49 protein-coding genes and 3 tRNA genes (1 of these 52 running past the window's edge) are annotated in these 57,671 nt (G+C 40.7%); 35 read left to right on the top strand and 17 right to left on the bottom strand.

The features are described 5' to 3' along the window. From EHR06_RS13895 to EHR06_RS13870, 6 genes are all read left to right on the top strand, one after another. Positions 1-2,384, top strand: partial view of a SpoIIE family protein phosphatase gene (locus EHR06_RS13895; RefSeq protein ID WP_135757555.1) — the 3' portion only. The gene continues 754 nt to the left of window position 1, outside the view; the window shows 2,384 of its 3,138 coding nt (coding positions 755-3,138); its start codon lies beyond the left edge, outside the window; its stop codon occupies positions 2,382-2,384. 230 nt (positions 2,385-2,614) lie between these two features. Next, positions 2,615-4,354 carry an ATP-binding protein gene (locus tag EHR06_RS13890; RefSeq protein ID WP_244288603.1) on the top strand — a complete coding sequence of 580 codons (1,740 nt, stop codon included), beginning with the start codon at positions 2,615-2,617 and terminating at the stop codon, positions 4,352-4,354. Positions 4,355-4,360: 6 nt separating this feature from the next. Further along, positions 4,361-4,804 (top strand): response regulator, encoded by a 444-nt coding sequence (locus EHR06_RS13885; RefSeq protein WP_135627602.1) that lies wholly within the window; start codon positions 4,361-4,363, stop codon positions 4,802-4,804. Between the two features lies 1 nt (position 4,805). Continuing rightward, positions 4,806-5,939, top strand: a complete 1,134-nt coding sequence (gene lvrB / locus EHR06_RS13880) for a hybrid histidine kinase/response regulator LvrB (RefSeq protein WP_135757553.1) — start codon at positions 4,806-4,808, stop codon at positions 5,937-5,939. A 68-nt stretch (positions 5,940-6,007) separates the two neighbouring features. Further along, positions 6,008-6,355 carry a CsaA family protein gene (locus EHR06_RS13875; RefSeq protein WP_244288602.1) on the top strand — a complete coding sequence of 116 codons (348 nt, stop codon included), beginning with the start codon at positions 6,008-6,010 and terminating at the stop codon, positions 6,353-6,355. Between the two features lie 152 nt (positions 6,356-6,507). Beyond that, positions 6,508-7,740, top strand: coding sequence for an esterase/lipase family protein (locus tag EHR06_RS13870; protein WP_135757551.1), 1,233 nt, complete (start codon positions 6,508-6,510; stop codon positions 7,738-7,740). A gap of 5 nt (positions 7,741-7,745) precedes the next feature. Here the strand turns inward: EHR06_RS13870 and EHR06_RS13865 are convergent, their stop codons facing one another. Beyond that, positions 7,746-8,213 carry a DUF1801 domain-containing protein gene (locus tag EHR06_RS13865; RefSeq protein ID WP_244288601.1) on the bottom strand — a complete coding sequence of 156 codons (468 nt, stop codon included), beginning with the start codon at positions 8,211-8,213 and terminating at the stop codon, positions 7,746-7,748. Positions 8,214-8,521: 308 nt separating this feature from the next. Here EHR06_RS13865 and EHR06_RS13860 point away from each other — a divergent pair, with 308 nt between their 5' ends. From EHR06_RS13860 to EHR06_RS13815, 10 genes are all read left to right on the top strand, one after another. Further along, positions 8,522-9,799, top strand: a complete 1,278-nt coding sequence (locus EHR06_RS13860) for a phosphoinositide-specific phospholipase C-related protein (protein WP_208757797.1) — start codon at positions 8,522-8,524, stop codon at positions 9,797-9,799. A 199-nt stretch (positions 9,800-9,998) separates the two neighbouring features. Continuing rightward, entirely contained in the window at positions 9,999-10,670 is a 672-nt protein-coding gene (locus tag EHR06_RS13855; RefSeq protein WP_135757549.1) for a response regulator, read from the top strand. A gap of 56 nt (positions 10,671-10,726) precedes the next feature. Continuing rightward, the gene (locus EHR06_RS13850) at positions 10,727-11,179 is read left to right on the top strand and encodes a Spy/CpxP family protein refolding chaperone (protein WP_208757796.1); all 453 of its coding nucleotides are present in this window, start codon (positions 10,727-10,729) and stop codon (positions 11,177-11,179) included. Between the two features lie 24 nt (positions 11,180-11,203). Beyond that, complete coding sequence (locus EHR06_RS13845) at positions 11,204-11,761, top strand: RNA polymerase sigma factor (RefSeq protein WP_135757548.1); 558 nt, start codon at positions 11,204-11,206, stop codon at positions 11,759-11,761. After that, positions 11,746-12,048 carry a hypothetical protein gene (locus EHR06_RS13840; protein ID WP_135757547.1) on the top strand — a complete coding sequence of 101 codons (303 nt, stop codon included), beginning with the start codon at positions 11,746-11,748 and terminating at the stop codon, positions 12,046-12,048. Before EHR06_RS13845 ends, EHR06_RS13840 begins: the two co-directional genes overlap by 16 nt. 170 nt (positions 12,049-12,218) lie before the next feature. Next, entirely contained in the window at positions 12,219-12,572 is a 354-nt protein-coding gene (locus tag EHR06_RS13835; protein WP_135757546.1) for a single-stranded DNA-binding protein, read from the top strand. An 89-nt stretch (positions 12,573-12,661) separates the two neighbouring features. Next, positions 12,662-13,207, top strand: coding sequence for a phosphoribosyl-AMP cyclohydrolase (locus EHR06_RS13830; protein WP_135757545.1), 546 nt, complete (start codon positions 12,662-12,664; stop codon positions 13,205-13,207). 52 nt (positions 13,208-13,259) lie between these two features. Continuing rightward, on the top strand, positions 13,260-14,279 hold the full coding sequence (gene mltG / locus EHR06_RS13825) for an endolytic transglycosylase MltG (RefSeq protein WP_135757544.1): 1,020 nt from the start codon (positions 13,260-13,262) through the stop codon (positions 14,277-14,279). A 12-nt stretch (positions 14,280-14,291) separates the two neighbouring features. After that, positions 14,292-14,552 carry a hypothetical protein gene (locus tag EHR06_RS13820; RefSeq protein ID WP_135757543.1) on the top strand — a complete coding sequence of 87 codons (261 nt, stop codon included), beginning with the start codon at positions 14,292-14,294 and terminating at the stop codon, positions 14,550-14,552. Between the two features lie 217 nt (positions 14,553-14,769). After that, positions 14,770-16,440, top strand: a complete 1,671-nt coding sequence (locus tag EHR06_RS13815; protein ID WP_135758054.1) for an acyl-CoA dehydrogenase family protein — start codon at positions 14,770-14,772, stop codon at positions 16,438-16,440. Positions 16,441-16,569: 129 nt separating this feature from the next. On the opposite strand, the gene EHR06_RS13810 is transcribed toward EHR06_RS13815, so the two are convergent. Together EHR06_RS13810 and ilvD are read right to left on the bottom strand one after the other, a co-directional pair. Beyond that, the gene (locus EHR06_RS13810) at positions 16,570-17,181 is read right to left on the bottom strand and encodes a hypothetical protein (RefSeq protein ID WP_024863946.1); all 612 of its coding nucleotides are present in this window, start codon (positions 17,179-17,181) and stop codon (positions 16,570-16,572) included. A 139-nt stretch (positions 17,182-17,320) separates the two neighbouring features. Continuing rightward, the gene (gene ilvD / locus EHR06_RS13805; protein ID WP_135757542.1) at positions 17,321-19,177 is read right to left on the bottom strand and encodes a dihydroxy-acid dehydratase; all 1,857 of its coding nucleotides are present in this window, start codon (positions 19,175-19,177) and stop codon (positions 17,321-17,323) included. Positions 19,178-19,273: 96 nt separating this feature from the next. Here ilvD and eat point away from each other — a divergent pair, with 96 nt between their 5' ends. The 4 genes from eat (at position 19,274) to EHR06_RS13785 (ending at position 23,281) form a co-directional block, all read left to right on the top strand. Further along, entirely contained in the window at positions 19,274-20,584 is a 1,311-nt protein-coding gene (gene eat, locus EHR06_RS13800; protein ID WP_135757541.1) for an ethanolamine permease, read from the top strand. 84 nt (positions 20,585-20,668) lie between these two features. Then, positions 20,669-22,063, top strand: a complete 1,395-nt coding sequence (locus EHR06_RS13795; RefSeq protein ID WP_135757540.1) for an ethanolamine ammonia-lyase subunit EutB — start codon at positions 20,669-20,671, stop codon at positions 22,061-22,063. Beyond that, positions 22,060-22,839, top strand: a complete 780-nt coding sequence (eutC, locus tag EHR06_RS13790; protein ID WP_135757539.1) for an ethanolamine ammonia-lyase subunit EutC — start codon at positions 22,060-22,062, stop codon at positions 22,837-22,839. Before EHR06_RS13795 ends, eutC begins: the two co-directional genes overlap by 4 nt. Before the next feature lie 211 nt (positions 22,840-23,050). Further along, a complete protein-coding gene (locus EHR06_RS13785; RefSeq protein WP_135757538.1) occupies positions 23,051-23,281 on the top strand; it encodes a hypothetical protein in 231 nt (76 codons plus the stop codon). Positions 23,282-24,103: 822 nt separating this feature from the next. On the opposite strand, the gene EHR06_RS13780 is transcribed toward EHR06_RS13785, so the two are convergent. From EHR06_RS13780 to EHR06_RS13770, 3 genes are all read right to left on the bottom strand, one after another. After that, complete coding sequence (locus tag EHR06_RS13780; protein WP_244288600.1) at positions 24,104-31,216, bottom strand: RHS repeat-associated core domain-containing protein; 7,113 nt, start codon at positions 31,214-31,216, stop codon at positions 24,104-24,106. Between the two features lie 332 nt (positions 31,217-31,548). After that, positions 31,549-32,484, bottom strand: coding sequence for a hypothetical protein (locus EHR06_RS13775; protein WP_135757537.1), 936 nt, complete (start codon positions 32,482-32,484; stop codon positions 31,549-31,551). 21 nt (positions 32,485-32,505) lie between these two features. Beyond that, positions 32,506-33,012, bottom strand: coding sequence for a tellurite resistance TerB family protein (locus tag EHR06_RS13770; protein ID WP_135757536.1), 507 nt, complete (start codon positions 33,010-33,012; stop codon positions 32,506-32,508). A gap of 116 nt (positions 33,013-33,128) precedes the next feature. Here EHR06_RS13770 and metG point away from each other — a divergent pair, with 116 nt between their 5' ends. From metG to EHR06_RS13750, 4 genes are all read left to right on the top strand, one after another. After that, positions 33,129-35,165: a methionine--tRNA ligase gene (metG, locus tag EHR06_RS13765; RefSeq protein ID WP_135757535.1), complete on the top strand. Its 2,037-nt coding sequence runs from the start codon at positions 33,129-33,131 to the stop codon at positions 35,163-35,165. 30 nt (positions 35,166-35,195) lie between these two features. Next, positions 35,196-37,829 (top strand): [protein-PII] uridylyltransferase family protein, encoded by a 2,634-nt coding sequence (locus tag EHR06_RS13760; RefSeq protein ID WP_135757534.1) that lies wholly within the window; start codon positions 35,196-35,198, stop codon positions 37,827-37,829. 14 nt (positions 37,830-37,843) lie between these two features. Continuing rightward, positions 37,844-39,565, top strand: coding sequence for an alpha-glucosidase (locus tag EHR06_RS13755; protein WP_135757533.1), 1,722 nt, complete (start codon positions 37,844-37,846; stop codon positions 39,563-39,565). A gap of 159 nt (positions 39,566-39,724) precedes the next feature. Continuing rightward, entirely contained in the window at positions 39,725-41,452 is a 1,728-nt protein-coding gene (locus EHR06_RS13750; protein WP_135757532.1) for an acyl-CoA dehydrogenase family protein, read from the top strand. 197 nt (positions 41,453-41,649) lie between these two features. On the opposite strand, the gene trxA is transcribed toward EHR06_RS13750, so the two are convergent. Both trxA and EHR06_RS13740 read right to left on the bottom strand, forming a co-directional pair. Next, positions 41,650-41,955, bottom strand: coding sequence for a thioredoxin (gene trxA / locus EHR06_RS13745; protein ID WP_135614246.1), 306 nt, complete (start codon positions 41,953-41,955; stop codon positions 41,650-41,652). 124 nt (positions 41,956-42,079) lie between these two features. Next, complete coding sequence (locus EHR06_RS13740; RefSeq protein WP_135757531.1) at positions 42,080-42,991, bottom strand: TIGR01777 family oxidoreductase; 912 nt, start codon at positions 42,989-42,991, stop codon at positions 42,080-42,082. Between the two features lie 136 nt (positions 42,992-43,127). On the opposite strand from EHR06_RS13740, the gene EHR06_RS13735 reads away from it, so the two are divergent. Both EHR06_RS13735 and EHR06_RS13730 read left to right on the top strand, forming a co-directional pair. Next, entirely contained in the window at positions 43,128-43,724 is a 597-nt protein-coding gene (locus EHR06_RS13735; RefSeq protein ID WP_244288599.1) for a hypothetical protein, read from the top strand. A gap of 17 nt (positions 43,725-43,741) precedes the next feature. Then, a complete protein-coding gene (locus EHR06_RS13730; RefSeq protein WP_135757529.1) occupies positions 43,742-44,545 on the top strand; it encodes a CPBP family intramembrane glutamic endopeptidase in 804 nt (267 codons plus the stop codon). Between the two features lie 213 nt (positions 44,546-44,758). Here EHR06_RS13730 and EHR06_RS13725 read toward each other — a convergent pair. The 7 genes from EHR06_RS13725 to sppA all read right to left on the bottom strand — a co-directional run bounded on the left by EHR06_RS13725 (position 44,759) and on the right by sppA (position 48,092). Continuing rightward, positions 44,759-44,834 (bottom strand) — tRNA-His (locus EHR06_RS13725). A 6-nt stretch (positions 44,835-44,840) separates the two neighbouring features. After that, positions 44,841-44,917 (bottom strand) — tRNA-Arg (locus tag EHR06_RS13720). A gap of 18 nt (positions 44,918-44,935) precedes the next feature. Beyond that, positions 44,936-45,007: transfer RNA gene (locus EHR06_RS13715), tRNA-Pro, on the bottom strand. A 35-nt stretch (positions 45,008-45,042) separates the two neighbouring features. Then, entirely contained in the window at positions 45,043-45,756 is a 714-nt protein-coding gene (locus EHR06_RS13710; RefSeq protein WP_135757528.1) for a tetratricopeptide repeat protein, read from the bottom strand. Further along, complete coding sequence (surE, locus tag EHR06_RS13705; RefSeq protein ID WP_135757527.1) at positions 45,757-46,509, bottom strand: 5'/3'-nucleotidase SurE; 753 nt, start codon at positions 46,507-46,509, stop codon at positions 45,757-45,759. A 10-nt stretch (positions 46,510-46,519) separates the two neighbouring features. Then, a complete protein-coding gene (locus tag EHR06_RS13700; RefSeq protein ID WP_135757526.1) occupies positions 46,520-47,122 on the bottom strand; it encodes a hypothetical protein in 603 nt (200 codons plus the stop codon). Positions 47,123-47,126: 4 nt separating this feature from the next. Continuing rightward, the gene (sppA, locus tag EHR06_RS13695; protein ID WP_135757525.1) at positions 47,127-48,092 is read right to left on the bottom strand and encodes a signal peptide peptidase SppA; all 966 of its coding nucleotides are present in this window, start codon (positions 48,090-48,092) and stop codon (positions 47,127-47,129) included. A 287-nt stretch (positions 48,093-48,379) separates the two neighbouring features. Here sppA and EHR06_RS13690 point away from each other — a divergent pair, with 287 nt between their 5' ends. The 7 genes from EHR06_RS13690 to ompL47 all read left to right on the top strand — a co-directional run bounded on the left by EHR06_RS13690 (position 48,380) and on the right by ompL47 (position 53,521). Continuing rightward, positions 48,380-48,973 carry a hypothetical protein gene (locus EHR06_RS13690; protein WP_135757524.1) on the top strand — a complete coding sequence of 198 codons (594 nt, stop codon included), beginning with the start codon at positions 48,380-48,382 and terminating at the stop codon, positions 48,971-48,973. Between the two features lie 144 nt (positions 48,974-49,117). Further along, complete coding sequence (locus tag EHR06_RS13685; protein WP_135757523.1) at positions 49,118-49,759, top strand: hypothetical protein; 642 nt, start codon at positions 49,118-49,120, stop codon at positions 49,757-49,759. A 69-nt stretch (positions 49,760-49,828) separates the two neighbouring features. After that, on the top strand, positions 49,829-50,290 hold the full coding sequence (locus EHR06_RS13680) for an SAM-dependent methyltransferase (protein ID WP_135757522.1): 462 nt from the start codon (positions 49,829-49,831) through the stop codon (positions 50,288-50,290). Between the two features lie 51 nt (positions 50,291-50,341). Then, a complete protein-coding gene (locus EHR06_RS13675) occupies positions 50,342-51,517 on the top strand; it encodes an Acg family FMN-binding oxidoreductase (protein ID WP_135757521.1) in 1,176 nt (391 codons plus the stop codon). A gap of 5 nt (positions 51,518-51,522) precedes the next feature. Then, positions 51,523-51,867 carry a DUF488 domain-containing protein gene (locus tag EHR06_RS13670; protein ID WP_135757520.1) on the top strand — a complete coding sequence of 115 codons (345 nt, stop codon included), beginning with the start codon at positions 51,523-51,525 and terminating at the stop codon, positions 51,865-51,867. After that, on the top strand, positions 51,868-52,350 hold the full coding sequence (locus EHR06_RS13665) for a hypothetical protein (RefSeq protein ID WP_135757519.1): 483 nt from the start codon (positions 51,868-51,870) through the stop codon (positions 52,348-52,350). A gap of 130 nt (positions 52,351-52,480) precedes the next feature. Continuing rightward, positions 52,481-53,521 carry a multi-beta-barrel domain surface protein OmpL47 gene (ompL47, locus tag EHR06_RS13660; protein ID WP_135757518.1) on the top strand — a complete coding sequence of 347 codons (1,041 nt, stop codon included), beginning with the start codon at positions 52,481-52,483 and terminating at the stop codon, positions 53,519-53,521. 94 nt (positions 53,522-53,615) lie between these two features. On the opposite strand, the gene EHR06_RS13655 is transcribed toward ompL47, so the two are convergent. Beyond that, complete coding sequence (locus EHR06_RS13655; RefSeq protein ID WP_135757517.1) at positions 53,616-54,854, bottom strand: hypothetical protein; 1,239 nt, start codon at positions 54,852-54,854, stop codon at positions 53,616-53,618. Beyond that, on the bottom strand, positions 54,851-55,750 hold the full coding sequence (locus EHR06_RS13650) for a FecR family protein (RefSeq protein ID WP_135757516.1): 900 nt from the start codon (positions 55,748-55,750) through the stop codon (positions 54,851-54,853). The genes EHR06_RS13655 and EHR06_RS13650 overlap by 4 nt, the downstream gene beginning before the upstream one ends. Positions 55,751-55,923: 173 nt before the next feature. Between EHR06_RS13650 and EHR06_RS13645 the strand changes: the two genes are divergently transcribed. Together EHR06_RS13645 and EHR06_RS13640 are read left to right on the top strand one after the other, a co-directional pair. Beyond that, a complete protein-coding gene (locus EHR06_RS13645; protein WP_135757515.1) occupies positions 55,924-56,622 on the top strand; it encodes a hypothetical protein in 699 nt (232 codons plus the stop codon). A gap of 86 nt (positions 56,623-56,708) precedes the next feature. After that, complete coding sequence (locus EHR06_RS13640; RefSeq protein WP_244288598.1) at positions 56,709-57,527, top strand: hypothetical protein; 819 nt, start codon at positions 56,709-56,711, stop codon at positions 57,525-57,527. Positions 57,528-57,671 lie beyond the last annotated feature (144 nt).

Genomic DNA, 57,671 nt, shown 5'->3' with positions numbered 1-57,671 from the left:
TATGTTATCAATTGGTAGGTTATTCTATCCTGAACGGGTATGAAAGAACTTACGATGAAATGAAAAGAAGGGACAGCTCTATCGCGGTTCAGGAACAAAAAGATCCGCAAGGCCTGGCATATATAGTTTCTTACGATCCGGAAAAGAATGAGTTCCGATCGGAAAGAGGAAATAAAGACTCTAGATTTAAAAAAGAAGACGAGTTAGAAGTCCGTTTCTTCAGGGAAAAACAAAAGATCTCTAATATAGGAAGTTTGCCCGCGAAAGAAAGATTAGAAAGAACGGAAAAGATCTTAGAAACTTCTCCGAACGACTTTAAAGCCTATGCTGCCGGTATTCGTGCTTTTCTAAGGTCAAAGAATAATGAAACAGTAAAAGACTCCGATATGGAGGATTATTTTCGGGGAATATACGGAAAACTGAATATTATCCGAAATAAATACTCCAGGCTTCCTGATCGTAAGAAGCAAAAATCCATCGAAGGATTGCTTGTTTCTGCAGATGTAGGATTATCCGACACCTTAGCTTATGTAAAACAATCCGCAATCCAAGCGGTAAATTCGGATAGATCCGCCGAGCAAGTCTCTAAGATCGTGCTGAATTCTCTGGCTCCAATCCATTTTGTGGGAGAAAGGATCTATCGAGGCACAAGGATCTATTCTCCTTCCGATCCAAAGCCTGTAATGTATCTTTCTTATTATTTTGCTCCGAACCCGAGTGGAAAAATATACGAGGTAGGATTCGAATATAAGGATTATAGAATATTCCATCATGATCCTAGTTTTATCTTAGTGGCCTCTATGGTCCTGACATTCTTCGTGATCGTTATAGGATTTAGGTTCTTCTTCCAAAATGCGATCGTAGTCCCTATGGACGAAGTGGTCGTAGGGTTAACCGAAGTAAATTCAGGCAATTTGGAATATAGGCTGACTCCTAGAGTGGAGGACGAGATCGGATTTATCGCCAGATCATTCAATAAAATGGCGAGAAGTATCCAAGCCGCCAGAAAAAGACTCGAGCAATACGCAGACGAACTGGAAGAGAAAGTAAAAGATAGAACAAAAGAACTGGAAAAAACTTTGGAGGAAGTGAAGGAACTCAAACAACAGCAGGACGGGGACTATTTTCTTACCTCGCTTCTAATTAAACCTTTAGGGGCAAACAAGGCTTCATCCGAAAACGTTAAAGTAGACTTTCTGATAGAACAAAAGAAAAAATTCAGCTTCCGAAGATTTAACGACGAGATCGGCGGAGATATGAATATTTCCAACCAAATAACTCTCAGAGGTCAACGTTATATAGTATTCTTGAATGCGGATGCAATGGGGAAATCTATGCAAGGAGCGGGAGGGGCCTTAGTTTTAGGAGCAGTCTGCGAATCCATTATAGAAAGAACTCGGATCGTAGGATCTATGAAAGAACAGTCTCCGGAAAGATGGCTGAAAAACGCATTTATAGAATTGCATAAGGTATTCGAAAGTTTCGAAGGTTCGATGCTTGTATCTTCTGTGATCGGACTGATCGATGAAGATTCCGGAACATTATATTATATTAATGCGGAACATCCTTGGACCGCGCTTTATCGAGATGGAAAAGCTGACTTTATAGAACAAGATCTCATGTTTAGAAAATTGGGAACCACCGGAATGGATGGAAAAATTTCAGTGAAAACATTCCAATTATTACCCGGCGATGTGATCATTGCAGGCTCTGACGGAAGAGACGATATTCTTATCGGGAACGACGAAGAAGGTGCAAGGATCATCAACGATAACGAAAAACTTTTCTTAAAGTTGATAGAAGAAGGAAATGGAGAACTTTCTAATATATACGAATCTATAAAAAAAGTAGGTTCTCTAACAGACGACTTATCTTTAGTCCGAATTTCTTTCAAAGAAGAAGGCGGGATCGAAAGGATCCAAGAGAAGGAGAAGATCAGGCAACTACTTCGAAAAGCCAAAGAGAGATCTCAAGATAAGAATATCAAAGAAGCATTATCTTTCTTGGAAGAAGCGGACTCACTAGACAATCGTCTACCTGAGGTGAAAAAAGGATTACTTAAGTATCATATTCGATTAAAGAATTATTCCAAGGCTGCACAATTTGCGGAAGAATATTTGAATATTCGTCCAGTGGATAAAGAAATACTATTTATTGCCTCTTACGTAGCGAGAAGAGCCAGACAATTCCAAAAAGCCCAGGATTTCGGCGAAAGATTACTCTTAAGAGAACCTGATCATGTTAGAAATTTGATCAATTTGACTAGGATCTCAATTGCTTTAAGAAATTATGAAAGAGCAAAACATCTTTTAAGAGAAGCTCAAAGACTGGAGCCGGAAAATTCTCAGGTCGTAAAGATCAAACAAGCATTAGATAAAATATAGATCCTTCGATCTAATGCGACTTAATCAAGTGACTAAACGATCGGAATCGATTTAGGAAATTAATTTTGTCCAAACTGTGTAAATATCTTGCAAAATGGGGTCAAAAAATTTAAAATACGCGGATCAAACATGAAATAGAATTAAAAGATTATAAACTTTTAATCTATGCTTTTCTCATCATGCTCTCATATGATTCTAAACTAAGATTCGGAATTGTCGGAATAGGTTTTTTGGGCCTATTGATCGGCGTTTCTTCTTGGATCAGTAATAGGAATCTGACCCAATCTAAAGATTGGGAATCTCATACTTTCAGCGTACTTTCCAGATTGGAAAATTTAGCTTCTTCCGTAAAAGAAACCAAGATCCGATTTTTGCTCTTTTTAGCATCCGGGAAAAAAGAAGACCTGGAATATTATAAAACTGAAAATCAGAATTTATTCTTCAAACTGGGTGAACTCAAATATATCACCAGGGATAATTCCACTCAACAGACCGGCCTTTCGGAGTTGGAAAAAATACTCACAAAAAGAGACGAACTTGTCCACAAGATAGGTCGTTCTATATTCAAGAACAAAGAAGAAGAGACTGCAAACGCAATATTAGAGAATGAGATCGATCGTTCAATAGACAAGTTGAAAGAAAAAGAGATCTCACTTCTCGCAGAAAGGGCCTACGATTCCAAATCGAAGGAGAAGATCACGGATTGGGTCCTATTCTTATCGATCTCCTTTAATATATTCATCTTAGCCGTATTATATAGATTTTTGAAGAAGGAATCTGATCGTAGGATAGAGGCGGAGAATATACTTTTTGAGAAGAATAACCTTATGGAGCATACACTTTCCGAAAAAGAAAAGGTTTATAAAGAAATTTTAATGATCAAGTCCGCCTTGGATTGTGCTTCCAGCAATATCATGATTGCGGACAACGATCTAAAAGTGGTTTATACAAATCGTTCTGTAGTGAATATGTTCCAGGCCGCAAAGGAAAATATTCGTAACCAATATCCGGATTTTTCCCCTGAGGATTTGATCGGATCATGTATAGATTCTTTTCACGCGCATCCGGAAAAACAAAGGCATATTCTTTCCACATTCACCAATTCTTATAAAAGTTCCATTTCTATCGGCGGAAGGCAGTTTAATCTGAGCGCCGATCCGGTGATCGGCGATTCGGGAGAAAGGTTAGGAAGTGTGGTGGAATGGCTGGATGTGACCGAAAGGAATTTGAAAGAATTCCAGATAAACCAATTAAACCACGACCTCGAGGAGAATATTCGAAAATTAGAATATGCGAATCGGGAATTGGAAGCATTCAGTTATTCCGTTTCCCATGATTTGCGGGCCCCTATCCGAGGAATAGACGGATTTACTAAGATCATGCTGGAAGATTATTCCACAGTTTTAGAGCCGGAGGCTCTTAGGCTTTTGAATGTTATAGCTTCCAATTCTAAATTTATGGGGCAGTTGATAGACGATCTGCTCGCATTCTATCGTGTGTCCAAGCTGGAACCAAAATCGGATTCAATAAATATGAAACATATGGTTTCCGATTCGATAGAGATCATCAATCAGGAATACGGATCCAGAAGTCCGATAGTGGAAATTTCGGAACTTCCTCCGGTAAGAGGGGATGCTTCCATGCTGAAACAGGTTTGGTTGAATCTGATCTCGAATGCATACAAGTATTCTTCCAAATCGCAAAATCCTTTCGTTGAGATAGGTTTCGTAAGCGGAGAAGGGAACCGTACATTCTTTGTAAAAGATAATGGGGTCGGTTTCGACGATCAATATTCCCATAAACTTTTTAAAGTATTCCAAAGATTACATTCCAACGAGGAATTTGCCGGGACCGGGATCGGGCTTGCGATCGTGGATCGGATCGTACAAAGGCATGGCGGAAAAGTTTGGGCGGAAGGAAAAACGGGAAAAGGCGCTACATTTTATTTTACAATACCGAACAAGGAATAGAGAAGAATGAATCAATCGGGAAATTATGATATACTTTACGCGGAGGATAATCCGAACGACGCAGAACTTACTTTAAGAGGTTTCAGAAAAAATAATTTAGTAAATCAGGTGTTCCATGTCAAAGATGGAGAGGAAGCTCTAGAGTTTTTGTTTTGCAGGGGAAGATACGAAGGAAGAGAATCCGGCGGAAAACCTTTATTCGTGTTATTAGATCTGAAAATGCCTAAAGTGGACGGTCTTGAAGTGCTGAGAGAGATCAAGTCCGATGAAAAATTAAGAACGGTCCCAGTGGTGATGTTAACTTCTTCCGCTGAAGAGAAAGATATAGTAGAAAGTTATAAATTAGGCGTAAACAGTTATATTATTAAGCCGGTTGAATTTGAAAAGCTGATTGTAACGGTATCTGAAATAGGACAATATTGGTGTATATTAAATAAATCGGTGCATTGACATGAAGACGCTAAAGTTCCTTTTTTTAGAAGATTCTTCTACCGATCTAGAGCTTATCCAAAGGGAGCTGAAAAGGGGAGGAGTAGAATACATTCCTGTCCATGTCCAAGATAGAGAAGAATACTTAAGGGCGATCGAAGATGAGAAGCCCGATTTTATTTTTTCGGACTATTCTCTTCCTAATTTCGACGGGTTGTCCGCATTAACAATCGCGAAAGAACAATGTCCTACTACTCCTTTTATATTCGTTTCCGGAACATACGGAGAAGAAGCGGCTATCCAAACTCTGACTAGAGGAGCAACTGATTATGTTCTGAAAGACAGGTTAGTAAAACTTGTCCCAGCTTTAAGAAGAGCGATCCGAGAAATAGAAGAACATCACGCTTTAAGAAGAGCGGAACAAGAGAAGTTCGAAATAGAAGAACAACTCAGACAAAGCCAGAAAGTGGAAGCGATGGGATTTTTGGCGGGAGCCATGGCCCACGAGATCAATAACCCGATCATGGCTATCATAGATTATGCCCAATTGATCTCTAAAGGAGAAATGGATATAGATAAGGCCCAAAAGATCGCTTCTAAGATAAAACAAGAAGGGGAAAGAATTTCCGTAATGGTAAAAGATCTACTCAGATTTGCCAGACAGGAAAAAGCTTCCTTCGAACCCGTAAGCGTTTTTGCATTGATATCAAAGACACGCTCAATAGCGGAACAAAGATTGAAGATGAGCCGTATTCAATTGGATCTGGACGTGCAGCCTGATCTTCCTTCCGTAATGTGTAAAGAAGGGCAGATACTTCAGGTACTTTTGAATCTGATCAATAACGGAATAGATGCGTTGAACCAACGTTATCCGGAATATAATGAGAATAAGAGAATGATCATTTCCGCAAAACCGGAAGAGATCGGAGGCAAGTCCTGGGTCAGGATCACTGTGGAAGATTTAGGTTCGGGAATTCCTCAGGAGATCGGTAAATCCATCTTCAATACGTTCTTCACTACTAAAGGAGCGGATAAGGGAACCGGTCTAGGACTTTCTGTCAGTCTTGGGATTGTGAAAGAGCATGGAGGATTTCTTTCCTTCGAAAGTGCTGCCAACGAATACACCAGATTTTTCCTGGATTTGCCTGCAGTCTAACAACGATTTTTGGATCTTCTCTGTAATTTTTTTGTCAAATAATTATCTACGAATGGTTATATTAGATAATGGAATCGACTGAATATACAAATTTAGTTTCGGAAAAACCTTTTGCCGATCTAGACTTAAGAGTCGGTAAAGTGATCGGTTTCGAATTGCTTCTCGATCATGGGGAAAAAGCTTATAGATTGATCTTGGATTTCGGCGGGAATGCCGGTGTCCGCAAATCAAGCGAACCTATACTCTCTCTCGGAGAAGAGAAAGATTTCTTGGGCAAACAAACACTTTGTGTGATGGATTATCCTTCTGCTCATATTGCAAGAATGAGAGCACAAGCTTTGTTCTTAGGATTTGTAGAAGAAGAGGAAGAGTTCAGCAAGTCAGACGCGATCAGCTTCGTCCAACTTGCCTGCTGATCCCAATCTTAAAAATTAAGAAGCCTGTCCGGCTTCTTAATATCCGATTTCTACTATCTTTCCCCTTGACGGCCCGCGGTTTTTACGTATAGTGAGGCGGCGCTTCTAAGTTAAGAAATTAAAATATGCCATACAAACCTACAGAACCCAGCATGAAGTTGGGAAAATTCGCAGTTTCATTCGCAAGAGATACTTCTCTTGGGGTTCTATCCGGAGTTAAATCCGCACTTACAGGTTCATTCGAATGGTGTGCAAAAAGTTTATCCCAAATTTCAGAAACACCTACAGTAAACGGGACCAAATTTGGAGAATTCCTGAAGGATGCAGGAAAGTCCTTGGGAGAAGCAGGAAGTAAAACGGAAGAAGGTCTATCCAGAGCTTTCGAATCCACTGCGCAAGCAATGCATACCGCATTGGAAGCATTGAGCGAAACAGAATCTTTGATCCAAAGAAAGGTATTCGAGAACATTTCCGTTTCCAGCGTAGTGGGAGAATCTTTCGCAGGAATGATCACTACTTCTGAGATCCAAGCATCCTTTCGTTTGGATGGAAAAGATGTAAGTCCGGAAGAAGTGTTGGCGGATTGGAAAAGATCAGGATCTAAAAAACCGATCCTTTGTGTGCCAGGATTATTCTGTGACGAAGGGCTTTGGATCAAGAATGGAGAACCTTCCTTCTCCGAAATTTTGATTAAAGAAAATTATTATCCGTTTTATCTTAGGTTCAATCCGGGCGCTCATATTTCAGAGAATGGATCTAAACTTTTAGAGTTGGTGAGAAAGGTCCTGGAAGATCCTGAACTAAAAAAGAAAAAATTCGACGTGGTGACTTATAGCCAGGGCGGACTCGTTTTTAGAAGCGCTCTCTATTCTTCTAAAAAAGAAGGAAATCCAATTTCTTCTAATATTCAAAAAGTATTATTTATTAGTTCTCCGGACGGAGGTTCCTATATTGAAAAGGTAGGATTCTGGCTGGGCCTTGGAGCAGAAGCTTTACCGGTGTTTCCTGTGCAACTAGTAGGTTATATAGGAAACCAAAGAAGTGAAGCAATGAAGGATCTTTCTCACGGAATTATACGGGAAGAAGATTGGAAAGAAGGAACACATCTAGGCAGATACGGAAAAGATAAATATTTCGGAGAACTGGATGAGGTGGATGCCTATCAGATCTACAGTTTTGTTTCGGAAGAAGAAGGGGACTGGTCTTCTTGGATCGGAGACGGGATCGTAGAAAAACCGAGTCTTACTCTTTTTAGCGATTCTATATTTCGTAAGAAGTCGAATCCGGAAACTAGAGTAAAGATCTTAAAAGGATTATCTCATTATCAGATTATGCCCTCTCCCGAATTGAGAGAATACTTTCTAAAGATCTTTTTAGGTAAGTAAGGGTTTTATTTTACCCAGCCCTTCTTCTTATAATCGTCGTATCCTATTTTTAAGGAGTCTTCGATTTGAGAAAGAATGATTGGATCCTTCTTCTTTATATAAAAACAACTTTTGCCTTTTAAACATTTCAGAAGTTCCGGTTGGAAAACTTTTTTTAATTCGGGCTCTGAATACACAGGCATAAAATAAAATCCTACATATCCTTTTTGAACGAGTATACCTGCGAAATAAACTTCCGGCTTCTTTTTGCCGTTTACTTCGATTTCCATCTCGCTGATCAAACCGTATTGGCCTTTTGAATCTCCTCTTTCTTTGATACTTCCCTTTATATAGGGCTTCAGTAACTTCTTGATCTCATTAAAAATTGGAACTAGTTCCGGTTGTCCTGGGGATTTGTCCTCGTATTTGATCCCTTGTTTAGGGGAAGAGCTGGTCTTTTTTGGGGACTTCTTCTTAGCAGGCATGTTTCGCATTTTGGGGACCTTCTTCCAATGAAACAAGTTGTTTTCAGTCCTTAAATTCAAAGAAAAACAAAATCGAGCGGTTCTATAGGGGGTTATGGTCTGGAATTTCTTGTAAATATATTAAATAAATATAATATATGAGCGACTACTCACTTAACTCTGTTTGTTTGTAGTCATACTAATTCATTACTAAATTATAAATAACGATCGTTCTTCATAAAAATAAACATATATAAGCCGCTTATAAGAAGAAGCTTGTTACAAGTTAAGCCTTCGAAATATTATGCATCCACAGAAGTAAAAAGGTGAATGGAAATATGAAGAGAAAATTAATCATGCTTACCGTTTTGTTGATAAGCTTGTCTTCGACTAGTTTATTTGCAAGCAGGGGAGCGGTAACTGAAAGTCCGATCGATATATTCGAAAAGTCTGCGGAAGCAAAATCACTCGCTGTGCAAAGACAAGTGCAAGTAGCGGCAAACCTGCCGGTGCACAAGGCTTTATTTTACGGCACACATAACTCTTATAATAGCAAAGCGTATGCGGGACCTTTCTTTTCTTACGCTTTCCCGAACCAACAAGTCTCTATTACCGACCAGTTGAGATTGGGAGCTAGGTTTATAGAATTAGATATTCATTATTATCTAAGCACAAATTTCAAAAACGATTTCTTGCTTTGCCACGCTCAATCCAACGATCTTGGATGTAACGTATTCGATCGTCCTGCGAGCAAAGGACTCGAAGAGATCCGCAACTGGATTTCTTCTCCTCAAAACAGGAACGAAGTTCTGGTACTTTATTTCGAGGACTATCTGGATGGAAGACAGGATGAGTTCTTAGGAATAGTAAGAAGTTACCTGGATCCTTATCTATACAGATACAGCGGTTCCTGCGGAGACATTCCAAACGCTGCAAATATGCCTAAGCTCAAAGACATGGTTTCTTCTAACAGAAGGATCCTGATGATGAGCAATGGTTGTTACGACGGAGCCTGGAACCAATACTCAAAAAGGATCTTCTTCGGAAGCAATACGATCAGCCCGAAAGCATTCCAAGGTTATCCTAGCTGTAATTGGTCCAGAAACGTATACGATAACACTATGACCCGTGTTTTCAACGATAGCACCAACTACTTCGGCGTCTATGACGGCGTAAAAGAAAGTGGAGTATTCACAAACGATAATATAGCTCAAATGTTGGCTTGCGGTATCAGCGTATTCGGGATCGACCAATTTAGCCCTGATTTCGCAAAGCAAGGAATTTGGTCCTGGGATAATGCGGAGCCTAACGATTATGGTGGAGCGGAAGACTGCTTACAGATCGTAGGAAGCGGACGTTGGAATGATAATAAATGTTCCAACAGCTATCGTTATGCTTGTAAAGACGGAAGCGGCAACTGGGCAATCACAGATGCTTCCGGAAATTGGGCGAATGGAAAGAGCGCATGTTCCGCCAGAGGCTGGAACTTCTCCTCTCCTGTAACTCCATATGAGAATAAAAAACTCCAAGAGGCAAAAACCGCTAAGGGAGTTTCGGAAGTATGGGCAAATCTTACCGACCAATACTCGGAAGGATACTGGGAAGCCGGAAGATAATCTAGTATACTTTCCACTTTAACTTAAAAACGGGATCTTCGAGAATTCGGGGTCCCGTTTTTTTATTTTCCGGGTAATTCCGCCAAAGTTTTATCGTCGACGCAAACATTATAAAAACGGATAATTTACGAAGAATAAAGTTTTATGTCGGCCTTCTCCTAAGGTCGCGAGCGAATATTAAGGAAAAGTTTCGGATTTTATGGTGCATTCTTTCTTTAAGATCTTATTTGCGGAAGATAACGAAAGTTCTGCCGAGTTGCTCATTCATTTTTTGGAAAGGTTCAATTTCGAAGTGGACCATGTCGTGGACGGAATGGCTGCGGAGCTCAAATTAAGAAAAACCAAATATGATTTTATCCTTTTGGATAATATGATGCCTGTGCTTTCCGGCGTCCGCCTGGCAAGTAAGGTCCCGGATCTGAACAAAAATACCCCGATTGTCTTTTTAACTGCAAGTAATGAAAAAGAAGATGTGGTGGCTGCCGCCCATAGCAAGCAGCTCGTAGGTTATATTCTCAAACCTTTCGATCCTGAAAAACTTTTACAAAAAATAATCTCCGTTCTCAAGATCCCTGAAGAACTGATCGTGGATAAAAAGAAATATCCATTTTCCATTGAAAGGACCCAAAACGTATCTTATGGAAATGGAGTAAAACTGATAGGCTGTCCTTTCCAAAAAAATGCGGAGAAGATCGCCCAAGAGATCGCGTTTATACTAAAAGAACTCCCAGGAGTGCGCAAATTTTTCATCGAAGTGGGAGAAGAGTTCTATTACCATAAAAAAGCCCAGGAGATCCTAGGCTCTCTCGTGACCCGTCTGGCCTCCAAATATGAGATCAAGGAAGAAGATATTCTTATACTTTCTTCTTAATTTTTGGGAACCGACTTTTTAGGCTCCGGTCCCAGGAGCATAAAGAGGAGAAATGAATGTTTCGCAAAATTACAAAAATAACCGCGATTTTGTTGGTGCTGGGGACTACCGCCCTACTGACTCAAGGATGCCATCATAAATGGATGTCTCATGAGAAAAGAGCCAATTATATCGTCAAAAAACTTAAATCAGAATTGGATTTAACTGATGCACAAGCTGCGACCCTTGATAAAATTAAAGAGGACGTGCTTGCAAAACGTAAAGAGCTAAAGATGGGCGGACACTTCTTCCCTAAGGAAGCAGTAGATGAACTTCGTGCAGACAAATTGAATCCTGAAAAATGGAACAAATTGGGCGAAGAAAGAGAGAAAAAGATAGCAGCTCTTAGAGTATTTTTCACCAAAAAGGCAGTGGAATTCCACGCGGTATTAACTCCCGAACAAAGAGGGAAACTGGCGGATCTAATCCTTAAGTTCCAGAGTAAATTCGATAAGGAAGACGAGGATTAATCTCCTAAGTCTTTCGGAGGTAAAATGGGAGAGGCAGAATTTTCCCGCTTCGTAGAAGATACCAGGGAGATCGTCTTAGCGGCGGTCTCCCGTTACTTGTATGAACGCTTTGCATATGCGATAGACGATGTCGCACAGGAAACATATCTTCGCGCTTATAAGGCATTACAAAAAGGTCAATTCAGAGGAGACTCTAAGCTGACCACTTGGTTGTACACGATTGCCAGAAATGAATCCATTCGTATGAATGAAAATCTGGTAAGAGAAGAAACCAAGGCGGAGAAGGCCGGAAAAAGATCGGAAGAAGATTCCAGAAGTTTCGCTTTTGAAAAAGAACTACCGGAGGACAGAGAAGATCTTCCTACTTGGGAAAAAGCGAAAATTTGGATCGGAAATTTACCGGAAGCGTATAGAAGTGTGATCCAATATTATCTTTCCGGATATTCCGAAAAAGAGATCGCCGAAGTTCTGGGAGTTCCTGCCGGAACGGTAAAATCCAGGGCGGCTAGAGGAAAGGAAATGTTGCGAAGAATGCAGAACTCCGAAAAAAGAGAAGGAGGAGAAGTATGGGGAAAATATTAAAAGATTGTCTGCCAATGAAGGAAGAGATCGAAAAAAGGAAATCGGATCCGAACTGGTCCAAGAATTTAGCTTCTTGTGTGATCGACAGATACACAAAAGAAGAAAGTTCTAAAAAGCTGGTTCAATTCCCGATCAGAAATGTATTAGCGGTAGCGGCCGCTCTCCTCTTGGGCATTTCTATCGGCTGGTATTCTTTTGCCGGACAAATCAACACTGAAGATGAATATTATCTTGGTGTATCTTCCATTTTAGAAGGCGAATCTTACCTCTCCACTCTAGAAGAATAAATAGATCGGGCCCGAGTTTTTGGGCCCGTCACCTCTCTTTCTAAACACCCGAAAGGGGATCTCGCGGAATCAAAATTCCGAGAGAAGGTCCGTTAAATCCAAAAAAATCACAAGCAAAGTAAACATTCTACTACACGTAGCTCCTATATTCCCCCAGGAGGAGAATGTTTATGAAAAATCTATCACTTACGGTTCTGGACGGTTATTTAACCGCTGATCCGGATTTAAAGAAGACCCAGGCTGGAAAGTCAGTCACAAATTTTACAGTGGCAGTAAACCATAACTACAAAAGGACAGAAGGAGAAGAATCCGATGTTTCCTATGTGGACGTGGAAGTCTGGGAAAGGCTGGCTGAAAATTGTTCTGAATATCTTAAAAAAGGAAAAAAGGTAACAGTAATCGGCCATTTAAAACAGGACCGATGGAAAAATCAAGAAGGCCAATCCCGTTCTAAGGTCAAAGTAATAGCGGACGAGGTCCGATTCGACAGCTTCGGAGATAGGAGAGAAAAAGAAGCGGCATAACATCCTTACTAGGTCGAGGCCTTGGAGGATTTTCAAGGTCTCACCTTTCTTGACGGTTACGGTCGGTCCTTGGTTTATGTAGGAAAAGAATGCTTACTATTATTTGGGCCGGGGGACAACCCGGAAAAATTTCGGAATTGAGAAGGATGACCCAAGCAGAATGGGACCTTCTCCGCAATGATATTCCGACTAACGTGAAAACTTTTATAGACTGCGACGAAGACACCGTACTTATTTCTCATCCCGACTTTGCAGAGAAGGAATTGGTGGAGATCTCCGATTTCGACGGCCTCCAATTTTCCAATGATTTGATCCCTGTGATCACTAAAGATGAGAAGGGTCTCTTTTTGATGCAGGCATTCTCCAATTTAGAAAGTTTAGAGCTGAGCAAAAAAGAATCCATGGGAATTTATTTCAGCAGATCCAGGAACCAGATTTGGAGAAAAGGAGATACTTCCGGACATATCCAAAAGTTGAAAAGGATCTTAGCCCCAAAGGACGGAAGTTTTGTTGTGTACGAAGTGGAACAGGAAGGTGCAGCCTGTCACGAAGGGTATTATTCCTGTTTTTTCAGAGAGCAGGATAGAACTGGGACTAAAAACTTAGTTCCGGAGATCCCTTTTTTAGGGAAGTAGAGGTTCCGTAAAAAGGAAATTTCGCCGATAGAAATACGAGGCAGATGCGGTTATGATTTTTAAAAATACATTTGTGAGAAGATCCATTGTTTTATTAGGCATACTTGTCCTTTTGGGAATTATAGCCTTCTTTGTTGTGGATGATATCAAAGGGGGAGCGGTAGGTGCCGGCCAGGTAAAAGTGGACATCATCGTAGAGCCCGGCGATTCTCCTTCCGAAGTTACTGAAAATCTTTCCAAGAACGGATTATTAAAATCCTCTAAATATTTCCTTTTTCTAATTAAGGCAACCAGGTCCGCAGGAAAGATCAAAGCAGGTCTTTACGAGATCAACGATGGCATGGACGCACGTAAGATCCTGCAAGTGATCACAGAAGGAAAAGTAAAACTTGTTACTTTTACGGTTCCGGAAGGGTATAATAACCGCCAGATCGGAGATCTACTAGTTAAGAAAAACTTAATTAAATCCAGAGCGGACTTTCTGAATGCCGCCTCCAGAACCGAATTATTAAGAGAATTTAAAATTCCTGCAAATAATGCGGAAGGTTATCTGTTTCCGGAGACTTATAGTGTTCCAGTGAATTTTCCCGTGGATAAGATCGCGAGAATGATGATCAAAAGATTTTATGTTAGATTGGAGAAGGTCCCGGGCGCTAAGGAATTAGATCCTAAAAAACTACATGAGATCGTTGTACTTGCTTCCGTGGTAGAGAGAGAAGCTAAGAAGAATGAAGAAAGACCTTTGATGGCGGGCGTATTCTTAAATCGTCTGAAGCAGGATATTCCTTTGGAGTCTTGTGCTACCATCCAATATCTATTTGATAAACCACATCCTCGTATTTTTGAAAAAGATCTGAAGATCGTTTCTCCTTATAATACTTATATGAATAAAGGATATCCGCCTGGTCCAATTTCCAATCCGGGACAACCTTCTTTGGAAGCGGCGCTAATGCCTAGTAAGACCGAGTATCTATTCTTCTTATTAAAACCGGACGGATTCCATTACTTCTCTAAAAGTTTTAAAGAACATGCCGAAGCTAAGAAAAAGTACATCGACGTTCTTTACGAATAGAGGAGTGTAATCATGAGTTCCCCTGTAGAAGAAATCGTTTCGGTCACTGAACAACTTAAAGAGGTCCAGAAGGCTTTGGATCTCTTTAAAGAAAAGCAGCAAAAGAGAGAATCTGCGAGTGACGCGGCTGTTGAGTTTGTGGAAAAGGCAAGTTTGGTTTTGGATCGAGCGGAAAGAAAAGAGATCCATCTGACTGATGACCAAAAAAGAAGGATCCGGAATAACCTGCTAAAGATCAGATCTTCTCTGGTGAAGAACCAAGAACAGAATTAAAACCAACTAAAATAAATTTTCCTCCACTTTCAAAAAATCACATTAGCTGATTGTAGGAACTCCTACAGGCTTCCATTGGAGGGAAGAAGGCCCGTTCTTCCTTGATTCTGTCTCATTTCTTCCCGAGACTTTGGTTCAAAAACTTAAATGACAGGCCGAAACGGCCCCAGGTTATAGTATTTTGAGTAATATTCCCAATAATCGGTAGGAACAAATGATGGCAACGAAAGCTCCGACGGACTCTTCGGCGGCAAAACAGGCTTTAAGCAAGTCTTCAGCAATAATCGAACAAGTAACCAAGGCCCTGGCGGCTAAATGCAGCTCCAATGGAAAAGTTTCCGTTTCCAAAATGGACCAAAACCAATTCGTACAATACCAAATCGCTTGGTTGACCTCCGAACAAAAGATCGCGGAAAACTTCATCGATTACGCTTGGAACGATTCTCTCGGAACAGGTGAGCTTGAAAAATTGATGGCTCAGGTTTTTGCTGCAGAGGCCGTTTCTCATATCCGCAGTGAGTTCAGTTCCAGAGCTTCCGAGTATGGAATTTCGACACAAGAACTGGTTTCTAAATTATTCGACGATTCTACTAACAAATTCTTAGAAGAATCCAGTGCGATCGAAAACTATAATCATATCGCCGACTTGATCGCTTCTTCCGGAAGTTTCGGAGCTTATGGTCTGAGCGAAGACCACGAAATGTTCCGCCAAACTTTCAAACAATTCGCGGAAGAAGTGGTAGCTCCTAAAGCGGAGCATGTTCACCGCCACGATGATATCGTTCCAGAAGAGATTATCCAAGGTTTAAGAGACATGGGATGTTTCGGTCTTTGTATTCCTGAAACTTACGGTGGATTACAGCCTAACGATAAAGCGGATAATATTTCCATGCTTGTTGTTACTGAAGAACTTTCCAGAGGATCTTTGGGGATCGCAGGATCTTTGATCACTCGTCCAGAAATCCTTTCTAAAGCATTATTAAAAGGCGGGACCGACGCTCAAAAAGAGAAGTGGCTTCCTTTGATCGCTTCCGGAGAGAAGATGGGTGGTATAATGGTAACAGAACCTAATTACGGTTCGGATGTTGCCGGAGTTTCCGTAACCGCTAAAAAAGTGGACGGAGGCTGGTCCATCAACGGTGTTAAAACCTGGTGTACTTTTGCGGGATATGCAAACCTTCTTCTTATACTTGTAAGAACGGAAACCGATCCCGAGTTAAAACACAAAGGTCTTTCTATCGTTCTTGCGGAGAAGCCAAGCTTCACCGGTCATGAATTCGATTATAAACAAGACGGCGGCGGAAGAATTTCCGGTAAAGCGATCGGAACCATCGGTTACCGCGGTATGCACTCTTTCGAAGTTTCTTTCGAAGACTATTTTGTTCCGGAAGAGAACCTGATCGGAGGAGAAGCTGGAAGAGGAAAAGGATTCTATTTCCAAATGGAAGGTTTCTCAGGCGGAAGGATCCAAACTGCAGCTCGTGCAAACGGTGTGATGCAAGCGGCTTTAGAAGCAGGTCTTCGTTACGCTCAAGAGAGACAAGTTTTCCAAAAACCAATCTTCGATTATAACCTGACTAAATATAAGATCGCTCGTATGGCGATGATCGTTCAGGCTTCCCGCCAGTTCACTAATACTGTAGCAAAACTTTTAGACGACCATAAAGGACAAATGGAAGCAACTTTGATCAAGTTCTATGCTTCTAAAGTTGCCGAGTGGGTGACAAGAGAAGCTATGCAGATCCACGGTGGAATGGGATACGCGGAAGAATACGCAGTTTCTCGCTATTTCGTGGATGCTCGTGTATTCTCCATCTTTGAAGGCGCGGAAGAAGTTATGGCTCTTAGAGTAATTGCAAAATCTCTAATGGACCAATACTCTGCTTAAACTTCTTCTCAAAACCTGAAGAATAAAAAAAGGAAGTCGAAAGACTTCCTTTTTTTATTGAACGGACCTTCTTCTTATCCGCGGTCGCCGGAGCAAAATCGGATTTTTGAACAAGCTGGCTCGAGTAATTTAGCTGGCGAGCTGTTCCACGAAAGCCAGAATATCGGAATTGTCCCTTTCCAAAAACTCGAGAGTTCTTTCCACAAGATGATCCAAGTAATAGCTCGGATTATGATAATCTCTTAAGAAAGATTTTACTTGTTCTATCTTTTCCTCAGGAATACGGTCTTCCAAAACGATCTGAGCCAATGCATAGATCCCGAATGCTGATTTGAAAGGATCGTTTAAAGAGGAAATAGAGATGATCTCATCTATATCAATTTCTTTGAATGTAGGGATCAAATCTCCGATTAGTTCCAAAGCGCCGGTCGGAATAGTCCTGTCCAAAGACTTAACATAATTAATGAATAATCTATAAGATTGAGAATCACCGATCCGGGAAAGCATATGAAAGATCCCGGAAAGAAGTCTTTTGTGAAATCCCCAGGACAATCTGCCCGAATCCGCCTCTCTGATCGCTTGGTATAAAAAGCTCCAAACCAGTTTGTCTCCGGATCTTGCTCTTTCGGACAATTGGTCCAGCCAAAGATCGAAATTCGGATTATCCGATTCCTTTTTCAGGAAATCCATCAGTTCAGAGGGAGTTTGTACAGAGGGGAGAGTGAGGGCAATTTTCGACATAAGTAGAAGATACTCTTTTTTAAGATCGGTTTCCAGTCTTTTTATCGGACATCGGCTTTTATTATTTTACGATTCCCTTACTAAAGGAATAGTTCTGTCTCATTAAAACCGGGCTTCGAGTTTTAATGAGATCGAATATTTATTGATGTTCTACTTGGCTTACATCTCGAACTGCACCCGTATGAGCGGATGTTGTCAAAGCAGCATAAGCTCTGAGTGCCGCGGAAACCGTTCTTTTTCTGGACTTAGGTTTCCAAGCATCTTTTCCTTTATCGTTCATTCTATCTCTGCGATCTGAAAGTTCCGCGTCACTCACTCTTAAGTGAATGGATCTGTCAGGAATATCTATTTCGATGATATCACCCTCTTCTACCAGACCGATGACTCCGCCTGCCGCCGCTTCCGGAGAAACATGTCCTATAGAAAGCCCGGAAGTTCCTCCGGAAAATCTTCCATCGGTTAGAAGTGCACATGCTTTTCCTAAACCTTTGGATTTCAGATAAGAAGTAGGGTATAACATTTCCTGCATTCCGGGGCCACCTTTTGGACCTTCGTAGCGGATCACAACTACGTCGCCTTCTACCACTTCGTTACCAAGGATTTTTGCCACAGCTTCTTCTTGGCTTTCCATAACTCTGGCTTTGCCTTTGAATTTCCAAATGGACTCGTCTACTCCTGCGGTTTTCACGATACAACCTTCAGGTGCGATGTTTCCGTAAAGGACTGCAAGTCCTCCGTCTTGGGAATACGCATGTTCCACATCTCGGATACAACCGTTTGCTCTATCTAAGTCTAGTTCAGGCCAACGTTTGTCTTGGGAGAATGCTTCCGTTGTCGGGATTCCACCAGGTGCTGCGGAGAATAATGCGTATGCTTTTGAGTTTGCGTTCTGACGAACGATATCCCATTCTTCCAAAGCTTTTCCTAATGTAGAAGAATGAACAGTAGGAACATCTCTATTGATTAGTCCGGCTCTGTCCAACTCGGAAAGAATACCGATCACTCCGCCTGCTCTATGAACATCTTCCATATGATATTTTTGAGTAGCAGGAGCAACTTTACAAACGCAAGGAACTCTTCTGGAGATGAGATCTATATCATGCATTTTGAAATTGATCCCTGCTTCGTGGGCGGCCGCAAGAATATGTAGAACTGTGTTTGTGGATCCTCCCATTGCTACGTCTAAACTCATCGCATTTTGGAATGCTTCGTGTGTTGCAATATTTCTAGGAAGAACGGACTCATCGTCTTGTTCATAATATCTTTTTGCAAGTTCTACGATCAATCTTCCTGCGGTTAAGAAGAGTTGTTTTCTGTCCGCATGAGTGGCTAACGTGGAACCGTTCCCAGGAAGAGAAAGTCCGAGTGCCTCGGTGAGACAGTTCATAGAGTTTGCAGTGAACATTCCGGAACAAGATCCGCAGGTAGGACAAGCGGAACGTTCTATTTGTTCTACTAGTTCGTCTGAAACATTTTGGTTGGCGGCTTCTACCATTGCGTCCACCAAATCCAATTTGCGAATGTCTCCATTCCAATTTACTTTTCCGGCTTCCATTGGTCCGCCGGAAACAAATACGGTCGGTATATTCAAACGTAAAGCTGCCATGAGCATTCCAGGTGTGATCTTATCACAATTGGAAATACAAATAAGCGCGTCCGCAGTATGAGCGTTGACCATGTACTCGACCGAGTCGGCGATCAAGTCACGGCTTGGTAAAGAGTATAACATTCCGCCATGCCCCATGGCGATACCGTCATCCACTGCGATTGTATTAAATTCTTTAGCGACGGCTCCCGCCTTCTCCACTTCTCTTGCGACCATTTGTCCTAGGTCTTTTAAATGAACATGTCCTGGAACGAACTGAGTGAATGAGTTTGCAATTGCGATGATCGGTTTTCCGAAATCACCTTCTTTCATACCGGTGGCTCTCCAGAGTGCTCTGGCTCCGGCCATATTGCGTCCGTGGGTGGAAGTACGAGATCTTAACTGAGGCATATTGAATGCTCCCTGGTATAAGTTTAGACGTCGAGTTTTTTCCGAAAGAGGAAACGAACTTGGAATAGGTACACTTTTTGCTATTTAAGTCCAGAGATGGAATCTAAAGAAGAATTCAGTCGGACCCTGGGACCTTGGCTGCTCTGGGGTTTAGGAGTAGGATACGTAATTTCAGGCATGTATTTCGGTTGGAACCTAGGTCTACCGGTAGGCGGAACATTGGGGTTAGGAATTGCCACCTTACTGATCATTCTGCTATATGTTTGTTTTTCTTTTAGTTACACAGAACTCGCATGTATGATCCCCAAAGCGGGAGGAGCATTCGACTATGGTAGAGAAGCTCTCGGAAATGCTTGGGCCTATCTTGTAGGCACCGCTCAGTTGATAGAATTTTTATTTGCACCTCCTGCGATTGCCGCCGCCATCGGGGCCTACTTCTCTTTATTTTTGCCGGGAGTCGATCCGATTTGGATCGCAATAGTCGCTTACTTGCTCTTTACGGGTTTGAATATATTGGGAGTAAAATTTGCAGCTTCATTCGAGTTTGGAATTACTATATTAGCGGTTTTTGAATTACTTTTATTTTCAGGACTTACACTTCCTAGTTTTTCTTGGGAGAAGTTTTCCTCCAATCCATTGCCTAACGGTTGGACCGGAGCCTTGTCGTCCTTACCATTTGCGGTCTGGTTTTTTCTGGCGATAGAAGGAGTGGCAAATGTCGCGGAAGAAACCAAAGATCCACAAAAAAATATTCTGATCGGATTCGGATCTGCATTAGCTACCTTGGTTGTACTCTGTGGGTTGGTATTTTTTTCTTCCATTGGAGTAGGTGGATGGGAGATGATCGTGTATCCTGAAGTTGGTGCAGCAGCTTCGGATTATCCCCTGCCTCTCGCATTACGAAAGTTATATGGAGAGTCCGGTTGGGCATTTCATCTTTTGATTACGATCGGCTTGTTCGGTCTGATCGCATCCTTTCATGGAATTATTTTGGCGGGGGGAAGAGCCAGTTTTGAATTCGGAAGAGCGAACTTTCTTCCTAAATTTTTCGGAAAGATCCATCCTAAATTCAAGACCCCGGCTAACGCATTGATTGCGAATACTGCATTCGGGATCGCCGCATTATGTACCGGAAAAACATCGGAGCTGATCACATTGTCCGCATTCGGAGCTTTACTTTTATACTTTTGTTCCATGATCAGTTTTTTTGTTCTCCGAAAAAAACAACCGGATAGAGAAAGACCATTTATTGTTCCGGGAGGGAAACTTCTACCTTCTATCGCGCTTATTCTATCTTCGATAGTGTTGGCAGTATCCGCCTGGCAGCATCCTGTCTTGTTCGGGATCTTTGTTTTGATCTTAGGAAGCGGATTGGTATGGGCCAGGACCTCCATTTTTGGGAAATGAAAAAGCAATTTTCTTGATCCCAAAATTTTCGGAATTAGAGTAAGTAGGATCAAGGATCCTGTATGATATTAATAGGGAATCAAAATGGGTTATAAAACCGTTCTTGGTAGGAAGTCCTACGTATTTCCTGATCTAAAAACTTTGCTGGCTAAGGCGAGTCCGCTTCGTTCCGGAGACCAGTTGGCCGGCGTTGCTGCTTCTACCCAAGAAGAAAGAGTGGCTGCCCAAATGGCTTTGGCAGATCTACATTTATCAGAATTTTTGAATATAGAGTTGATTCCCGGCGATACGGACGAAGTCACTCGGCTGATTTTAGATTCTCATAATCGATCCGCATTTACTAAAATTTCTTCCTTCACAGTGGGAGAATTCCGCGACTTCCTTTTAAAAGAAAATACGGACTCAGAACTGATCTCCGAGATCCGGGATGGGATCACTCCTGAAATGGCAGCGGCCGTTTCTAAGTTAATGTCCAATCAGGATCTGATCTTGGTTTCTAAAAAATCTCCAGTAGTTACAAAGTTCCGGAACACGATCGGTCTTCCCGGAAGGTTATCTGCACGTTTGCAGCCAAATCACCCGACTGATGATCCTAAAGGAATTGCTGCGAGTATCTTGGACGGACTTCTATTAGGAAGCGGGGATGCAGTAATCGGTATTAATCCTGCCACGGATAACGTTCCTACAGTGATCGCACTTCTTAGGATGTTGGATTCTATCATCCAAAAATATTCCATCCCGACCCAGTCTTGTGTGCTTTGTCATGTAACCACTTCTATGAAAGTAATGGAAGAAGGTGCTCCTCTCGATTTGGTATTCCAATCTATCGGAGGAAGTGAAGCTTTGAACAAAAGTTTCGGAGTGAACTTAAGTATTTTAGAAGAATCCAGACAGATGGCCTTGGAATTAAACAGAGGAACTGTCGGAAATAATGTGATGTATTTCGAAACAGGACAGGGAAGTGGATTGTCTGCAGGTGCTCATTTTGGTTTGGACCAACAAACATTAGAAACGAGAGCCTATGCAGTCGCAAAAAAATTCGATCCACTTCTTGTAAATACTGTCGTCGGCTTTATTGGACCTGAATATCTATATAATGGAAAACAAATATTAAGAGCAGGATTGGAAGATCATTTTTGCGGAAAACTTTTAGGCCTTCCTATGGGTGTGGATGTATGTTATACGAATCACGCGGACGCGGACCAAGATGATATGGATACATTACTTACATTGCTTGGGGCCGCAGGATGTAATTATATAATGGGAGTTCCGGGTGCGGATGACGTGATGTTGTCCTACCAAAGCACTTCTTTCCATGACGCTTTGTATTTACGCCAAATTTTCGGCTTAAGACCTGCACCTGAATTCGAGAGCTGGCTTTTGGAAAAAGGTTTATTCGAAACTACAAAACAATTTCTGCCTAAAGAAAATCAGAATAGAGTTTTACTCGAAGAAATTTTAGAGGATAAGGCCGGATGAATCCTAAAGAATTTTGGAAAAGTTTAACTTCTGCAAGGATCGGGATAGGAAGATCCGGAGGTTCTATACCGACTTCTGAACTATTAAAGTTCAGATTGGATCATGCAAGAGCAAGAGATGCGGTTTTAGCGGAACCGGACTTTGATACGATAAGTATCGGCCTCGAAAAAATTTTCCAACCATTAAAAACTGAGGTCGTTGGAGTAGAAAGTTTAGCGAAAGGCAGAGAAGAATACTTACTTAGACCGGATCTTGGTCGTAGGATTTCTGAACCTTCTCGATCTAGATTAGAAACCAAAAAGGGAAAGTACGACCTTGCATTAATTGGGGTAGATGGACTTTCTGCAAAGGCAGTCGATTCTAATTTGGTACCATTCTTACAAGTATTAGTTCCTATTTTATCGGAACAAAAATATAAGATCTCTCCATTCGTTTTAGGAAAATTAGGAAGAGTTGCGATCGGAGATGAAATAGGAGAAATTTTAGGAGCCAGGGCAGTCGTATTACTCATAGGAGAAAGGCCGGGACTTACTTCTGCAGACAGTTTAGGAATGTATCTTACCTTCAATCCTAAGTTAGGCAAAACAGATGAAAGTCGAAATTGTATTTCGAATATACGTCCGGACGGCTTAGATTTTCATAAGGCATCCTTAAAAACCGCTTATTTACTCGCAGAATCTCTCAAACGAGGTATATCAGGAGTGGATCTAAAAGATGAAATGTCTCCTGATTTCTTAGAATCTTCTTCTAAAGGAAGTATCTCGAATGGTTCTTAGTTAGTCCAGACTCTCGTGAAACCCGTGATCAAATACTTATTGATAACCTAAGTTTTTTTGACGGACTATAAAAGATTTACAGAAAATTTAACAAATCGTTCGAATATTACAAATTCGACTTGAATCCTTATCCTCAAAGGAATAGATTTTATACAATGAACTAAGTTGAGGAGGATCAAGGTCCTTCTCGATAGGCGAAAAGGGAAAAAAGATGTATAAGAATAATATAGAATTCATCATAAACTCCACAAACAAGGACGAGCCTATGTATGGCATTCTTGCTTTGGTGAGTGATACACTCGAATCTATGAAAGCAGATATTTCTTCTCAAAGAGTGGATGAAGAACAAAAGAAAGCCTTTCGTTCGGCTATGAAAGATATGATCTCCGGTTTGATTAAACTGAACGGGATCGTAGAGGGTATGGGCCAGAGGGTTAGGTAGGCCGCGCTGGACTTATTTTTAGAAACGTTAGATACGCCATTACTCAGATATACAAGCGACTGAAATAAGAACGCTATTCAGTAAATCCGCGTCCGATCTAGATACGTCTTTGCAGTGAAAAATATAATAAGTATGTTTTTTATCATAGCATACGATAAGTAGACCCCATTCATTGTAACGGATTTACAAACATCCGTCCGGAATGATAGTTTCGGATAGGCATAAAGTACATTGTATCACCTTCTCAAATAATTCGAGAGATTAATAACGGACCAATATCATTCAGGCTTAGGGGCAAAGCACGTGACCAGAAGTGCATTCAATGCATCGTTTGCATCCCCTTGCCCATAATTTTGATTTATTAACAATGCCATAAACAAACATTCATCTTTATTATCCGTATGCTTACATTGTCCCAAAAATAAGAGGATTAGAAAAAATAATACGATTCTTTTCATTTTAAAAAACTAATGGGTTATAATGTGAGCTTAGAATTAAACCAATCAAGAGAATAAATTAAGGCTGCTGTAGTCATACATTCGCTTTCTGTCAGCCCAGCGCTTTGGCAATGCGAAAGTGAAATTAAGAAGAGCGTTCTTGAAAACCTATTCTTTTGGAGAACAGGCATAAATTATTCCGCTTTCAAAGCCTTGTTTAGCTGATTCGGATGGATTTGATTGAAGAATCAACGAATAAGCAACAATAGCCGCTTTGCAGTTGTCGTTGTCCTCAGGTCCATAGATTATTCCGCATGAAACAAAGTTAAAAAGAATATATAATACAAAAATTATAAATGGATTTCTTTTTTTTAGCATTAAAAGATCAAAGCGCCGCATCAATGTTTCTCCTTAGTATGAGTAAATATAGCAGATCACTTTTTAAGCTATATATAATGTTTAAATCATTAATCTGGTTAAGAATAGTTTTGCTAATGAAACCATTCTGGTATAATAGTGTCCATGTTAAATAACTATTGGTCCCCGAGAATAAATCAGCTTCATGCTCATTGGGATCTCCGAAACCTGATAAATTTGTAGTAGAATTAGCATACCATTGGCGAACGTGAACTAGTTCGTGATTATATGTTACATTTGAGGAACCGTTTCGCAAACGTACGTATGGCCCCTCTGTAGTAGCTAAGGTCAATGATTCATTTCTCTTGAATAGCCCATGATTTGCTTCATAAGAGTTATGTATTATAAAAGCTCCTCGACTAATTTCATACCTTGGTCTTGGATCACCAAGGATTGGATTTGCAACTGAACTTACACCGAAATCCGCTAATGAACGAAAATAAGCATTTGTTGCCTGGCCAAAATTATGTTTGAAAGCCTTAGGATTAGCGATTACACCTGCCTGCAAGAATACTGGAGCAAATCCAACCATTCCCGCCAACAACGCAGTTCCTCCAATTACACTTCCTGCATTATATAATAGATTACCTGCTGAAGCCCATCTCTTACTATTAACAAACAGCGCCCTCTGCAAGAAACTCCCAGACTTAATCTTAAGTGCATTGCTCAACCAGCTATGTCCATTCGGATCAATCCTATTGACCGGATTTCCGCCAACATACATGTAACGATTGAGACCGTTGATTCCCTTGTCTGATCTATCATCAGCCTGGATGAATCGTCCTAAATGAGGATCATAATATCTTGATTTATAATAATATAAACCTGTATCAGAATCCAATATCTGGCCTGTGAATTTATAATGAAAAATATCCGGCCCGGTTGACTCAGAAAGATTGATTTCTCCATAAGGTAAATAACTTACGTAGCTCACTCCGCTTTGACCAGGTCCTGCTACCTGGTTTCCATATCCATCCGTGAGCATAGTTGTAGAACCAAGATGGTCTCTTTGGTAGAAATATCCACCGATTGCAGGAGTTCCCGCGTTATTATCCTTTACTCCGAAGGAAGAAGTTTCTTCCATATTAGCTTTTAAAGTAAACCAAGGAGCTTTACCGCCTAACAATCCATTACAATCCTGGAATAAGCTCACTCCGAATATTGATATAAGAAGAACCGGTGTAGACAGTCCCGTTATTTTCTTTCCTTTTAATATCTCGTTTCCTCTTAGCAAGAATGGATATGCCAAGTAGAACATACCTAATATAAATAGAATATAGCCGAGTCTGAATGCTATAGTGGGAATTCCGTCCCGGAAAAATGCAGAGTATGCAAAGAATTTTGAGATCGGGCTAATGATCCTATTTTTCCAATAGGTTCCACAATCTATAATAACCCCGGAACAAAGCCCAGTTTGTTCCATCCAAGTCCCGGAAGAATTCGCCAATCCAATCTTTGTATTCTCATCTAAGGTAACTAAACTTGCATTTGGACGAGTGATTTGGGTTAAAATTTCTCCGCCCAGTCCTTTAATGTACATCGTATGCTGATCATCGCTTCCATTGGATTTTACGATTTCGTAATAATCTCCGGTATTATAGGTTATAGCAGTTGTCGTAAGGTTTTCTGACTTCACCCTATTTCCCGAATAATCGTACGTGTATTTGATCGTTGTACCATCTTGTGCTTGGTATTCGATAAGTTTACTAAACGAATCGTAAACTAGCACATCTCCATTTCGAGAGATCATATTTCCGGCTGCGTCGTAGGTGTAATTATAAGAGCTTTGACCGGATGCCGCGTTTGTGATCGAATGTGGATGATTCGAATCTCCGTATGTAAAGTTTACATTTCCTTTTTGGGTTAAATTCCCGCCGGCGTTATAAGTATAATTCTGTGTTCCATAGCTTCCCACTGCCGATAGAAGTCTGCTATGTAGATCGTACGTATACGTTTGGTTTCGACTTGTATTTTGATTATCAGTTTGTTGGGCAATATTTCCAGAACCATCGTAATCATAAGAGATTGATTGTAGGATACTTCCATCATCCTTCTTTGAGGATAAAGATAAGGTCTGGAAATTAGAAAGATCCAATTTTAGATCGGTAACAACTCCGTTTCCGGTTGTTTTTCTAAATATCGGATTCCCATCCACAAAGATCGGCCCTTCATACTGAGCGACAAGAATCCCGTTAGCTCCTCCATCCGGACTATCTAAGGTCACATTTTCTAAATTTCCATTTAAAGAATAACTTTGATACACTTTAGATCCATCAGGATAAGTAATTATAATTAGTCTTCCTAGGGAATCATATTCCATTTCTGTGATAAGCTGATAGCCATCGATGGTCTTGATCTGTCGGATTGGTTTACCTTGGATATTATAAGAAATTTCAGTTACTCCGGAACTATCCGTTATCTTTGTAACTCTGCCGATTCCATACTGACCTGCATCGTATTCATTTACGATAGGAGTTTCTCCTCCATTCGTTTGAGTAGAAATGATCCTTCCAATCGTATCATAGCTAAACTGGATATTTTTATTTCTCGCATCCGTTTGCTGCAAAATTCTTCCCATTGGATCATATGTATAGCTGATCGTTCCCGAACTAGGGTCAGTCACACTGATTCTTCTGCCCGCAGTACCGAACACGAAATTTGTAACAAGTCCAGTCGGATCTGTAATTTGAGAAGGCTGCCCATTAGGAGAATAATTTGTTAAGATCGTTTTTCCATTATCCGTTTTAGAAACAACCTGTCCGAGTTCATTCTTTGTTTCACTGAAAGTTTTTACGATCCCATCCGGAGCGGAAATCGACGTATTAACAGTCAATCCGGAGTAGGATACGGTTGTCGTAGTTAATCCTTTAGAATCGGAATGGATTGTTCCGGTAGATCTATAATCCGGATCTTCATATTTATATTCTGTCCAAAATGGAGAAGTATTACTAAAATACGGGTTCGACTTCTTAAATGCCAAACCTGTTTGGTAATTATATAAAGAATCCGTTATTAACGTTATGCCGGTCACTGCCGTATCGGAAACCGTTCTGAGAACATTCCCAAGGGGATCCGAATATTCAGTGATCTTGGTCTCTAAGCCGCTCGTTGTATCGCGGATCGTTTTCGAGACTGATTGAGTATTTGAAAAATTTGCTAAATCAAATTTCCCGGTGTTTGTATATTCGTACGATTCATTCCAGTTTTGGCTTCCAGGGTATGTAACTTGAAGCAATCGACCTAAAGCGTCGTATGTCTTAGAGGTAACTCCTCCATTTGGATCCGTTTTTGAAATTTCCAATCCGGAATTAAGATCGTAATTTATCGTTTCCTTATGACCAAGTGCGTTGTTTTTTTCGAGAGGGAATGAGTGGATAACTGCATCATACGAAATTGTTGAAGTGGCGTTAGAAGTATCCGTAATCGTTATAGGATTTCCAAATGAGTCATACGTATAATTCGTATTTTGTTCGGCAGAAGTTCCTAAAAACTGAGTTGCAGTTTGTACCGCATCCCCTTGATAAACCAGCTTTTGATCCTGAACCAAGAGACCATTTATGGTTTTCTTATTTCGAGTCATTCTACCTATTCGCCAAGAATTCAAATCGTGGCTAAATTCTATATCAGTAGAGATTGTATGAGAACCTGCTGTTTCGGTCTGGTTTGTCGGAAATCCATACTGGTCTAATGTATAGGCAGTATTCGTTGATACTTCTAAATTGCCGTTATGATAAGAACTTTTAGAAATATTTGCAGCAACCGCAATTTCAGTTCCGAGTGGATTGGGGAATTGAAATCCGCTGTTAATGGTCTGTTGCATTAAGTTTCCGGAAGCATTGTAATTACTAAAAGTAGTCGGAACTCCTGCCAATCTATAATCGGTTTGGTTATATTCTGTGAACCGATAAAATCCTGTTCCGTTATCCTTCTCTTTTACACTGGCAAATCCAAGGCTTCTTATAACTTCTCTCACCCCTAAATAAAATCTAGAATTCTTATATTCGAAACTTTCTCCGATAGATACCCCGGAACCTAGATCGGTGGTTATATTTGTTACTAAATGTGTATTACTAATGTCCGGTATATTTGGATAGTTTCCGCTTCCAGCTTGAATTGCCCCCGGATGTAGCTGTTTAGTAGTGTAACCTACTGTTGTGGTTTGGATCCCATTGGTTACAGAGATCAAATCATCTTCATTGGAGACTTTCGGATTGGTGGTTTTTGCCAATATATGTCCTTGAGTTTTATCTTGCCAAAGTTTGATAAGTAACGCGTCCTTAGATCCATCTCCATTCATATCTTGGATAATAAATTGACCTTGATCGGCCTTATAAACACCACCGCTAGTTTGTTCATTCAAGTCGAACTGTCCAAATCCGAAATTGGAATTATAAGTAAGAGATCCTGCTCCATTCGATAAATAACTTTCTACTGTTTTTGTTTCTTTATTATATAGAACTAGATCTTCCAATCCATCCGAGTTAACATCTGAAAAGTTGGACTGACTTGTATTCGAAACGCTGCTTGCATTTAGGCTACTTGTTACCTGCGCCGCAAAACCATGATTCGTATTTAAAGAAACCTTTATTTGGTTTCCTACGATAGTGACAAAGTCGGGGAGGCTGTCTGAATTAACATCGCCGAAGAAACTTCTTAAACGATCTGCACTTGTTCCTAAATCGTATTGTGCTACAGTAGATGTTTGCGAGGTAAGATTGAATGTAGTTACATCCAGTCTATATCGAATGGTCCCGTTCGCACTTGCATTCAATGCATTCAATTGATTTTGTAAGTTCGTTTGAGTAGTAGTCACAGGACCTAATGTTTTTGCATATACCACTTGCAGATCATTAAAAAGTGTATTGGTAGAAGGGATTGGAGTTCCATTTTTTGCCGCTTGCAGCTGGGTAACATCGATATAATTCGGATCAACGTCGATGCAGCTTACATTCTGGCCGGAACTATTAGGAACTTGAAGGATATTTCCTCCGGAACCTGAGTTTGCAATATAGTAACCGCAGCCCGTTAGATAATAATCGATCAATGAATAAAAATCCGAATTTGATACGCTACTCACTCCGTTGTTTAGAATAGAATTCAGAATGTCTTCTTTCGTATGAAATTCGTTCGTGATCGTTTCTGCTTGTTCGTTTGCAGCCTGTAATTGATTACTAACAGAAGTGTATTGAGGATTTTGACTGTATTGGACTAATCTTACATGTTCCGCTTTTCCGTCCAAATCCAAGTCCATAAATTCGTTTATAAAATAATTGGAAGTTCCGGTAATTTGGATCGCATTGGAAAAACTTCCCTTCTGATTCAGGTAGATATTAAATTTAGTTCCGTCGTAATGAATGAAATCCGCAAGATTGTCCGAGTTCATATCCGCGAACCAATCAATCTGCGGTTTATCAGCAATCATCCGCTTCGGATTCAAAGTGGAATATTCATAAAAATAAGAATATGGTCTGAAGGCTTGCATATTCTGGCTAGCGGCAGGAATGGCTACATTTGAAAAATTAACCGGACTACTGAAACTATTCGACTGCGAGTATATAACATTTAATTTACCACCACTTTCGTAAGCGAAATCTGTTCTTCCATCTCCATCCAGATCTACTGTTTGGAAAAAAGTGTTATAATGCAGAGGAAGAATAGGGCTTAAGAAACTTCCATTCGGATCAACTGTCCCGTTCTGAACCTTCCAGGCTCTTAAACGGATCGTATTAGAATTTTCAGATCCTACGATGCTTGCAAAATCGAGAATACCGTTTCCATCCAAGTCCATTGGAGTCCAATAAGTAAGACCGGAATCGATCCCGGAGGCACAATAGTTTGGTCCGCCCCAGTTATTATAATCTAAACACATAGAAGCAAGTATTGCGAAGAAATTCGGATTTCCTCCCCAACAAGGAGCATATGCGGCGCAAAGACAAGCAGAAGCTCCATTATTACAAACATCCCTATCCGGAACAGGGATATGCATTGCATACTGTAGGTATGTCGCTAGTCTTTTTTCCGTTGCCGTGGGTTGAGTCGGTAAAGGATTTCCAAAATATAAATTTGCATACATTAACAACGCACTTGGAACAAATAAATTAACGGTAGAAGTAGGAGTGTTTAAGTTTGTATCCGCCAAAGGTTGGACTAAGAATCCATCGCTACCATAGTTAAAATCTAGATCATCGTAACTTTCGGAGCCGAAGATATTGGATTCGTTTCTTTTGAGAGAAGTTAGGATCTGTCTTCCTGTAGAAGGACCGCTTGAATATTCAAGTTCATAGTTTCGAAGCAAGGTTCCGTCTGCATAGATCTCAATTTCATCCAATCGTTTGGTGGTTTGTACTAAAGATCCGAAAACATATGATGGAGAAGAATCCGTTCGAGAGCTTGAATATTCGAATTTTATACTACGATTTTGGTATTTGATCTCGTTCGGGTAATATTCGCCGGTAATGGGATCTTCTATATAAGTTATATCATATCCGTTTCCGAACGGATCTCTAACTTGATTTAAGGCCCAGTTTCGGATTGCTCCATTTTTTCCGAGAGCTTCTATCCTTGAATCATTCGTTTTTCCGTAACTATAAACGATCCCATCCTTATCGGTAGCCGTCCATGAGCAAGGTCCGCTTCCACAGACTCCGCTTGGAACGAAACGGACCCAAGACTCTTTGCGGCTATGATACTTGGTCTTGTTTCCGGAAATATCCGTTAAAGGACCAACCTGATCGGACAGAAATTTGTCATTATTATCAAAATTGATCCCAAAACTAGGATCTCTAGAAATTGAATAAATTCCTGAAAGGTTCCAGCCTACTCCTAGGATCCCGTTCTTTCCTCCGGAGGAATATGAAAGGGATAAATTTGGAACAATTCCTTTCGTTCCGGGCGGGAGAACAATTTCCACATTCGAAGATAAGGTTCCATTCTGAGTTGCTGAGAGTTTAGGTAACGGTTGAGGAACTAAAGAACCGGTAAGAGTTAAGAAAAACGATTTAATGGAGAAACCGCTAAAAATCATTAATAAGAGTAGCGGTAGGAAAACTAAAACAGCGAATTTTCTTAATTTTTCTTTCATAATCTTCTCTGAAACAATACAGACCTATGGATTCCTGAGTCTTTTTATAAAAGGTATATGAAAAATACTGCAAAACTGAGTCAATAGAATTCAAGGAAAAAGGAAAAATTAACGTTATCCGGTATTACAATTTCATCACAAGTATTGAGTTTTTACTTATTAGAATATTGGAATATGGTCTATTGCTGTTAATGAGTGTGTAAAAAATCTGATAATCTCTACCCAAATTTAGGATAGGAATGAGGAGCTAGCGCTTATTAATTGATGTGGAATTATAATGTTTTAATATACTGTTCTTGGGTTTTGGTTGATTGTATTATTACACCCAACTCTTAGTCCTTCCCTAAAAACAACCGGATCCCTTTCGCAATCGTCTGTAGGGTTCTCGCCATCAAACCCTCCAGTTTAGTCTGAAGGAATAATTCCATAATCAATTTTCTAAGAGCTAGATCGAAAGGAAGATTGAAATCGTTCCAGTCTACTCCGAAACGGAAAGGATAAGATTCTGATTCCTCTTCTTCCGAGCCGGTATGCAATAATGTACCTTCGAAGTCAGTATGATGATCGTCTATATGTCTAAATTCTAAAGTAAGATGAACTTGTTTTTTGAATAAAGGCAGAGGAATAATTTCGAGTCCCGCAAGTTCTCCCCAAGTGATCCCGCTTAATGTGAGATAACCTCTGTCTCCACCCTTGAGCGTTCCTGTTCTGACTAAACCTTCTCTTCCTAGTCTACAGGAACCCATTCTGCTTCTAAAAAGAATTTCTAATGGAGAGCCTGCGTCCAAGACTCCGTTCTCTATTTTGATATCCCTGATCTGTATATTAAATACCGGAGTTAAGGTTTTATCTTCTATATCTATGCTGGAATGGGAGACCTTCTCCAATTTGAACTGGATCCGTCCTCTTTTGGGAAGATATTCTATCTTCTTTCTGGATTCTACTCGATTGGTGTAATCCATATGAAAGGAGCGGACATTCACTCCTCTAAATATTAATTTTCCTTTAAATAGGTTGGAGAATGAGAGTCTGAAATGTACAAAACTCCCTTTTGCATGTACTATATCCGTTCCGAGTTCTCCAGGGAAGAAGACCGTAAAATGTCTGGCCCAAACCCAAAGTCCCGGAAGTATAATGCCCGGAGTCAACCAACGAAACTTGAATAGTCTGAAGGATATTATATTTACTAGAAGTTGTAGGAAAGGCCCGCTGAGCAGGAACTGCAGACCTATATAGCCGAATAATAGTAATAGGATCGGAAAAGGCATGAGAAGGAGGCGACTAGAAGTTCAGTCTTCGCCGCCGTCCGTATATTTATTATCTATGTTTTTCTTATCCATGGAAGAGATTTCCAGCTCCTTCGCCAGATCTTCCAAAAATTCTTTTTCCCTATCCGTGAATTTGCCGTCAGTCGTTACGATACATACTGCATCTTCGTAAAAGTTTACGGCTAATACCGGATTTCCTTCCGCAAAATCAGTGATCATTTTAATTGGAAGGGGTGATTCGAATACTTCGGATAATTCTTCTATGATCTCGGCCTTTTGGTCTTGGTGATGATCGAAGATACAATCCTTATCGAACATAGCTTTTACCATTTGTCCGACTAGATTCCCTTCTTTTCTATGAAAGACTCCGTCTGCATGACAAGAATAAGACCAAAGACTGACTAGGACCTTGGCGTAATTCATCTTAAGTTGAAAAATCTCAGTCTCTCTATCTAGACTCTTTTGAAATTTTTCGTAAAATTCATGACCAGGCAGAACCTTACTCGCCAAGGATGAAACCCTTTCCATTTTTAGTGCCTTCCCTTTAAGGGTGTTCCCGTTTTTCCGATGTATTTTAACCCAACCTGCGGTTTTGCAATGAAAATCCATGTTGATTTTGGGGGAATTTTTCTCAACCTGACTATGTGAGTTCCGAATCAAAACGAAAGATCCTCGTTACTTCCGCTTTGCCTTACGCGAACGGTCCCATTCACTTAGGCCATGTTCTGGAAGCGATCCAAACGGATATTTATGTTCGTTATCAAAAATCTTTAGGCAACGAGTGTTATTTTTTCTGTGCGGACGATACGCACGGCACACCCATCATGCTTGCCGCAAGAAAAGAAGGGATCAGCCCGGAAGAATTGATCGACCGAGTTAGAGCGGAACATTATCGGGATCTCTCCGGCTTTTTGGTTGAATACGATAATTATTATACTACGAACTCCGAAGAAAATCGAATCCTTTCCGAGGAAATTTATCTTTCTCTAAAGGGTAAAGGCCATATCGCGGAAAGGGAGATCGAACAGGCTTATTGTGATACCGATAAGATGTTCCTTCCGGATCGTTTTATTAAGGGAACTTGTCCGAATTGCGGCACCCAAGACCAATATGGTGATAGTTGCGAGAATTGTGGAGCGACTTATTCTCCTAAGGATCTAAAAGATTCTCATTGTTCCTTATGCGGCAATCCGCCCGTTAGCCGAAATTCTAAACATATCTTTTTTAAATTGGGAGATTTCGAAAGTTATCTTTCCGATTGGGTCGAAAAGGGTTCACATGTTGCGGAAGGTGTTCGCAAAAAACTGAAAGAATGGTTCGAGGCCGGGCTCCAGGATTGGGATATTTCTCGTGACGGACCTTATTTCGGTTTTAAGATCCCTGGAGAGATCGAAAAATATTTTTACGTTTGGTTGGATGCTCCTATCGGTTATATGGCTTCCAGTTTGAATTATTTCAAAGGGGATCGTAAAAAATTCGATTCTTTCTGGAAGGATAAAAAAACCGAGATCTCTCATTTTATAGGAAAAGATATATTATATTTTCATACTTTATTCTGGCCTGCTACATTAGAAGGAGGCGGATATCGTTCTCCTACTCAGGTCCATGTTCACGGTTTTATTACTGTGAACGGGGAGAAGATGTCCAAATCCCGAGGAACCTTCATCAAGGCAGAGGGTTATCTCAAACATTTGGATCCGGAACATCTTCGCTTTTATCTGGCAGGAAAACTAGGTCCAGGAATGGACGATCTGGATCTTTCTTTTGATGATTATACTGCAAAAGTAAATTCGGACTTTGTAGGTAATTTTGTGAACCTGGTTTCCAGGGTCGCTACTTCTATATTAGATAAACTTGATAGAACTTTGGGAACTCCGGACGCGGAAGGGAAGAAGATCCTGGACGAACTCAGAAGTTCCGAATCTAAGATCAGAGAATGGTATGAAACCCGAAATTATACCAGAGTAATGAAAGAATGTTCCCGTTTGGGTGATATCGCGAACAAATATGTGAACGATCTTGCACCTTGGATCCAAATCAAATCGGATGCAGAAGCAGCTCGTAAAACTGTGACTGTCGCCTTAAATGCTGCGAGAATTCTTTCTATTTATTTATATCCTGTTCTTCCTAGATCAGGGGAGAAGGTGTATCAAATTTTAGGTTTAAACAAAAAGCCCGAGTTTGCGGATCTTTCTTCCGATCTGGAAAAAACAAAAGTGTCCGCATATGAAATGATCACCAAACGTGTAGAGGAAAAATCGATTCAAGCCATGTTAGAAGAAAACACTTTGGAAACAAAATCCGCTCAACCAACAACTACAACTCCAGCCGCTGCTCCTAAAACGGAAGGAGTTTTGGAAATTTCTATCGAGGACCTAAGTAAAGTGGATCTTAGAGTCGGTAAAATTATAGAAGCAGGTCCTGTAGAAGGTGCTGACAAACTTGTCCAAGTAAAATTGGATCTTGGTTCTCTGGGAACTAAGAATGTTTTTGCAGGTATCAAGGCTTCTTATCAACCTCAAGATCTTCTAGGATTGACGATTGTTGCAGTTGCAAACTTGAAACCAAGAAAGATGAAATTCGGAGTTTCGGAAGCAATGCTTTTGGCTTCCGGAGAAGGCGAGAGCCTCAGCCTTTTTGTGCCTCATAGAGCCGCTAACCCTGGCGATAAATTGAAATAAACCCAGTCTAACAGCTAGTAGGAACCGACCTTGCCTTTAGAATTAGACATCTCCTATAGTTTTCAAAGGCTTTTGGAAAAGAGTAGGGCGGTTTCCGGTCGGCTGATCTCGCGCCAGCTCACATTCATAATAGATTCCTTTTTAAGAGCCAGATTCGAAAAGTCATCCGGTATCTTAAAAAAAGGGGAAGAAGTCGCAGTAATTGCTTTAGGCGGTTATGGTCGTATGGAAATGGCCCCACATTCAGATGTAGATATATTATATTTACATAATGGAGTTCCGGATTCCAAACTTTCGGAGATCATTTCTTCCATTAATACTTATCTTTATGATTCCGGAAAAGAAGTAGGGCATACTTGCAGGACAATCAAAGAATCGTTTCGTTATTTGGATGATATGTCCAGCTTTCATGCCGTCTTGGACAGCAGGTTCCTAACAGGTTCCAAAGAATTATTCAAAAAATACCAAGAAGAATTTTTAGCAAAACTTCCTTCTAAGTTTGCGACCAGGTACAACCAAGCAAAAGAAGACCAACTTTCGGAAAGGTTCCTAAGAGAAGGTAGGCCTATTCTTCTTTCCGAACCGAATTTAAAAACGGATCTCTGCGGTTTAAGAGACATTCAATATCTGTATTGGACCGAAAAATCCAGAAGTCCTATCCGTTCCTTAGGTGGACTTGCAGTTCTTCCAGTTTTCCAAAGTGGAGAAGTCCAGGCCTTGGAAGAAGCTTATGATTTTCTGATCCGAGTTAGGACTGCACTTCATATTCTTACCGGAAGAAAACATGATCGTTTGGATCTGAATCTCCAACCTGAGGTGGCTGAATATCTAGGCTTCGGTAAAAAAGAAGAAATGCAAACCATAGAGAAGTTTATGAACACTCTCTATAGTCATCAGAAAAATATATTTTTTATAGTTCGTGTTTATTTGGATTCTTTATTGGCGGCCCAAAAAAAAGGAGAAGCCCAAAACTTCGACTATGAAGGCATCCGCTTCCTAAAGATCGGAAATACGATCTTTCCTCCCAGCGAAGGAAATCTTTTCGCGGACCCTCACACATTGTACAAAGATATTTTACTTACATTCAGAATGATCCAAGAAACAGGCTTCGAAGTTTCGGGCGGGTTGTTAAGTGAGATCAGATTCGCTTCTCATTTTTTGGATGATGATTTCAGATATTCAGCGGAAGTGAACGGCGGATTTATCGACATTCTTCAGAACAAAAAAGACAGAGGAAGAATATTAAAATTAATGCATGAATGTCAGGTGCTCGGGGAACTTCTGCCTGAGTTCGGCGCATGTACGAATTTTCCTTTGTTCAGTTATCATCATGAGTTCACAGTAGATGAACATACTCTTCTAATTCTTCATGAATTGGATCGTTTGGATAAGGGAGAATTTGAAGATAGAGAAATTTTAGAAGTTTATGGAGAATGTGATAAGACCGAAATTTTGGCTTTGGCAATCCTTCTACATGATGCCGGAAAAGTAAAAGAAGGAGATCATTCGGAGTATGGTGCGGAGCTTGCTGTATCTGTTGGATCTCGTTTAGGTCTATCCGAAGAAGATACGGACCTATTTCGTTTCTTAGTCGAAAAACATATCCTGATGTCGGAACTTTCTTCTAAAAGAGATATTTCGGATAAAAAACTGATACGCAATTTTGCAAGAACCGTTTCTAATCCGGAGAGATTAAAACTTTTATATATTCTAACGATCATTGATACCAAGTCCGTTGGCACAAACGTTCTTACGAACTGGAAAAAGGCGATCTTAAACGAACTTTATAGAAACTCTATAGACTTCTTTAAAAATAAAAGAACCGATACGGAAGATCCTTATGGAGAAGAGGAAAGAATTTCTCTTTCTAAAGATCTTGTGACCTATTTGACCGAAAAAGAAGGGCAGGACCCTAAAATTTCCAAAACAATCGCTTCTTTTGCATATTCGGTGATCCCTGAAAGTTTTTTAAAAACGGTCTCGAATCGAAAAATATTAAAATATTTTAAATCGATTACTTCTCTTAGCCAAGATATGAACTCGACCCTGCTCTTGGATTCGGAGCAGGATCCTGCTTTCGTAACAGTAGAAGTAGTTAGCCGTAATATTCCTGAGATCTTATTGGATTTATGTTGTTCCGTTTCTTCCGAGGGATTGAGTTTAGTCGGGATGCAAAGTTATACTTTCGAAGAGTTCCAGATCCATATTCTTCAAGTAACGGACTCCCAAGGCAGCGGAAATATTTCCGCTGAAAAACTTTCCAGAATGGAAGGTAAACTCAGATTAATGGCTTCGGGAGAATTACAAAGAGATAGTATCGCTTTCGAAAGGACCGAATGGAATCCACGTAAGACGATACCGGAAAGTATCATCAATCGTTCTGTTCGCTTTTCTAACGAAGATATTACGGACACGACCATCATGGAAGTTCGTATGCCGGATATGGTCGGTTTAGTATATAGGATCTTAAGAAAAGTATTCGATTTCGGTTTAAAAGTTTCTCATTTAAGGGTTTCTACTTCTGCGGACTATGCTTATGACTCATTCTATCTCCAGACTAAGGACGGGGAACAGGTCAAAGATACAGAATTGTTAAAATCCCTGGAAGATAAGATCTTGAGAATCCAGCCGGTGGAAAGGATGACAGGGGAACTCGTTTTCTAAAAATGGTCCCCAGTATGGATTCGGGAAGTCGTTCCACAGTCACTTCTAAAAGTAAAAAAGAAACTGCGACATCTGCTCGGCTGATCAAAAAGCGCAAGTCCCCTCACAGAGCCAAAAAGATAGACGCGGACTGGTGGAAGAACGCGGTAGTTTATCAAATCTATCCTAGAAGTTTTAAAGATACCAATGGGGACGGGATCGGCGACCTAGAAGGTATCATCCAAAAACTGGATTATCTGAACGACGGGACTCCGAACTCTCTTGGCATCGATGCCATCTGGCTTTCTCCTATTTATCCTTCTCCTATGTACGATTTCGGATACGATATTTCGGATTACGAAAGTATCGATCCTGTATTCGGGAATTTGGAAACATTTAAACGTTTATTAAAAGAAGCTCATAAACGTAAGATCAGGATCATCATGGACCTGGTTGCAAATCATACTTCTCATCAACATCCTTGGTTCTTAGAATCTAAATCTTCCAAAGATAATCCTAAGAGAGATTGGTATATTTGGAGAGATCCAGTGAATGGAAAGCCTCCTAATAATTGGATGGGTACTTTCGGTGGAAGAGCCTGGACCCTGGATAAAACCACGGATCAGTACTATTATCATTCTTTTTTAGCGGAACAACCCGACTTGAACTGGAGAAATCCGGAAGTTAAAAAGGCGATCTTCTCCATGGTCAAGAATTGGCTGGATCTGGGAGTGGACGGTTTCCGTTTAGATGTTGTGAATCTATTCGTTAAAGATTCTGAATTAAGAAGTAACCCTCGCAAAAGATGGATCGCCAGACCTTTCGATCAACAAAATCATATTTATGATCGTGATCGTCCCGAGATGCATGATATCCTTAAAGATCTCAGAAAACTTTTGGATTCTTACGGAGATAGAATGTCCGTAGGCGAAGTGATGATGGAGCCTCCCGGTACAAGCGCACTTCCCGCTTCTTATTACGGTGCTAAAGGCGACGAACTTCATCTAGCATTCAACTTTGCTTTCTTTTATACTCCTTGGAAGGCGGAAAAATTTAGGGACGTGATCAAAGAATGGGAGAAGTATCTCCGAGACAAGGGTTGGCCGAATTATACATTAAGTAATCATGATTTCCGTAGACATATCACTAGATATTCCAAAGGAAAAGAGACAACGGCAAGAGCAAAGATAGCAGCTCTAATGCTCTTAACTTTGAGAGGAACTCCGTTCTTATATTACGGAGAAGAGCTAGGAATGATGGATGAAAGAGTTCCTAAGAACCGCATCCAAGATCCGGTAGGGATCAGATATTGGCCGGTGTATCCAAGCAGAGACAACTGTAGACTTCCTATGTGTTGGTCCGGAGATGTGAACGGTGGATTCAGCAAGGGAGAACCTTGGCTTCCTGTTTTTTCCAGATACGAATCCGTAAACGTGGAAACTCAATCCAGATCCATCGAAAGTTTATTAAATTTTTATAAAAAGCTAATATGGCTTAGAAAAGGGAACGAGATCCTGAAAAAAGGGACTCTTGCCTTGGATTACGATTCTCCCCCAGGTGTTCTACAATACACAAGAGAGTTCGAAAAGAAAAAATGTCTGATCATTTTGAACTTTGAGAATGAATCCAAAAAGATCGTAGCGAACGCGAATCGTACGGCTCAGATACTCATCTCCACTCATAGGAAACCTGAGAAGATGGAGATCCCGGTCGTATTCGAGATCGCACCTTATGAAGGTTTGGTTTTAGAATATTAAGAAAAACCTGTTTTTCTAGTTCTATAACCTATGCTATACTTTTTCTTCCAAACAAACGATGTTCGATGTATAGTATTCCGAACTAAAAAGTTCTGGCAGTCGAGTTGTATTCGCTTATGATAGTGGTATTCAGATCGCCGTTCTTCAAAAGGAAATATTATGAATCATCCATTACGTTTAGCCGAGAACCCGGGTTTATCTTCTTACGACTTAACCGGTTATAAAGGAAATAGAGGTAAAAATTTTTACGAAGAGGATAAGATCCTACAGAGAGTAATAGAAAGATACTCTTCCGATTATAAACCCGATCATAAAAAAGCGATGATCGACCATCTCAAAGGTTATGGAGAATTGGTCGGCGGTATCTTAGACGAACTTACCGAAGCTTCTCACAAGGAAGGTAAATACGGAGAAGTAGTTAAATACGATAGAACGGGGAATCGTATCGATCAGATCGTTTATTCTCACGAACAAAAACTCTCCAGAAAAATTTCCTACGATTACGGGATTGTTAATTTAGATTTTCATGATGAATGGAAATTTCCTTTTACGGATCTTCATAGACAGGCTTTGACCTATCTTGCTAACCAAAACGGAGAAGGCGGAGTGACCTGTCCTTTAGCAATGACGGAAGGTATGATCCGAGTTCTTCAGGGAATCGGAACGGAAGAACAGAAAAAGAAATATCTTCCTTTGGTGGCAGGAAAGGGTTCTTTCTCTCATTTTATGGCAGGCCAATATGTGACCGAAAGAGTAGGCGGAAGTAATGTGGGCGCCAACCGCACGATCGCACGAAAGGGAGAAGACGGAAAATGGATCTTAAACGGAGAAAAATGGTTCTGCTCTAATCCGGGAGATCTTTGGGTCACAACAGCCAAGATAGAAGATACCGAAACAGTCGGATTATTTTTGGTCCCAAGGATCAAAGATAATGGAGAACTGAACGGTCATCATATATTAAGAAAAAAAGATATTATAGGTTCTAAGGGTAAACTCACCGTAGAGATCGTATACGAAGATCTGGAAGCCGAGGCTTTAGGAAGACCGGCTCACGGGATTGCAAACCTGATCCGTTATGTGATCCGAACTTCCAGAGTTCACGTAGGTCTTGCCGCTTCCGGAATGTCCAGAAGAGCGTTTATGGAAGCTCGGGAATATTCCAGATATAGAACGGCTTATGGGAAGAAGATCCAAGATTTTTCCGCATATTCCAGAGAACTCGCGGAGATGAGGATTCTATATGCTGCTTTGGTCATGCCGATTTTCCGTGGGATTGATTGGACCCAAAAAGGAATTTTAGCGGAACAGATCTCCACTCCTTTGATGAAATATAGATCTTCTTCTCTTTCTTCTCAGATCACTCATGGAGCGATTATGGCATTGGGTGGTTCCGGAATTATAGGTGATTACACTTGTTTACCTAGACTTCATAATGATTGTATCATCAATGAGACTTGGGAAGGAACTCATTTGATCATTACGGACCATGCGCTTGGTGCAATGAACAGAGCTAAGATCAGAGATTCTTTCGTTACGGAATTAAAGAAAAATTTCGACTCAGCTAAAAAATACCCTGAACTAAAGGCCGCTGCAGAATTAGGAGAAAATCTACTATTAGATTGGAATAAGAGTATTGAAGAAAAGCCTAGAGAATGGAAGGAAACCTATAGAGTGGATCTTTCAGACCAAGCTTATGGTGCACTTGTTCTTTCCGAGTTTTTAGAGCAGGCGGTTTTTGATAGAACATCCGGCTCTAAAAAATCCAAATTCGATTCTTTTGTGAAGGGTTTTGGAGCTTTCTTGTTCAGGACTCTTCCTAAAACTTTTGGGGATTATGAGTCTTTCCGTTTAGATCAGGAAGAAGTAGACGAGATCGTAAATTGGTAATCGCGACAGCGATACGCAGGGGAAGTCACGGCCGATAAGAATTATATTCAGGATATTGAATGCGATTTGCCGGGACCGGAGCGAACGCGTAGCCCGGAGTAGCGCGGTCCGAGCGAAGTGAAGGAGTCGCCCCGAAGAATCGCTGCGGAAGGTACTCGAGTAAATTGCGAGTGGCCTCCCGTAGCGTGTGTAAAAAGTTAAGCCAGTTTAGGGGCAAAAACTTTCTCCATTTGTGCCTGTGGAATTGCTCCCACCACTTTCTCAGCGATTTGTCCGTCTTTGAATAACATCAGAGTCGGAATGGATTGAACTCCGTATTGCTGAGCCAATTCAGGTTTTTCGTCTATATTGACTTTTACTACGGTGACTTGCCCTGGGTGAGCTTGTGCAAATTTTTCCAGCTCAGGGGCTACCATTTTACAAGGACCGCACCATTCGGCCCAGAAATCTACTAGGATAGGTTTATCATGTGTTTTGAGAAGTTCGTTGAATGAACCAGGCATTGTGTTTTCCATACAGAGATTAGACTCATTCTAAATCGGATGGGAAGCCGTTTTTAAAGGTTTGGAAAATTTTTCGAAAAAACCCGATAGTCCGCGTGCAACGCGGGCTTCAGGAGCAATGCAACTATCCCAGTAAATTTCGAAGAGCAGACTCCAGATTCGGGTATCTGAATTTATAACCCAGCTTTTGGAGTCTTTTTGGCACCACTCTTTGGCCATGGGTTGCCACGATGGCACCTTCTCCGAATGCAAGTGAGAGTGCAAAAGAAGGAACTCTTGTGAATGAAGGACGTCCCAGAGTTTTTGCAAGTGCCTTACTGAACTGCTCGTTGGAAAGAGGTTCGGGAGATACTAGATTGAATGCTCCTTTCGCTTCTTCTTTTCTGATCAGGAACATGATTGCGGAGAGTTGGTCTTCGATATGGATCCAAGAAAGGATTTGGTTTCCACTTCCAATCGGGCCGCCTGCGAATAATTTGAATGCCGGAAGCATTGTCGCGAGTGCTCCGCCTTCCGTAGTGAGAACTACTCCTGTTCTTAAGAGAACAGTTCGGATACCTGCTTTTTCTGCTTCTAAGGCTTCTTCTTCCCAGTCTTTGCATAGGCTGCCTAACTCATCGTCGGAAGCAGGACTATCTTCGTCGAATGGTGGAGTTCCTGCATCATAGGATCCGTAGATCCCGATTGCGGAAGAGTTGAAGAATGTTTTGGGCGCGAACTCTCCCATGGATACGAGTCTTGCAACAAGGTCCCTTGTGAAGTCTACGCGAGAAGATCGGATCCTTTGTTTGTATTCAGGGGTCCAGCGAACTCCAGCGATCGGTTCGCCTGCAAGGTTGATTAGAACGTTTACTCCTTCCAAATCCGCTCTGGTGGGGAGTGAGCCGATCCGAACATCCCATTCTGAAATTCTTTGGAGTCTGGGCGGCAATTTTCCGCTTCTGCTGAAGATCCGGACTCTATGTCCTTCTGCCTTCAAGCGGATCGCCAACATGGATCCTATGAGTCCCGTGCCGCCGGTAATTCCAATAAGCATTTCGCGAACCGCCTTCCTAAGAAATTTCTTTCCGGATCATGATTCGAAATCGGTTTTCTTTCGACAAGAAGAAAGGAAATCCTTCTTGATTCCGGGTCAGGAAATCGACATACTTGAATGAGTGGATTTTTTAAAATTGAAGGCTGTTTCAAAAATTTGGGCAGCGGTTTTCGTCGCCGGACTGGCTTTTTCCAATTATTATCTGTATTCTACCACGAAATCCAAGTTGGAGTCTTATAAATCAGAGCCTCCTTTTTTACGTTTCGATTTCACTGATTCTTATTTAGTGGATCGTTCCTCCCAGGCGCCTTATCTGGCGGACGGAAATTTGGACACTGAGTGGAGAAAGTTAAGACCTTCTTCCATGAAGATGGATTTCGATCTGGAGTTAAAACTTTCTCATCGTCTCAAGTCCGGGACTTATGTTCCTACAAACTGGAAAGGTCTGAATATAATCGCTTGTTCTAAAAATACTCCTCCTCTTTCTCTCAAAATTTTAGAAAGAGAAGCGATCAATGTGGATAAAGAATCCAGACTTCCTGATGATACAGAATATAGTTCTGTCGTTTTGGATTTTTCTAGATCGGAAACTGCTACGGTTTATTTGAAGAAGGATGCGGGTCCTGTTCCTCAAAAAGAATATCCTCATGGGATTTGGATCTGGGCAGTGCAAGGGATATTCGAAAAAATCGGTCCTGATTCTTGTATTAAAGATATCCAACTCTTCGAATAAGATTTTCAGTTATTTGGATGAATTTTTCGGAAACCGGCAGAATCGATTTACCTGAATACAAATCCGGAGCCAGAGAAAGTTTCTTTATCTTTCTTTCTATTATTGTTTTCAGCGCTGCGGTCTTTGAAGAAGTCCGGACTTTATTCGTAGTTCCGGTTCTGCTCTTTTTGTTCCTGCTGATCGGATCTCAATTCAAATGGAAATCCTTATTATATCTGAATATCCCTTTATTCGTATTAACTTTTATTAATATATTTCCCTATGCTAAAAATCTCTGGCCTGGAACCTTGATTTTTGCTTTAGTTTTTTATTTCTTGGTCTTCTCTAAAATTCGCAGGGCCGGGTTATTACGATGGTGGATAAAAGGAGAAGTTTCCAAACAAGTTTTGGGACTTTCCGTTTTATTTGTTCTATCCGCAAGTATCGCTTTGTTTCTTTGGTTTTATCTTTTGGATCCTGATATCAGTGATATCAAAGAGAATTTTCCGAAAGGAGAGATTCCTGTTCTTGTCGCGGCAGGTTTAGGTTTTGCGATCATAAATGCTCTTGCAGAAGAGTTTTTATTCAGAGGGATCTTGTTCGAGGCTTTACTAACTGCGAGACTTTCAGTTTTCTGGGCTCTTGTTTTCCAAGCATTGAGTTTTGGAATTTTACATCTGCATGGATTCCCGCGTGGTTGGGTTGGAGTTGGGCTTGCTGGAATTTATGGTTTAATGACCGGGCTGATCCGGATTTTGAGTAAGGGAATTTATTATCCGGTGTTAGTGCATATATTCGCGGATATTACGATCGCAGGGATTGTTTTGTTTTTTGCCCGTTAGAGAAAATTGGGGTGAACGACGGGGCTTGCCGTTACGCAGTCTCGCATCCTGCTCGACTTGGCTCCACGGCGTCTTTTGCACTCGCTTCGCCATCCTGGCTCGCGGCGCGTTTACGACGCTCTCTACGGATCGCTGCAAACGCTTTCGTGCAAAAGCTTCAAGCCCGATATTAAATATATTAGTTGATTTTGCTGTTTGGGAATGGAAGAAAATTGGGGTGAACGACGGGGCTTGAACCCGCGACAGCCAGAACCACAATCTGGAGCTCTACCAACTGAGCTACGTCCACCATATTTGGTGACCCGAGAGGGATTCGAACCCCCGACCCACTGCTTAGAAGGCAGTTGCTCTATCCAACTGAGCTACCGAGTCTCTTTGAGAAAGAGGAATTCGGGATGACAGGATTTGAACCTGCGACCCTCTGTACCCAAAACAGATGCGCTACCACTGCGCTACATCCCGGATCGAAGTCCATGATTTCGCGGAAGGGCGAGGTGTCAAGTCGCTTGTCTATTTGTTTGAGATAGTTTTTTCAGATGTTCTAAAATGATATCTTCGGTGGGGGCTTTGGTAATCGCTTTTTCGAAGGCCTTTCTGGCTTCTTCCTGTTTGCCCAATTTGGAAAGCAGAACTCCGAAAGAATCCAAATAGGCCGGATTATCCGGATCCAATTGCAGCGCCCTCTTTATGTTTTCCATCGCCAGTTTTAGCTCTTCCGGATTCGGTTCCTTTCCTTCCAAAAGCAGATATGCTACCGAATTTAGGCTATTTTTTTGCTCCGGTCTGAGTCGCAAAATTCTCAAGTGAGTCTCGATCGCGGCTTTCGTGTCCCCGGATTTTTCCAAAGCGGAAGCTTTTAAGGAAAGAAGAATGATATCATCCAGTGAAAGTTTGAGACGTTCTTCCGTTTTTGCCAGAGCGGTTTTATAATCACCGGTCCTGATGAGAGAATAGATCATCATTCTGAACGCGTTATCTCTTTCGGAAAATTTCGGGAATTCTTCCAGCAACTCCTCGATCACTGAAACGCATTTTTTGTGGTTTCCTGTCCTGGAACAACATATTGCAAAATTATAAAGTAGTTCCGGATCTTTTCCAACCTCTGACATTTCCCGGTCGATCAAAGTGATCGCGATCGTATAATTCTCTTTTAGGATTTCAGTGAAAATCCTTCTTTTGGCTGGGATTTTTCTGGAAGTTTTCTTTTCCATTTACTTCGATTTCACCCGGATCCTTTTTTTTAATTCCTCTAATTCAAGCGGAGAAGTTTGATCCAAACCTAAAGGAGTGATCGGTATTTTTCCACGGAAGAATATATCGAAATCGGCCCCTTCTTCAGGAACATATCCCAGGTCCGAGCCGCCTAAGAAGAAGTCGGAGATCCCGCCTATGATCGGCTTGGCCTCGTAAGTATCCACATAGGTCCTTCTGCCCAGCTTTGCTACCTCGATGGAAGATAGTGAGTTCTCGAATTTTTCAGGGATATTGATATTATAAACGATCCCAGGAATAAATTCGTCTATCCATGAGTTCAGAACTTCGCGGACCAATTCGGCTTCTTTGATATAATCGTAGTTTTTGTCCCAGTTCCCGGAGCTGACCGCCACACTTTTTTTATTATGTATGGCTCCATGCCTTGCCGCTCCCACTGTTCCGGAGTAATGGACATCATGTCCCATATTCACTCCTCGGTTGATCCCGGAGAGCACCAAATCTATTTTAGGGAAGATGTTTCCATGAAGTCCGATGTTCACGCAGTCTACAGGAAACCCATCCACGATATAATGGTTCTCATTCACTCTTTCCACTCTTAAAGAATCATGAATGCTCAGCGCCATAGAAGTTGCGGAGCGTTCTTTTAGAGGAGCGATCAGATAAGTATTATGCTCTTTTCCTAAAACTTTTTCCAAAGCAAGGATCCCGTTGGAAGAGATCCCGTCGTCGTTGGTGATTAGAATATTCATATTATATAATTTACGGAAGAGAAGGATTGAACGATGTGATCATCGCGGAATACATAGCCAACGGCAGGAAGAAGGTCACAATAAAGGTGATAATATTGATACGAAAGGAATCCTTAAATTTCAGATCGTAAATATAAGAAGTCCCGCGAACCAATACCGCCATAAACAATCCGTAATGGATCGAATATAAAGTGACCACTCCGAATCCGCCTTTTATTCCTAGCTGAGCAAGAAGAATTGCCCAAGCCGCATTGGAGATAAAAAGAGAAAGAGAAAGATTCACGAACCTGAATGTGGTATTTGCGTTTCCTTTCTTTCCGCTGGATTGAGCAAGTCCGTCTACAATGAATGCTATCGCATAAGGCAATAACATGAAGAATAATAAGTGAGTCAATGCCGCGATCAGGAATTGTCCGAAACTTCTGCCGGTAAATGGAGGAGTAATAAATACATAACCTGCACCTGCGCTCAATGAAGCAAGTATTAGGACCAAACCGCCTACTAGTTTAAGCGGATAGATTCCCCAGGAAGAAATTACATTCTCCACTCGGAACGGCTCGAATAATACCGCATCTAAAAGATCTATAAATCTGCCGAATAATTCTTTCAACACAGGATTACCATGCCATCGAATGTGGATATAAAACTAAAACGGGAGAACGTTTGAGTTCTTGTAGAAATGCTTTTTCTCCGCTGAAAAATCCTCCGGATTTTGCCTGCATCAGTTGGAAGAATCTATCCCAAGGATTTACTTCTTCTTCGAATAATGGAAGAGTTCCGTCATAATTGCAAAGTTTGGAAAGTTCCGCTAATGCTTCTCTTCTGCCGCCTATATCATCTACTAATTTGTTCCTGAATGCGTCTTGCCCGGAATAGATCCTTCCTTCCGCCAGGGCCTCTACAAATTTTACAGTTTGGTTTCTTCCTTTGGCTACATCTTCGATAAATTCTTCGTATGTATCGGAGAGCATTTTTTGGATCATCGCGTCTTCTTCAGGAGTATTGTCTCTGAAAAGTGAAAGTGAGTCCTTATACTTTCCTTCTTTGAAAGTGCGGACCTTTACTCCGTATCTCTCCAAAAGTCCTTTGATATTCGGTGCGATCGCGATCACCCCAATGGAGCCTGTCAAAGTTCCGCCTAACGCGAAAATTTTATCCGCAGCGGAAGCTATATAATATCCGCCGGAAGCGGCGATGTCCTTCATGGACACTACGACCTTCTTGTTCTTATCCTTTCTGAGATACATTAACTCTTTATAGATCTCTTGAGAAGCACCTACGGATCCGCCTGGAGAGTTGATCTCCACTAAGATTCCTACGATATTAGAATCGTCTTCTATCGATCTGAGTTGTTCCAATATGGTTTGGGCTCCCGCAGAATCATAGCTGGAACGTCCGGAGTGGATCTCTCCTTCTATCTTGATCAAAGCTGCTCCCAATCTATCGGTCCCGAATCCGGAACCTGCATCCACTTTCGTTAGTTTGGAAGAAGATACGTTGGATACTAAATTGATAAGTCCTACGAACAAGGAGAGAATGGTGACTACAAAGGTGACTGCTAATGCGATACGATTTCGGTCCACAATTAGAGTGGATCTCGGTACCGATCCCCTGTCAATGAAATAGCGGGACTATCTATCCGATTTGGGTAAGAGGTTGGTTTTGCTTAGGGGAGCTGGCCGGTTTTTCTTGACGAAGGGATAAGTTTAATATGTGTATCAATGATAGGTATGGGAGTGTAAATTTGTTTAGGATTTTGACCTTTGTTTGGCTCTTAGTTTTTGCTCTAATTTTCGAAGGTTGCCTGACTTTCAGATTTGGGCACGTAAATATTATTAAGGACGATTTTAAGAATACTCATATCATAAAAATGAAATTATTACTTTTATCGAATGAACCTTATTTGGATCATTTCGGTGCGCCTACCTCCTTAAAATATTACTTCTATTTCGATCTTACGAGAGAGATTGGTGCAGACAATAAGATAATCCCGACTTCCGTTAGATTTTCATATCGTGGTGCGACTGGCGATGCTCCTATTGCAAAAACCGGCTTTTTAAAAATAGGGGAGAAGATCAATCCTCTTGTGATCGGTAACTCGGACAGTCAACTGGTTACAAAGACTTCGGTTACTACCTCAACCTCTACTAATTTTGCAAATGGAGGTTCGGATCACTCAAACGCAATTATGAATGCGAAGGGTGGATTTGTGGATTTTACCAAAGTCAAATCTTCAGGAACAGGAAATACTCAGACTAAAACTTCTGTTCATACGCATACAAGTAAAGAGCAGAGTGGAATGTTTTTGTTAAAAAGAGAAGATGAACAAGCGATATTAGAAGGTAAACCTTTTAGTATTCGTTTCTATATGGGATCTTATCCTTTAACTTTCGAATTTAATGAGAAGAATTCGAATTATCTTAAAAACTTTCTACTTGCAAAGCCTGGAATGCAGGCGGATTAAAAGTATTCCTGCCGGAAAAACACGTTATCCAAAATGAGATAACGTGCTAATTTAAATTTTTATCATATTTAGTCCAAAAATACTCTCTTGACCTGTCGCAGATTTTCATTTGATTGGATTCTATATATAAATTGGAGAATTAACTTGTTTAAGAGAATATTCATATTGTCCGTTTTGGTATCCGTTATGACCGGATGTATGTTCGATACTGTAAGGATTACAAAAGACAATTTTAAAAATACCCATTCCGTAAATTTGAAATTAAAACTTAAAGCAGAAGAATCATATCCAGGCACTCTTATTGATTCTTTTCTTACGAAATATATAGTTGAACTGGACGTTACCCGTGAATTGGGCAAGGAAGTTTTAGTTCCGACTGTCGCTAGGGTAAAGGTTCATGCGACAACTATGAACAACCCGATTGAGCGTAGCGGCTTCTTACAAATAGGGGACAAAACTTCTACTTTAGCTTTTGGAAACGTTTCTGCTCAAACTGTTACTACTGTTTCCACAAAAGCCGCTTCAACACCTAACTATGGATACAATTCCACAGCCTCAACTTCCGGAGGTATGGGTGGTACGAAAACCAGCCTTAGTACTCAAACCAGCACCTCGGTACTTCTTAACGCTACTTTTCTTATGAAAAAAGAAGATGAGGACGCAATTTTAAAATCCAACGGATTTTCTATTCGTTTATACTCAGGATCAGAACCTATCACCATCCCGGTTGTAGAAGGCGACCTGGAAAAATTCAAAGAATACTTAAACGCAAAACCGGAAGACTGAAATTAATTCCTTGCCGAAGAGTATTTTCCATCGTCTCTTAAAACATCTTTTAGGATGAAAGAGGCTTTTATGGAATTTACGATTCGGCCGATCGCAAATGTCTCGAACTCAAGATCAGAGATCCAGGATGATTATTGGGCGGAAATCGTTTCCGAGATCAAACTGGAAGACGATATTCCTTCTGAGTCTTTGGATGGGATCGAGACATTTTCCCATTTAGAGATCATCTATATCTTTCATAAAGCCGTTGGATCGGAACCTGTCTTAGGCAGTGAACATCCGAGGGAAAACAAAAGATGGCCTAAGGTTGGGATCTTTGCGCAAAGAAAGAGAAATCGTCCGAACCATATAGGCTCTACTATCGTAGAACTTTTGAGAAGGGACGGCAAAAAACTTTTGGTGAAATATTTGGATGCGATCGATGGAACTCCGGTAGTAGATATTAAACCTGTGATGAGGGAATTCCTGCCAATGTCCGGGATCTCTCAGCCGGATTGGTCCAAAGAATTGATGATAAATTATTGGGAATAGTTCTCCCGAATTGGATTGACTCCGACTTAGTTTCCCTTAGGTTTTTCGGCCATGGTTTCATTCAGTCGAAAAACATTTTTAAAATACGGCATTAGTTTCGGTGTAATTCTTTCCACTTCTCAAATTTTACAATATTGTAAAACTTCCTCAAAGGAAAGATATGATTATGAAAGAAAGGATCCTTTCGGTCCTGGATTTCTTTCCGAGAATATTTCCCCTATCTTAAAGGCGATTCGTATCGGGATCACCGCTCCGAATCCTCATAATGTACAACCTTGGAAATTCAAACTTATAGATGATCATTCTGCGTTTTTATATGTGGATGAGAAACGTTTATTAAAAGATACGGATCCAACCTTTAGGCAAATCCATATTGGACAAGGTACCTTTCTAGAAAACCTAAGTTTAGGAATTCAAGTCTTAGGTTATTTTGCGGAAGTTTCTCTTTTTCCGGAAGGAAAATATACGATTGGAGATATCGGCAAAAAACCGATCGCTAAAATTGTTTTGAACAAACAAGAAGATATAGTCCGTAATCCTTTATCCGAATTTATTTCGGACCGAGTAACAAGAAGAAGTATTTATGAAGGTGAAGATCTAACTCAGGAAGATTTTGAAAAGATCCGTAAAGATTCCGCGGTTTTGTATTCCGAACTGAAGTTCATTCCTAAAGCGGGCTCTGAGAACTTAAGAAAACAATTGGTCGCTGCGATGCAAATGGAAACGGATACTTATAATACCTATGAAGAATCCAGGATTTGGTTCCGTTATAATGATGAGGAGATCGGAAAATTTAAAGACGGACTTTCTTTGAGAGCGACAGGTGTTTCCGGCTTGAAATATTTTTTCGCTCGGAATTTTTTCTTAAAACCCGGTGTCGAAAGCTGGCATTCCGATGAAAATAAAAAAGCGGGCATGGATATGTTTACTTCCCAAGTAGAAAGTTCTAAGGGATTTATTTTTCTGAAAACGGATCATAACGAAATCATAGATTGGGTCCAAGCGGGAAAAGATTATCTTCGTTTGCAATTGGCAACTACCAAAAACGGATTTTCTATTCATCCAATGAGCCAGATATTACAAGAATATCCTGAAATGGATCCTATCAGAAATGAATTCGAGTCTTCTTTAAGATCCGGAGAAAAGATACAGATGTTGGTTCGTTTAGGAAAAAGTGACTATCATTATTATAGCCCTAGAAGAGATCCTAAAGACTTTATCTTATAAATGCGATGCAGATTAAGATCAAAAGAGTGTACGAGTCTCCTTCGAAAGAGGATGGAAAAAGAATTTTAGTAGATCGTCTTTGGCCGAGAGGGATCAGCAAAGAATTCGGAAAAATAGATCTTTGGTTAAAGGAGATCTCTCCTAGTAACGAACTCAGAAAATGGTACGGTCATGATCCGGAGCATTGGGCCGAATTCAAAAAAAGATATTGGGCGGAATTAAAATCTAATCCGGAAGGTTTGGAAAAATTAAAAGTATCTTTGGACGAAAAAGTGGTCACCTTTTTATATTCTTCTAAAAATTTGGAATATAACAACGCGATCGCTTTAAAGGAATTTTTGTCGAAATAAATGAATATACTCAAAAAAATCCTGTTCTGGCTCGGAGACCTTCTGTTCTTACTTATTCCGTTATGCATCGTTCTTGCGGAATCAGGGACCTGCACACAAGGAGACGACAGTATTTACCTTTTATTTACCCAGGCTTCTTTTGTAGTTTCGGTATTTTGCCTTTTTTTAATATGGTTCGGGATCCCTTCCGGAGGCCTGGTGGGACAGGCGCTTGTCACCTTTCCATTTCTGATCTCTTTGTATTTTTATATAGCTTATATCCCCGTTTATTTCGTATATTCTACATTACAAAATCAAGATTTATGTGCGGTGATTGTTTCCGATCTTACCTTGTATAACGCTACGACTGTGGTCCAAAATGGGGCAGCAAGTTTGTTTTCTCGATCCTACGCTATTTTGATGTTATTGCCTGTTTTGAGTAGTTTTTTGCCTGTATATAAATTTTGGAAGTCCGGCTCCTTCTCCAAAAAGGAAAAGAAATAGAAGATTTTTTCCGCAGGAAGATGACGAAATTTAGCCTGAATTTTTTCGAATTTCTTACATAGAATGGGAAGATTCCGTGGATTTTTTGTCGTCAAACAGTGATAACACTAATTTTTCATTGGAGAAAAGAATGAATCGCAATCCCTTATGGGTCCTTCTAGCAAGTATGCTAGTCTCCAGCGCTATTTTCGCTCAAACTTCGCCGAGTACTACAACTGCTCCTCCGAAATCCACCGCACCTAAGGCGGAAACTACTAAACCTTCTACAACAGAAAGAGAATCATCTTCCGGAGAAAAACCGGATCTATACATCAACTCCCAATCTTCCTTCGAGTTCAACTCTAAGGACGAAGGTTCCACTGTGGATTATATCGAATATAAGATCGGGTCCGGGGATTATACAAAATATGTTTCTTCAATCACATTGGTAAGAGAAGGTCTGACTAAGATCACTTATAGAGCGGTCGACAAGGCGGGGAATAAAGAACCGGAAAAACATTTTAACGTCCTTGTGGATAATACTCCTCCTTCTACCAAGATCACTCCGAGTGCTGCACTTGTAGTTCATGAAAATACGAATTATGCTACTAAAACTTTAACTTATTCTATCACTGCTCAGGATAACCTGGCAGGTGTTCAGGATATCAAGATCTCTATCAACGGTTCCGAGCCTAAAGTTTATGATGGTAAACCGATCCAGTTGGAAAAAGCCGGAGTGAATACTATTAAGTTTTCTGCAACTGATAAGTCCGGAAATACTTCCACTGATTCTGTTTTAGCAGTAACCGTGGACCAAGAAAAACCTTTGGTTGAACTTTTCGGTTCTGCACTTGTAACTGTGAAAGATAAAATTTTCGTAAAAAGCGGAAATGCATTCACCATCAAGGCTTCCGATACATTATCCGGAATTAAACAGATCTTTTATAAATTGGATTCTGGCGAATGGAAATCATATGCTGATCCTGTTTCTGTAGAAGCACAAGGAAATCACACGATTGAAGCTAAATCGGTGGATTCGGTAGGTAATGAAAGCGAAGTGAAGAAGATCGCTTTTATAGTAGATACCACTCCTCCTGAGACTAAGATCCAAAAAGTGGATAATAAACCGAGCTCTCCTGCTCCGGCAGCTAAACCGGCAAGTTCTTCCGCTTCACCAGGCACAGAAAATTAGAAATCGCCAAAAGGGATCCGTTTAGAATACGGGTCCCTTCTTCTTTACTTCTTTAAAGTCCGCAGCGCGGTCCATTTTATAATAATTTAATAAGCTATTTTTCTTGGAGTTCGGATCCGGTCTTTTGCCAATCCGGTTTTATTGCGTTCACTTTGATCTTGAACTCTGCCTGGTTTCCGACTCTGTCTGAAGTATAAACCGTAACAGTATGAATACCGGTATTGAATCCGATCGGAGCTTGGTAAGATTGGATAGGACCATTGCCGATCTTGTATTCCAATTTAGAAAGTCCTGATCCTGTGCCGGGATCTTCGCAGCGAATTGCGATGAGTCCGTTTTCTTTTAGATAATAGATACCGTCTTCTCTGAGTTTACCTTCTGTAGGGGCGAATACGCAGACCGGATGTTTTGCATCTATCAATAAGGGGATCTCCGATTGGATATAATTTCCTGCTTTATCATTTGCTTCCCAACGAAGAATGGAGAGCCCATCTATACCTGAAGAAGAAATTTTGATCGGCTTCTTTGCCTCTTCGCCGGAAAGAGTTAGATTTACTTCCGCTCCGCTTCCATCTCTGGCGGCAAGATTGATCGTTATCTCTTCTATTCCGGAACCTTCTTCAGTAGCTTGTAATGTAAGTTCTGCTCCGGATTTAATCTCTATTAAACCTGATTGTCCCTTCTTCTCTCCTATCAAACGGACTTGAGGTGCAGTCGTATCTTTAAGATATTTTGTCTTTTTAGGTGTTTCCTTATTTCCTAATATATCTTCGGAATAAAATTCCACTTCGTTCCAGCCTTCTTGGGAAAGAGAAATGGAACCATCATAGCTTTGCCATTCTCCTCCATTCACCCTATAATATGTAGAGACTGGAACTTGTTTTTGAGAGTTAGGAGATCCGGGGGAATTGGTAGAAGGTCCGCTGGTTTTAGGATCACCCAGTGAGATCCTCAATTCTTCCGAAGAAGCGACTACTGTAGAAGGTCTTTCTACTTTTACTTTAGGTGCTGCGGCGAATTTATCCGCCAAAGAAATGATAGGAGAAGAAACTCCTCTTCCTCCATCCACATTGATCCCGACTACTCGAACATAGAATTTAGAATCTTGTGAATTGAATTCATAACGGAAGTTTTTGGTCTTATAAAAATGGTGTATTCTTAAAAATTCTCTGTCTTCCGATAGTTCGATCAGATAATATTCTGCACCTTGGCTGGGTTTCCAGCGAAGACTTACTCTTTGTTGTTCGGAAAATGCCTCTCCCGAAAGAAGAAGCAGTAAGGATAATAAAAATGAAAATTTATATTTTATAATATTCCGATCCAGAATTCTCACTCTAACTCAACCTTTTCGGGAAGTTTTTCGGGCTTAGAAGGAGCTTGTCCTTTTACCACAGTAGTACCGAATCCTGCAGGGACCGCCACTGTTTTTCCTTCTGCGGAGACTTCTAATTCTCCTTTATAACATCCTACTGTAGTGTTTTCAGGATCAGGGGCGCTTACATATAATTCAGTTCCTCTCACTCCTACTACCGCTGTAGGAGTTAATACCATAAATTTGCGGGTATCATCCCCGGGTTTTTTAGGCGGGACTTTGGCTTCTAGATATCCGGATTTGAGTTCCAGAATTCCTCCATCCTTGTTCAACTTATATTCTGAAATAGATTCCGAAGTTGTTTTTATGATCTTAGTTAAGGTCTTTTCTCTTAACTCTACAATTGTTCCGCTTTTGGAGAATATAATTTTAGAAGAAGAACCTTGTCCCGTTTGGACCCAATCATCCATATTCAATAATTGGTCTTTGGAAAGTTTGGACCAACTTGCAGGAAGTCCCGTCGGAGTAAAATCTCTGGAAAATTGGACCTGTCCTCTTTGGAAGTCTGCGATTGCCACCGGGCCGGCATTGGGTTTTATAATTTCTCCGGTTGCTGAGATCGTATCTTTTCTTAAAAAGCCCGGTATAAATAGAGTAGTGCCTTCTCTAATCAAAGAAGGGTTTGGAATTTCATTATATTTTAATAATTCTTTCCAGTTCCTTGGGTCTTGTAGAAATTCCTTTGCGATCTTGGATAAGGTATCATTCTTCTTTACCTTGTATTCGAAAACGTCTTCATGGACTCCTTTTTTGGGCTCTGCAAGAAGGCCTATTAAAGAAACGGAAATAAGTAGGATTGCAAAAAATCGAAATAATTTAGATCGAGAAATCGAATACTGAAAATTCAGAGAAGCCATGATTTATCCTGGAAACTAGTTCTAACCTAGTATTAGAAGAGAATCTTGTGGGAATTCCAACAAAATACGGCGCTTAGGCGAAAAAGGAGAAGAAAGAATTGGCCGGAATTTCGAGGAAAATGATTGCCTTATTTTCTAAAATTCCAATGATTTGGGCCTCTTTTTGAGATCGTATGTCGGCCCATCTTCCACCTCTTGTTCCAATAGTTTTCGGTTCTACGGTATTCGCTATTTTAGGATATTTTTTCTCACTTGTCCTGGGTTCTAGAAAAAATTGGATCGGTTCTTCTTTGATCCTTTTGGCTTTAGCGGCCTGGCTTGCACTGCAAGGGATCTTAAGCGGGACCGGATTTTACCTGGTCACCGATCCTTTTCCTCCAAGATTTTTATGCATGGTGGTTCCTCCTGTCTTGTTCTTGGTTTTACTTTTCATTTTTCCTTCTAGTAGAACTTGGATGGATCAAATCCCCGGGGAAAATTTAACGTATTTACATCTGGCAAGAATACCGGTGGAGCTTGTCTTATACTGGTTGGCAATGTACGGTTGGGTCCCGATCAGTATGACATTTGCAGGTTGGAATTTCGATATTCTGATCGGTCTGACTGCTCCGATTGCAGCTTATTTCATTCTGAATAAGCCGACATCCTCTAAAAATTGGATTTTGTTTTGGAATATAGTAGGCCTTTTATTTTTATTGAATATAGTGATCTTGGGGATCTTATCTGCACCGGGGCCTTTTCAAAAATTATCTTTTGAAAGACCGAACACTGCGGTACTTCAATTTCCATACGTATGGCTGCCATCCTTTATAGTTCCTTCCGTTCTGTTCGCTCATCTTGTTTCCATCCGAAGAAGGTTTGTTGCAGGCTGAATTTGGATCGTTCTTTACGAAAGTCTTATTATAAATTACTAATTTCAATTTTCTGCATATTATTGTTTTCCTTTTGTTTTCCGGACATGGTCCGTAAAAAGAAAACTGAAAACGATTGGTTCAAGATTGAGAAGATCTTCTATAAGACTGAATCTAAAAAAATCGAGATCTTTCTAAAAGGAACAGTTAAAAACCCGTTTATAGTAGGTTTGGAGGGATTTGAATTAAATGAAAATTCTTCCGATATTTTATTATTCCAACAAGAAAAGGTATTTCCGATCGGATCTGTTCTTTTAAAATTTAGGGTAGAAGTTCCCGAAAATAAGGATTGGATCCGAAAAATCGGTACCACGCGTAAATGGATCCGGATCGCATTAAAAAACGATAATGGACAAATCACTCATTTACAAACAGAAGTTTCTATCCATGAATCCGATAAAAAACAATTCAGAAGAGACCTTTCATTGGACGCAGAAGGGGAGTCTATTCGTTTGGATGGAAGAGAGTGGAAACTTGTTTCCGATGTTGACAGGATGGACCAAGCATTATTGCAGTATGTTCCTAAGTCCGAATCCTTATTATTCTGGAATGAAATGCTTTCTATTCATATTTATAAGGTGAGGGCTTCTTCTCCTTTTGAAATTTACTCCTTATTGGAGTCCGGTAAGAAGAAAGAGTGTCCAAATATTCTTTGGAATTTGGAATCGGAGAAGTCCGGAAAAATTTCTTATTCTTGGGAAAATTCCGGATGTGGTAAACAGCCTGTCTCTTCTCAAGTTTCTAAGTTATATAGAGGAGAATTCGGAATTTATAATATTCGTTACGATCGAAGAAACAAGATCAGCTCAGATGACAAAAAACGCTGGTCTGAATTATTGGATCTTATGCCTTCGAAGTTGGATTGAGTTTTCGGATATTGATTTTGATCTTTTGTAGGAGTTCCTACATGGGTTAGCGGCGGCCCCCGCCCTGGGTACAAACCGGAGACATGGGTAACAAAATAGACCGGGAACATAGGTAACACTAAACGTATGCAAAGGAGGGTTAAT

The organism is Leptospira dzoumogneensis (genome assembly GCF_004770895.1).
GTDB classification, from domain to species: Bacteria; Spirochaetota; Leptospiria; order Leptospirales; family Leptospiraceae; genus Leptospira_B; species Leptospira_B dzoumogneensis.
The sequence above is the reverse complement of the archived record's forward strand: the minus strand, read 5'-3'. Positions and strand labels throughout refer to the sequence as shown.

Coding starts and splice junctions, on each gene's coding strand:
- trxA (WP_135614246.1), bottom strand. CDS start 41,955: ATGCCTGGTTCATTCAACGAACTTCTCAAAACACATGATAAACCTATC.
- eutC (WP_135757539.1), top strand. CDS start 22,060: ATGAATCCTAAAGAATTTTGGAAAAGTTTAACTTCTGCAAGGATCGGG.
- EHR06_RS13680 (WP_135757522.1), top strand. CDS start 49,829: ATGGAATTTACGATTCGGCCGATCGCAAATGTCTCGAACTCAAGATCA.
- surE (WP_135757527.1), bottom strand. CDS start 46,509: ATGAATATTCTAATCACCAACGACGACGGGATCTCTTCCAACGGGATC.
- EHR06_RS13875 (WP_244288602.1), top strand. CDS start 6,008: ATGGAATCGACTGAATATACAAATTTAGTTTCGGAAAAACCTTTTGCC.
- mltG (WP_135757544.1), top strand. CDS start 13,260: ATGATTTTTAAAAATACATTTGTGAGAAGATCCATTGTTTTATTAGGC.
- EHR06_RS13870 (WP_135757551.1), top strand. CDS start 6,508: ATGAAGTTGGGAAAATTCGCAGTTTCATTCGCAAGAGATACTTCTCTT.
- EHR06_RS13885 (WP_135627602.1), top strand. CDS start 4,361: ATGAATCAATCGGGAAATTATGATATACTTTACGCGGAGGATAATCCG.
- EHR06_RS13845 (WP_135757548.1), top strand. CDS start 11,204: ATGGGAGAGGCAGAATTTTCCCGCTTCGTAGAAGATACCAGGGAGATC.
- EHR06_RS13770 (WP_135757536.1), bottom strand. CDS start 33,012: ATGGAAAGGGTTTCATCCTTGGCGAGTAAGGTTCTGCCTGGTCATGAA.
- EHR06_RS13640 (WP_244288598.1), top strand. CDS start 56,709: ATGGTCCGTAAAAAGAAAACTGAAAACGATTGGTTCAAGATTGAGAAG.
- EHR06_RS13755 (WP_135757533.1), top strand. CDS start 37,844: ATGGATTCGGGAAGTCGTTCCACAGTCACTTCTAAAAGTAAAAAAGAA.
- EHR06_RS13650 (WP_135757516.1), bottom strand. CDS start 55,750: ATGGCTTCTCTGAATTTTCAGTATTCGATTTCTCGATCTAAATTATTT.
- EHR06_RS13665 (WP_135757519.1), top strand. CDS start 51,868: ATGAATATACTCAAAAAAATCCTGTTCTGGCTCGGAGACCTTCTGTTC.
- lvrB (WP_135757553.1), top strand. CDS start 4,806: ATGAAGACGCTAAAGTTCCTTTTTTTAGAAGATTCTTCTACCGATCTA.
- EHR06_RS13815 (WP_135758054.1), top strand. CDS start 14,770: ATGGCAACGAAAGCTCCGACGGACTCTTCGGCGGCAAAACAGGCTTTA.
- EHR06_RS13860 (WP_208757797.1), top strand. CDS start 8,522: ATGAAGAGAAAATTAATCATGCTTACCGTTTTGTTGATAAGCTTGTCT.
- EHR06_RS13675 (WP_135757521.1), top strand. CDS start 50,342: ATGGTTTCATTCAGTCGAAAAACATTTTTAAAATACGGCATTAGTTTC.
- eat (WP_135757541.1), top strand. CDS start 19,274: ATGGAATCTAAAGAAGAATTCAGTCGGACCCTGGGACCTTGGCTGCTC.
- EHR06_RS13820 (WP_135757543.1), top strand. CDS start 14,292: ATGAGTTCCCCTGTAGAAGAAATCGTTTCGGTCACTGAACAACTTAAA.
- EHR06_RS13855 (WP_135757549.1), top strand. CDS start 9,999: ATGGTGCATTCTTTCTTTAAGATCTTATTTGCGGAAGATAACGAAAGT.
- EHR06_RS13750 (WP_135757532.1), top strand. CDS start 39,725: ATGAATCATCCATTACGTTTAGCCGAGAACCCGGGTTTATCTTCTTAC.
- EHR06_RS13730 (WP_135757529.1), top strand. CDS start 43,742: ATGAATTTTTCGGAAACCGGCAGAATCGATTTACCTGAATACAAATCC.
- EHR06_RS13710 (WP_135757528.1), bottom strand. CDS start 45,756: ATGGAAAAGAAAACTTCCAGAAAAATCCCAGCCAAAAGAAGGATTTTC.
- EHR06_RS13780 (WP_244288600.1), bottom strand. CDS start 31,216: ATGAAAGAAAAATTAAGAAAATTCGCTGTTTTAGTTTTCCTACCGCTA.
- EHR06_RS13840 (WP_135757547.1), top strand. CDS start 11,746: ATGGGGAAAATATTAAAAGATTGTCTGCCAATGAAGGAAGAGATCGAA.
- ompL47 (WP_135757518.1), top strand. CDS start 52,481: ATGAATCGCAATCCCTTATGGGTCCTTCTAGCAAGTATGCTAGTCTCC.
- EHR06_RS13785 (WP_135757538.1), top strand. CDS start 23,051: ATGTATAAGAATAATATAGAATTCATCATAAACTCCACAAACAAGGAC.
- EHR06_RS13740 (WP_135757531.1), bottom strand. CDS start 42,991: ATGCTTATTGGAATTACCGGCGGCACGGGACTCATAGGATCCATGTTG.
- EHR06_RS13865 (WP_244288601.1), bottom strand. CDS start 8,213: ATGCGAAACATGCCTGCTAAGAAGAAGTCCCCAAAAAAGACCAGCTCT.
- EHR06_RS13645 (WP_135757515.1), top strand. CDS start 55,924: ATGTCGGCCCATCTTCCACCTCTTGTTCCAATAGTTTTCGGTTCTACG.
- EHR06_RS13795 (WP_135757540.1), top strand. CDS start 20,669: ATGGGTTATAAAACCGTTCTTGGTAGGAAGTCCTACGTATTTCCTGAT.
- EHR06_RS13810 (WP_024863946.1), bottom strand. CDS start 17,181: ATGTCGAAAATTGCCCTCACTCTCCCCTCTGTACAAACTCCCTCTGAA.
- EHR06_RS13775 (WP_135757537.1), bottom strand. CDS start 32,484: ATGCCTTTTCCGATCCTATTACTATTATTCGGCTATATAGGTCTGCAG.
- EHR06_RS13850 (WP_208757796.1), top strand. CDS start 10,727: ATGTTTCGCAAAATTACAAAAATAACCGCGATTTTGTTGGTGCTGGGG.
- ilvD (WP_135757542.1), bottom strand. CDS start 19,177: ATGCCTCAGTTAAGATCTCGTACTTCCACCCACGGACGCAATATGGCC.
- EHR06_RS13835 (WP_135757546.1), top strand. CDS start 12,219: ATGAAAAATCTATCACTTACGGTTCTGGACGGTTATTTAACCGCTGAT.
- EHR06_RS13690 (WP_135757524.1), top strand. CDS start 48,380: ATGAAATTATTACTTTTATCGAATGAACCTTATTTGGATCATTTCGGT.
- EHR06_RS13830 (WP_135757545.1), top strand. CDS start 12,662: ATGCTTACTATTATTTGGGCCGGGGGACAACCCGGAAAAATTTCGGAA.
- EHR06_RS13670 (WP_135757520.1), top strand. CDS start 51,523: ATGCAGATTAAGATCAAAAGAGTGTACGAGTCTCCTTCGAAAGAGGAT.